This is a genomic window from Streptomyces sp. NPDC030814 (genome assembly GCF_055572155.1).
Window position 1 is genome coordinate 1 of sequence record NZ_JBVIDX010000003.1, and the last position, 54,716, is coordinate 54,716.

The 54,716-nt window shown below is 71.9% G+C and carries 51 protein-coding genes, 1 tRNA gene, 3 pseudogenes and 1 riboswitch (1 of these 56 running past the window's edge); of the genes and pseudogenes, 24 read left to right on the top strand and 31 right to left on the bottom strand.

The window, feature by feature from the left end; translation table 11 throughout:
* Nucleotides 1-165: 165 nt before the first annotated feature.
* Nucleotides 166-390 carry an FmdB family zinc ribbon protein gene (locus ACZ43N_RS06830; RefSeq protein ID WP_468095550.1) on the bottom strand — a complete coding sequence of 75 codons (225 nt, stop codon included), beginning with the start codon at nt 388-390 and terminating at the stop codon, nt 166-168.
* A gap of 397 nt (nt 391-787) precedes the next feature.
* Here ACZ43N_RS06830 and ACZ43N_RS06835 point away from each other — a divergent pair, with 397 nt between their 5' ends.
* The 3 genes from ACZ43N_RS06835 to ACZ43N_RS06845 all read left to right on the top strand — a co-directional run bounded on the left by ACZ43N_RS06835 (nt 788) and on the right by ACZ43N_RS06845 (nt 5,562).
* Nucleotides 788-2,980, top strand: a complete 2,193-nt coding sequence (locus ACZ43N_RS06835) for a transglycosylase domain-containing protein (protein WP_468095551.1) — start codon at nt 788-790, stop codon at nt 2,978-2,980.
* 46 nt (nt 2,981-3,026) lie between these two features.
* Nucleotides 3,027-4,316, top strand: coding sequence for a polysaccharide deacetylase family protein (locus tag ACZ43N_RS06840; RefSeq protein WP_468095553.1), 1,290 nt, complete (start codon nt 3,027-3,029; stop codon nt 4,314-4,316).
* A 106-nt stretch (nt 4,317-4,422) separates the two neighbouring features.
* On the top strand, nt 4,423-5,562 hold the full coding sequence (locus tag ACZ43N_RS06845; protein WP_468095554.1) for an amidase domain-containing protein: 1,140 nt from the start codon (nt 4,423-4,425) through the stop codon (nt 5,560-5,562).
* A 24-nt stretch (nt 5,563-5,586) separates the two neighbouring features.
* Here the strand turns inward: ACZ43N_RS06845 and ACZ43N_RS06850 are convergent, their stop codons facing one another.
* From ACZ43N_RS06850 to ACZ43N_RS06860, 3 genes are all read right to left on the bottom strand, one after another.
* Nucleotides 5,587-6,213, bottom strand: a complete 627-nt coding sequence (locus tag ACZ43N_RS06850; RefSeq protein ID WP_468095556.1) for a DUF4383 domain-containing protein — start codon at nt 6,211-6,213, stop codon at nt 5,587-5,589.
* An 84-nt stretch (nt 6,214-6,297) separates the two neighbouring features.
* The gene (locus ACZ43N_RS06855; RefSeq protein ID WP_468095557.1) at nt 6,298-7,743 is read right to left on the bottom strand and encodes a hypothetical protein; all 1,446 of its coding nucleotides are present in this window, start codon (nt 7,741-7,743) and stop codon (nt 6,298-6,300) included.
* A 149-nt stretch (nt 7,744-7,892) separates the two neighbouring features.
* Nucleotides 7,893-8,669, bottom strand: a complete 777-nt coding sequence (locus ACZ43N_RS06860; protein ID WP_468095559.1) for a DUF4097 family beta strand repeat-containing protein — start codon at nt 8,667-8,669, stop codon at nt 7,893-7,895.
* Between the two features lie 182 nt (nt 8,670-8,851).
* On the opposite strand from ACZ43N_RS06860, the gene ACZ43N_RS06865 reads away from it, so the two are divergent.
* Nucleotides 8,852-8,923: transfer RNA gene (locus ACZ43N_RS06865), tRNA-Val, on the top strand.
* 102 nt (nt 8,924-9,025) lie between these two features.
* On the opposite strand, the gene ACZ43N_RS06870 is transcribed toward ACZ43N_RS06865, so the two are convergent.
* Complete coding sequence (locus ACZ43N_RS06870) at nt 9,026-9,379, bottom strand: hypothetical protein (protein WP_468095560.1); 354 nt, start codon at nt 9,377-9,379, stop codon at nt 9,026-9,028.
* Nucleotides 9,380-9,544: 165 nt separating this feature from the next.
* Here ACZ43N_RS06870 and ACZ43N_RS06875 point away from each other — a divergent pair, with 165 nt between their 5' ends.
* On the top strand, nt 9,545-10,474 hold the full coding sequence (locus ACZ43N_RS06875; RefSeq protein ID WP_468095561.1) for a LysR family transcriptional regulator: 930 nt from the start codon (nt 9,545-9,547) through the stop codon (nt 10,472-10,474).
* 19 nt (nt 10,475-10,493) lie between these two features.
* Here the strand turns inward: ACZ43N_RS06875 and ACZ43N_RS06880 are convergent, their stop codons facing one another.
* A complete protein-coding gene (locus ACZ43N_RS06880; RefSeq protein WP_468095563.1) occupies nt 10,494-11,405 on the bottom strand; it encodes a ketopantoate reductase family protein in 912 nt (303 codons plus the stop codon).
* Between the two features lie 159 nt (nt 11,406-11,564).
* On the opposite strand from ACZ43N_RS06880, the gene ACZ43N_RS06885 reads away from it, so the two are divergent.
* Nucleotides 11,565-11,795: a DUF2277 family protein gene (locus tag ACZ43N_RS06885; protein WP_468095564.1), complete on the top strand. Its 231-nt coding sequence runs from the start codon at nt 11,565-11,567 to the stop codon at nt 11,793-11,795.
* 111 nt (nt 11,796-11,906) lie between these two features.
* Here the strand turns inward: ACZ43N_RS06885 and ACZ43N_RS06890 are convergent, their stop codons facing one another.
* The 5 genes from ACZ43N_RS06890 to ACZ43N_RS06910 form a co-directional block, all read right to left on the bottom strand.
* The gene (locus tag ACZ43N_RS06890) at nt 11,907-12,518 is read right to left on the bottom strand and encodes a DedA family protein (protein WP_468095566.1); all 612 of its coding nucleotides are present in this window, start codon (nt 12,516-12,518) and stop codon (nt 11,907-11,909) included.
* A gap of 247 nt (nt 12,519-12,765) precedes the next feature.
* Nucleotides 12,766-13,218 (bottom strand): DoxX family protein, encoded by a 453-nt coding sequence (locus tag ACZ43N_RS06895; protein WP_468095567.1) that lies wholly within the window; start codon nt 13,216-13,218, stop codon nt 12,766-12,768.
* 86 nt (nt 13,219-13,304) lie between these two features.
* Nucleotides 13,305-15,305 (bottom strand): FAD/NAD(P)-binding protein, encoded by a 2,001-nt coding sequence (locus ACZ43N_RS06900; protein ID WP_468095569.1) that lies wholly within the window; start codon nt 15,303-15,305, stop codon nt 13,305-13,307.
* A gap of 166 nt (nt 15,306-15,471) precedes the next feature.
* Nucleotides 15,472-17,118: an alkaline phosphatase D family protein gene (locus ACZ43N_RS06905; protein WP_468095571.1), complete on the bottom strand. Its 1,647-nt coding sequence runs from the start codon at nt 17,116-17,118 to the stop codon at nt 15,472-15,474.
* Between the two features lie 142 nt (nt 17,119-17,260).
* A complete protein-coding gene (locus tag ACZ43N_RS06910) occupies nt 17,261-17,905 on the bottom strand; it encodes an HNH endonuclease family protein (protein ID WP_468095572.1) in 645 nt (214 codons plus the stop codon).
* A 468-nt stretch (nt 17,906-18,373) separates the two neighbouring features.
* Here ACZ43N_RS06910 and ACZ43N_RS06915 point away from each other — a divergent pair, with 468 nt between their 5' ends.
* Together ACZ43N_RS06915 and ACZ43N_RS06920 are read left to right on the top strand one after the other, a co-directional pair.
* Complete coding sequence (locus ACZ43N_RS06915; protein ID WP_468095574.1) at nt 18,374-18,961, top strand: TMEM165/GDT1 family protein; 588 nt, start codon at nt 18,374-18,376, stop codon at nt 18,959-18,961.
* Nucleotides 18,962-19,128: 167 nt separating this feature from the next.
* A complete protein-coding gene (locus tag ACZ43N_RS06920; protein ID WP_468095575.1) occupies nt 19,129-19,800 on the top strand; it encodes an HAD family hydrolase in 672 nt (223 codons plus the stop codon).
* Nucleotides 19,801-19,903: 103 nt separating this feature from the next.
* On the opposite strand, the gene ACZ43N_RS06925 is transcribed toward ACZ43N_RS06920, so the two are convergent.
* Nucleotides 19,904-20,245 (bottom strand): antibiotic biosynthesis monooxygenase family protein, encoded by a 342-nt coding sequence (locus tag ACZ43N_RS06925; RefSeq protein WP_468095577.1) that lies wholly within the window; start codon nt 20,243-20,245, stop codon nt 19,904-19,906.
* Here ACZ43N_RS06925 and ACZ43N_RS06930 point away from each other — a divergent pair.
* Nucleotides 20,246-20,802: pseudogene (locus ACZ43N_RS06930) on the top strand (recombinase family protein).
* Here ACZ43N_RS06930 and ACZ43N_RS06935 read toward each other — a convergent pair.
* Nucleotides 20,699-21,763: a peptidoglycan-binding domain-containing protein gene (locus tag ACZ43N_RS06935; protein ID WP_468095579.1), complete on the bottom strand. Its 1,065-nt coding sequence runs from the start codon at nt 21,761-21,763 to the stop codon at nt 20,699-20,701. The pseudogene ACZ43N_RS06930 and the gene ACZ43N_RS06935 sit on opposite strands and share 104 nt — an antisense overlap.
* A gap of 199 nt (nt 21,764-21,962) precedes the next feature.
* Between ACZ43N_RS06935 and ACZ43N_RS06940 the strand changes: the two genes are divergently transcribed.
* Nucleotides 21,963-24,116: an MDR family MFS transporter gene (locus ACZ43N_RS06940; RefSeq protein ID WP_468095581.1), complete on the top strand. Its 2,154-nt coding sequence runs from the start codon at nt 21,963-21,965 to the stop codon at nt 24,114-24,116.
* Here ACZ43N_RS06940 and ACZ43N_RS06945 read toward each other — a convergent pair.
* The gene (locus ACZ43N_RS06945) at nt 24,097-24,603 is read right to left on the bottom strand and encodes a GNAT family N-acetyltransferase (RefSeq protein ID WP_468095582.1); all 507 of its coding nucleotides are present in this window, start codon (nt 24,601-24,603) and stop codon (nt 24,097-24,099) included. The genes ACZ43N_RS06940 and ACZ43N_RS06945 overlap by 20 nt on opposite strands.
* A 262-nt stretch (nt 24,604-24,865) precedes the next feature.
* Here ACZ43N_RS06945 and ACZ43N_RS06950 point away from each other — a divergent pair, with 262 nt between their 5' ends.
* Complete coding sequence (locus ACZ43N_RS06950) at nt 24,866-25,582, top strand: hypothetical protein (RefSeq protein ID WP_468095584.1); 717 nt, start codon at nt 24,866-24,868, stop codon at nt 25,580-25,582.
* A gap of 5 nt (nt 25,583-25,587) precedes the next feature.
* Nucleotides 25,588-26,205 (top strand): hypothetical protein, encoded by a 618-nt coding sequence (locus tag ACZ43N_RS06955; protein ID WP_468095585.1) that lies wholly within the window; start codon nt 25,588-25,590, stop codon nt 26,203-26,205.
* 122 nt (nt 26,206-26,327) lie between these two features.
* Here ACZ43N_RS06955 and ACZ43N_RS06960 read toward each other — a convergent pair whose 3' ends face one another.
* Nucleotides 26,328-26,732 (bottom strand): DnaJ family domain-containing protein, encoded by a 405-nt coding sequence (locus ACZ43N_RS06960; protein ID WP_468095587.1) that lies wholly within the window; start codon nt 26,730-26,732, stop codon nt 26,328-26,330.
* Between the two features lie 118 nt (nt 26,733-26,850).
* On the opposite strand from ACZ43N_RS06960, the gene ACZ43N_RS06965 reads away from it, so the two are divergent.
* On the top strand, nt 26,851-27,246 hold the full coding sequence (locus tag ACZ43N_RS06965; RefSeq protein ID WP_468095588.1) for a hypothetical protein: 396 nt from the start codon (nt 26,851-26,853) through the stop codon (nt 27,244-27,246).
* Nucleotides 27,247-27,294: 48 nt separating this feature from the next.
* On the opposite strand, the gene ACZ43N_RS06970 is transcribed toward ACZ43N_RS06965, so the two are convergent.
* Together ACZ43N_RS06970 and ACZ43N_RS06975 are read right to left on the bottom strand one after the other, a co-directional pair.
* Nucleotides 27,295-27,966 carry an O-methyltransferase gene (locus ACZ43N_RS06970; RefSeq protein WP_468095589.1) on the bottom strand — a complete coding sequence of 224 codons (672 nt, stop codon included), beginning with the start codon at nt 27,964-27,966 and terminating at the stop codon, nt 27,295-27,297.
* A gap of 159 nt (nt 27,967-28,125) precedes the next feature.
* Complete coding sequence (locus ACZ43N_RS06975) at nt 28,126-29,481, bottom strand: DUF2330 domain-containing protein (protein WP_468095590.1); 1,356 nt, start codon at nt 29,479-29,481, stop codon at nt 28,126-28,128.
* A 277-nt stretch (nt 29,482-29,758) separates the two neighbouring features.
* Between ACZ43N_RS06975 and ACZ43N_RS06980 the strand changes: the two genes are divergently transcribed.
* Nucleotides 29,759-31,783 (top strand): bifunctional glycosyltransferase 87/phosphatase PAP2 family protein, encoded by a 2,025-nt coding sequence (locus ACZ43N_RS06980; RefSeq protein WP_468095591.1) that lies wholly within the window; start codon nt 29,759-29,761, stop codon nt 31,781-31,783.
* Between the two features lie 421 nt (nt 31,784-32,204).
* Nucleotides 32,205-32,341: pseudogene (locus ACZ43N_RS06985) on the top strand (transposase); the annotation flags it as partial.
* A 109-nt stretch (nt 32,342-32,450) separates the two neighbouring features.
* Here the strand turns inward: ACZ43N_RS06985 and ACZ43N_RS06990 are convergent.
* On the bottom strand, nt 32,451-33,686 hold the full coding sequence (locus tag ACZ43N_RS06990) for a cytochrome P450 (RefSeq protein ID WP_468095592.1): 1,236 nt from the start codon (nt 33,684-33,686) through the stop codon (nt 32,451-32,453).
* 225 nt (nt 33,687-33,911) lie between these two features.
* Here ACZ43N_RS06990 and ACZ43N_RS06995 point away from each other — a divergent pair, with 225 nt between their 5' ends.
* Entirely contained in the window at nt 33,912-35,081 is a 1,170-nt protein-coding gene (locus ACZ43N_RS06995) for a steroid 3-ketoacyl-CoA thiolase (protein ID WP_468095593.1), read from the top strand.
* On the opposite strand, the gene ACZ43N_RS07000 is transcribed toward ACZ43N_RS06995, so the two are convergent.
* On the bottom strand, nt 35,065-35,349 hold the full coding sequence (locus ACZ43N_RS07000) for a DUF397 domain-containing protein (protein ID WP_468095595.1): 285 nt from the start codon (nt 35,347-35,349) through the stop codon (nt 35,065-35,067). The two genes, ACZ43N_RS06995 and ACZ43N_RS07000, sit on opposite strands and share 17 nt — an antisense overlap.
* Nucleotides 35,309-36,157, bottom strand: coding sequence for a helix-turn-helix domain-containing protein (locus ACZ43N_RS07005; RefSeq protein ID WP_468095596.1), 849 nt, complete (start codon nt 36,155-36,157; stop codon nt 35,309-35,311). The genes ACZ43N_RS07000 and ACZ43N_RS07005 overlap by 41 nt, the downstream gene beginning before the upstream one ends.
* A 93-nt stretch (nt 36,158-36,250) precedes the next feature.
* On the opposite strand from ACZ43N_RS07005, the gene ACZ43N_RS07010 reads away from it, so the two are divergent.
* Complete coding sequence (locus ACZ43N_RS07010; protein WP_468095598.1) at nt 36,251-36,685, top strand: ATP-binding protein; 435 nt, start codon at nt 36,251-36,253, stop codon at nt 36,683-36,685.
* A 194-nt stretch (nt 36,686-36,879) separates the two neighbouring features.
* Here the strand turns inward: ACZ43N_RS07010 and ACZ43N_RS07015 are convergent.
* Both ACZ43N_RS07015 and ACZ43N_RS07020 read right to left on the bottom strand, forming a co-directional pair.
* Nucleotides 36,880-37,203: pseudogene (locus tag ACZ43N_RS07015) on the bottom strand (Fic family protein); the annotation flags it as partial.
* A gap of 170 nt (nt 37,204-37,373) precedes the next feature.
* Nucleotides 37,374-38,099 (bottom strand): hypothetical protein, encoded by a 726-nt coding sequence (locus ACZ43N_RS07020; protein ID WP_468095600.1) that lies wholly within the window; start codon nt 38,097-38,099, stop codon nt 37,374-37,376.
* A gap of 130 nt (nt 38,100-38,229) precedes the next feature.
* On the opposite strand from ACZ43N_RS07020, the gene ACZ43N_RS07025 reads away from it, so the two are divergent.
* Complete coding sequence (locus tag ACZ43N_RS07025; protein WP_468095601.1) at nt 38,230-38,724, top strand: hypothetical protein; 495 nt, start codon at nt 38,230-38,232, stop codon at nt 38,722-38,724.
* 78 nt (nt 38,725-38,802) lie between these two features.
* Here ACZ43N_RS07025 and ACZ43N_RS07030 read toward each other — a convergent pair whose 3' ends face one another.
* The 7 genes from ACZ43N_RS07030 to ACZ43N_RS07060 form a co-directional block, all read right to left on the bottom strand.
* Nucleotides 38,803-39,519 carry a hypothetical protein gene (locus tag ACZ43N_RS07030; protein ID WP_468095602.1) on the bottom strand — a complete coding sequence of 239 codons (717 nt, stop codon included), beginning with the start codon at nt 39,517-39,519 and terminating at the stop codon, nt 38,803-38,805.
* Nucleotides 39,520-39,620: 101 nt separating this feature from the next.
* Complete coding sequence (locus ACZ43N_RS07035) at nt 39,621-40,325, bottom strand: hypothetical protein (protein WP_468095603.1); 705 nt, start codon at nt 40,323-40,325, stop codon at nt 39,621-39,623.
* A gap of 221 nt (nt 40,326-40,546) precedes the next feature.
* Nucleotides 40,547-41,425, bottom strand: coding sequence for an ECF transporter S component (locus ACZ43N_RS07040; RefSeq protein WP_468096443.1), 879 nt, complete (start codon nt 41,423-41,425; stop codon nt 40,547-40,549).
* 29 nt (nt 41,426-41,454) lie between these two features.
* Complete coding sequence (locus tag ACZ43N_RS07045; protein WP_468095605.1) at nt 41,455-43,251, bottom strand: ABC transporter ATP-binding protein; 1,797 nt, start codon at nt 43,249-43,251, stop codon at nt 41,455-41,457.
* Nucleotides 43,248-44,369, bottom strand: a complete 1,122-nt coding sequence (locus tag ACZ43N_RS07050) for an energy-coupling factor transporter transmembrane component T (RefSeq protein ID WP_468096445.1) — start codon at nt 44,367-44,369, stop codon at nt 43,248-43,250. Before ACZ43N_RS07050 ends, ACZ43N_RS07045 begins: the two co-directional genes overlap by 4 nt.
* A 28-nt stretch (nt 44,370-44,397) precedes the next feature.
* Complete coding sequence (locus tag ACZ43N_RS07055; RefSeq protein WP_468095607.1) at nt 44,398-45,123, bottom strand: SCO2322 family protein; 726 nt, start codon at nt 45,121-45,123, stop codon at nt 44,398-44,400.
* Between the two features lie 68 nt (nt 45,124-45,191).
* Nucleotides 45,192-46,481, bottom strand: coding sequence for a prenyltransferase/squalene oxidase repeat-containing protein (locus tag ACZ43N_RS07060; protein ID WP_468095608.1), 1,290 nt, complete (start codon nt 46,479-46,481; stop codon nt 45,192-45,194).
* 130 nt (nt 46,482-46,611) lie between these two features.
* Nucleotides 46,612-46,690: riboswitch (cobalamin riboswitch) on the bottom strand.
* 85 nt (nt 46,691-46,775) lie between these two features.
* On the opposite strand from ACZ43N_RS07060, the gene ACZ43N_RS07065 reads away from it, so the two are divergent.
* Nucleotides 46,776-47,465, top strand: coding sequence for a phosphotransferase (locus ACZ43N_RS07065; RefSeq protein ID WP_468095609.1), 690 nt, complete (start codon nt 46,776-46,778; stop codon nt 47,463-47,465).
* Between the two features lie 26 nt (nt 47,466-47,491).
* On the opposite strand, the gene ACZ43N_RS07070 is transcribed toward ACZ43N_RS07065, so the two are convergent.
* Complete coding sequence (locus ACZ43N_RS07070; RefSeq protein ID WP_468095611.1) at nt 47,492-48,520, bottom strand: MBL fold metallo-hydrolase; 1,029 nt, start codon at nt 48,518-48,520, stop codon at nt 47,492-47,494.
* Between the two features lie 159 nt (nt 48,521-48,679).
* Here ACZ43N_RS07070 and ACZ43N_RS07075 point away from each other — a divergent pair, with 159 nt between their 5' ends.
* The 3 genes from ACZ43N_RS07075 to ACZ43N_RS07085 are packed head-to-tail and all read left to right on the top strand — an operon-like array spanning nt 48,680 to nt 51,324.
* A complete protein-coding gene (locus ACZ43N_RS07075) occupies nt 48,680-50,170 on the top strand; it encodes an aldehyde dehydrogenase (RefSeq protein WP_468095612.1) in 1,491 nt (496 codons plus the stop codon).
* On the top strand, nt 50,170-50,403 hold the full coding sequence (locus ACZ43N_RS07080) for a ferredoxin (protein WP_468095613.1): 234 nt from the start codon (nt 50,170-50,172) through the stop codon (nt 50,401-50,403). The genes ACZ43N_RS07075 and ACZ43N_RS07080 overlap by 1 nt, the downstream gene beginning before the upstream one ends.
* 57 nt (nt 50,404-50,460) lie before the next feature.
* Nucleotides 50,461-51,324, top strand: coding sequence for a tetratricopeptide repeat protein (locus tag ACZ43N_RS07085; protein WP_468095615.1), 864 nt, complete (start codon nt 50,461-50,463; stop codon nt 51,322-51,324).
* 395 nt (nt 51,325-51,719) lie between these two features.
* Here the strand turns inward: ACZ43N_RS07085 and ACZ43N_RS07090 are convergent, their stop codons facing one another.
* Complete coding sequence (locus tag ACZ43N_RS07090; RefSeq protein ID WP_468095616.1) at nt 51,720-52,376, bottom strand: TetR family transcriptional regulator; 657 nt, start codon at nt 52,374-52,376, stop codon at nt 51,720-51,722.
* Nucleotides 52,377-52,584: 208 nt separating this feature from the next.
* Here ACZ43N_RS07090 and ACZ43N_RS07095 point away from each other — a divergent pair, with 208 nt between their 5' ends.
* Nucleotides 52,585-54,060, top strand: a complete 1,476-nt coding sequence (locus ACZ43N_RS07095) for a glycosyltransferase family 4 protein (RefSeq protein WP_468095618.1) — start codon at nt 52,585-52,587, stop codon at nt 54,058-54,060.
* Nucleotides 54,054-54,716, top strand: partial view of a class I SAM-dependent methyltransferase gene (locus ACZ43N_RS07100; protein WP_468095619.1) — the 5' portion only. 150 nt of this gene lie beyond the right edge of the window; the window shows 663 of its 813 coding nt (coding positions 1-663); it begins with the start codon at nt 54,054-54,056; the stop codon falls past the right edge of the window. The genes ACZ43N_RS07095 and ACZ43N_RS07100 overlap by 7 nt, the downstream gene beginning before the upstream one ends.

The following is a 54,716-nucleotide window of genomic DNA, read 5'->3' on the forward strand; positions in this document are numbered from 1 at the left end:
GCGATGCTCCCCCACTGCCTGAACGGCGTGGGAGGTGCCCCCAGCATCCGACGCCGTGCGCTGATCCACCGCGGATTACGGGACAGCCCTTAGGCAAACGAAGCTGAAGGGAGCCTGAGGTGGGGATGAACGCTCCCGGGCCGGGAGCCGTTGGTCACAGTGTGATCAACCGCAGCACCCGCCGCCGCAGCATCCGCCGCCCCCGCCGCCGCCCGCCCGGGGCGCAGGGGAGGGAGCGGCGGCAGAGCCGCCCACCGCGACCGTCGACAGAAGCTTGACCGTGTCCTGATGGCCCGAGGGGCAGTCCGCGGGGGCGGACGACTCGGCCATCGGCCGGCTCAGTTCGAAGGTGTCGCCGCAGGTCCGGCAGCGGTATTCGTAGCGTGGCATGTGCTCAGGCTAACCGCGACGGTGTGTCACCAGGAGGGCTCGTTTTCGACTGGTCGGTCACACTGGCCAAAATTTCACGCCGTCGACCGGGGCGGTTGTGAAAGTGACTGATAATTTGTGGTCGCTGTGTGGAGACCGGGCGGCCGGGGGACCGGGGGCACCGGGGGGCTCACAGCCGCGGGTGTGGCGGCTGTGACTGTCCACGCGGGCGATGCCAAATGGGGAGGGGGGACAGTCATGACCGCTGTCCTGTGTCGATCGGGAGTCACGTCCCCCGGTCGGTTTGTCGCCGTGGGCGGGCGAAAGGTTGCCGTGCTCCGCCGGTTCATTGCCGCGCAGCGCGCAGGTCGTCCCCGCACCGGAGCGCGCCGTGGACAGCGCTGAAGGAGAGGGCCGTATGCGCCGCCGTCGGGGAGCGGCACAGGGGCGCCAGGAGCAGCGGCTCCCTGAGTCCGAGTTCACCATGGAGCTGAAGGCCCCGCCCCCGCCGGCGGACGAGACGATGCAGCTTCGGGTGCTGGAGCCGGGCATGCTCGCCAACCCGGCGGAGCAGTCGGCGCCGGGCGGACGGGGCAGGCGCAAGGCGCCCAAGCCGTCGGTCCGGGCGCGAGTCCTGGCCGCGGTGGGCCCGCGTCTGGCCCCCCTGGCCCCGTATGCCCGCCGAATACGCCCGCAGTACCCGCGTCCCGGTCGTCACGACTGGCGTCGCTGGGTGCCGTCCTGGCGGCAGTCGCTGGGCGCCGGCGGGCTGGCCGTGGGGCTCAGCACCATGCTGCTGACCATCGCCTACGCCGCCACGGACATACCGGAGGACCTCAACACCTTCGCCACCCAGCAGGACAACGTCTACTTCTGGTCCGACGGGACCCCCATGGCCCGCACCGGTTGGGTGCGGCGCCAGGCGATGCCGCTGAAGGACGTCCCCGAGGACGTGCGCTGGGCGGTCCTCGCGGCGGAGAACGCGAGCTTCTACTCCGACCCCGGCATCTCCTTCAGCGGTATCACCCGGGCCCTGGTGCGCACCGTCGGCGAAGGCGACACCCAGGGCGGCTCGACGATCACCCAGCAGTACGTCAAGAACGTCTACCTGACCCAGGACCGCTCGCTCGGCCGCAAGTTCGACGAGGCGATGCTCGCCCTCAAGCTCGACAACCAGATGAGCAAGGACGAGATCCTGGAGGGCTACCTCAACACCAGCTGGTTCGGCCGTGGCACCTACGGCATCCAGCGGGCCGCCCAGGCGTACTACGGCAAGGACGTCAGCGAGCTGAACGCGAGCGAGGCCGCCTTCCTCGCCTCCCTGCTCAAGGGCGCCGGCCTGTACGACCCCGCGCTCAGCCGGTCCAACCACGCCCGGGCCGTGGAACGCTGGGAGTGGATCCTCGACCGGATGGTGGAGCTCGGCAAGCTCTCCGAGTCGGAACGCGCCAAATACCAGAAGTTCCCCGAGCCGCTGAAGCAGTCGAACCAGTACGACACCGGCAAGCAGAGCGACTACCTGGTGGAGCTGGCCGCGCAGTACGCGAAGAAGGCCGCGAAGATACCGGACCAGGAATTCGACATGGGCGGCTACCAGATCTACACGACCTTCGACCGCAAGCGGCAGACCGAGCTGACCGACGCCGTCGCCAAGGCCCGCGCGGGCGTCGCGAAGGACAACCCCAAGAAGGCCAAGGCCGCCCACTTCGGAGCCTCCTCCGTCGCCGCCGACGGGCGGATACTCGCCGTCTACGGCGGCCCCGACCACCGCAGACAGGGCTACAACGAGTCCAACGCGACCACCGTTCCGTCCGGCTCCGCCTTCCTGCCGTTCGTCTACGCCGCCGCCCTGGAACACGGCGTCGTCAAGGAGCGCGACGGCGAGGCGACACCTGTCACCCCGCAGACGCTCTACGACGGCAACGACGGGATCGTCATCACCACCCCCGAGGGCCCCTACTGGGACCGGAACGGCAAGCGGGTCCGTGCCCGCAACGACGGCAAGCGGTCCTACGGCCGGATCACTCTGCACGACGCGCTCGCCAGGTCGGTGAACTCCCCGTTCATGCAGCTCGGCATGGACACCGGCCTGAACAAGGTGCGCGACACCGCCGAGGCGGCCGGGCTGCTGTCGTCCAGCTTCGGGGCGCAGGTGCCCGCCATGTCCGTCGGCAGCGCCACGCCCAGTGCGATCCGCATGGCCAGCGGCTACAGCACGTTCGCCGCGGAGGGCCGGCACACCGAGCCGTACTCGGTGCGGAAGATCACCCACAACGGATCCAAGGTCGCGATGTCCCTGCCCAAGCCGAAGCGGGCGGTGGGCGGCGAGGTGGCCCGGCAGGTCACCGAGGCGCTCACGGACGCCTTCCGCAGCGACCACCCCACCTCGCCCGGCGCCGCCTCCTTCGAGGTGGCGGGCAAGGGCGGAACGACCCAGGACGACAAGGCCGCCTGGTTCGTGGGGACGGCGCGGGACGTGTCCACCGCGGTCGTCGTCTACCGCATCGATCTGTCCAAGAGCCTGGAGCCGCTGCGGCTCGACGGCATCGCCGGAACCCCCCACGCCGGTGTGCCCTACGACATCTGGTCCCGTGCGACGAACATCGGCTGACCGTCGACGAGCACCCGACCCGCCACCCTCGCAGAATGAGCCGCACATGAAGCCTGGCAGCAAGTCACACAAGGGCCGCCGCCGCAAAGCACGTCCGCCCCGCCGCACCACCCGGCCGCAGTTCCTGACCCTGGCCGCGCTGCTCGTCGTCGCCTCCCTCGTAGGCGGCTACATGGTGCTGAACCGTACGGTCACCGCGCCGACCGCGTCGTCCTCCGGTGGCGGGAACAGCAAGGGCGGCTCCGGCAAGGTCTCCGCCGAACCGAAGTGGGACGGGAAGACGAAGGTCATCGGGGACGGCTCGACGTCCTACACCGGCCCCCAGAAGGGGCAGCTGAAGGCCGTACCGCTCAAGCCGGGCGAGAAGCCCCCGCAGTTCGTCGTGTTCTCCTGGGACGGCGCCCTGGCCGGCGACGACAACCTCTTCCAGCACTACCGGGAGATGGCGAAGCGGTACGACGCCCACATGACGTTCTTCCTCACCGGCATCTACGTGCTGCCCAAGAGCAAGAAGAACCTCTACGACGCCCCGCAGCACGACAAGGGCTCCGCCGCGATCAGCTACGCCACCGACGAGCACATCCGCACCACCATCGAGGAACTCGGCGCGGCCTGGCGCGAGGGCCATGAGATAGGCACCCACTTCAACGGCCACTTCTGCGGTGCGAAGGGCGGCGGCGACTGGAGCGTCGCGGAGTGGAAGCAGGAGATCGAGGAGTTCAACTCGTTCCTCGGCAACTGGAGGACCAACACCGGCTTCACGGACATGGACCCGCTGCCCTTCGACGTCAAGTCGGTCATCGGCGGCCGCGCTCCCTGCCTGGAGGGCCAGAAGAACCTGCTGAAGGCGGCCAAGGACTTCGGCTACCGCTACGACGCCAGCTCGCCGGGGGCCTACCAGGTGTGGCCCGCGAAGAAGGAGGGCATCTGGGACTTCCCGCTCCAGATGCTCCCGTTCAACGACGACTACCAGGCGCTGTCGATGGACTTCAACTTCCTCTACAACCAGTCGGACGGCCAGACCCAGGGCGACCCGGCCATGTATCCGACCTGGCAGCAGGACACCATCGACACCTATATGGCCGGCTTCAACCGCGTCTACTACGGCAGCCGGGCGCCCCTGTTCATCGGCAACCACTTCGAGCAGTGGAACGGCGGCATCTACATGAACGCCGTCGACGAGATCATCAAGAACGTCTGCACCAAGAAGGACGTGAAGTGCGTGTCCTTCCAGGAGTTGGCCAACTGGATGGACGTGCAGAAGCCGTCGACCTTGGCGAACCTGCGCAATCTGGACCCCGGTCAGTCGCCGGACTGGGCGACAGTGGTCAAGTAGTCTGCCCGTTCGCCGACTTGTTATTCCCCCCGGCCTACTTCAGTTGAGGAGGTCATGTAAAGATTCGGTCCCCGGGTACGACCAACTCGGGGGCAAGGAGAATGCAGTGAGATCAAGGACGTTGAGCCTCGCAGGCTCGACCGTCGCGGCGGCCGTACTGGCCACCGCGCTGCTGCCCATGACTGCCGCGCAGGCCGCCGGGTCGACGCCCGAGGTGACGAAGGCGACCAAGGACGCGTTCGGCCGGGTCGCGGACAACGTGCTCACCGACCGCACGGCCGTGCTGATCGGTGGCGGGGCAGCCCGCAAGTCGCTGAAGCCCACCGGGGGCGTCAAGCTGTCCAGCGCCCAGAAGAAGGTCGAGGACGGCAAGCTGAGCGCCCTGCGCGGCACCAGGGCGCGTCTCGCGGCCCTGGGCGAGGCCTACACCTCGGCCGACACGCAGGTCACCGTCGACAGCACCAAGGTCAAGGGCGCGAAGGCCACGGTGAAGATCACCGAGCGGACGAGCCTGAAGTACAAGAAGATACGTGGCGACGAGCCCGCGTCCACGGGCTTCGAGGCGCACCACCAGCTCACCTTCACGGCGTCCGGTGGCACGTGGCAACTGACCGCCATGAAGGGCACGGACGGCGGCGCCCAGCGCATCAACGACCCCGTCGTCCCGGCGGCGGACGCCAAGCTGAGCCGCACGCCCATGGGCGTCTACCAGGCTCCGAAGGCGGCCACCAACTGGCCCGCTCCTTCCGCGCCGAAGACGATCAACGGCGGGAAGTACAACTACCCGGCGATGGCGGCGTACACCGAGAAGTACTGGAAGAACTACAACCCGGCGTACCGCAAGTACAACTCGATGGGCGGCGACTGCACCAACTACCTCAGTCAGGGTCTCCTGGCGGGCGGCTGGCAGCAGATCTCCAAGGTGACGCCCGAGGAGTACGACACCTGGTACTACGCCTCGAACGGTACGGCCGACGCGTGGATCGGTGTCAACGAGTGGTCCTGGTTCACCCAGACCGCCAAGCGCACCACCCCGCTGGCCAACGTCTACCAGCTGGACATCGGTGACGTCCTCCAGGTCGACTTCGACCGGAACGGCGACAAGGACCACTCGATGATGGTGACCTACCGCAGCTCCAGCGGTGTGCCGTACCTGACGTACCACGACGTGGACACCTACCGCCGTTCGGTGGCGAGCATCATCGCCTCGTACCCGAACGCGTACTACTACGCCTACCGCACCTGAGGCCGTCGACTCCCGTCGATCCTCTCAGGAGCCCGTACCGGCGCCCTCCCCGTCCTCGGTGAGGGCGTCGGCCCGTTTCCGCCTGCTCTCCTCCGCCTCGGCCCGCGCACGGTTCTCCCGCTCTGCCTGGGCCGGGTGGCGGGCCCGCCAGTAGGGGCTGTCGTGCGGCAGGGCCGTGCCGACCCTGCCGTACATGCCGAACGTCATCAGCAGGATGCCGACGACAAAGCTGAACAGCACGTTCGGCATGCGGAAGGCGAGGAAGTTGGAGTCGGTGTCCAGCAGGGCCATGTTGCCGAAGCCGCTCAGGATGAACAGGACGCCCAGCGTCATGTTCAGCGTGGAGGCGAAATTGCCGCCGATCACCATGCCGACGAGCAGCAGCAGCCCCACGGCGATCGACAGGACGCTCAGCGTGCCGTTCGTGTTCAGCCCCACGACCTCGTCCCCGCGGGTGTCGAACCAGCCGACCTTGTCGATGAGGCCCAGGATTCCGAAGACGAGAAGGAACAGCCCCATCAGGCCCGCCCCGAACCGGTAGACCCGGCTCAGCCGGTGGTCGACGGGCAGATGCTCGTCGATCTTGATCCGCCGCCGGGAACCCGCGTGCTTGCCCTTGGGCCGCAGAGAGTGCGTGGCATGCGTGGCCATGTCCGCCTCCTAGGCGTGAGCGGAGGCCTGCGTACCCCTTCAGCATCCGCCGGGGCGTCCCGGCGGGCAAACCGGCCCCGCTGCTCAGGCCCCCGCGCCGCGTTCCCTGCGGATCTGGTCGACCACGCGGGAGACGGTGCCCCGTACGGACTCCGTCTCGGTCAGGAAGTGCCAGTAGTCGGGGTGCCGGCCCTCCAGCGCGGCGACCGCGCGGTCCAGCCGGGCCACCGAGTCGTCGAGCGGACGTGCGTGCCGGGGATCGGGGGTGGAGCGGCCCGCCATGGCGAGTCGCTGCGCGTCACGGATGGCGAACCGGGTGCGGTCGATCTCCTGCTGGGGGTCCTTCTGCACCGCGTTCAGCTGCCGCAGCCGGTCGCCCGCCGCGGAGACCGCCTCGTCGGTCTGGTTCAGCAGCGCCCGTACGGTCGACAGCAGTGCCGTCGCGTCCGGCCAGCGCTGCGCGTCGCGCGCGGCCCGTGCCTCGCGCAGCTTCAGCTGGGCCTGCTCGACGTTGGCCGCGGCCTGGTCCGGCACCTGCTGGAGGTCCTGCCAGCAGGCCGCCACGAACCGCCGCCGCAGTTCGCTCAGCACCTGCGGCACCTGCCCCGCCCGCGTGCCCAGCGCCTCCGCGCGGGTCCGCAGCGACACCAGCCGGTGGTCGATCTCGGCGGCCTTCTCCGGCAGCCGCTCGGCCTCCGTCCGCACCGCCTCCGCCTCCCGCACGACCCGGTCGGCGCGTTCCAGCGTCTCCCTCACGCCGTGCCGGCCCGCGCCCTGGTTGAGCTTGGTCAGCTCGGGCGCGAGCGTGGCGAGCCGGGCGGCGAGGTCGTCCGCCTTCAGCCCCGACTCCCGTACGGCGTCCAGGGCGTTGGAGGCGGCGAGCAGGCCCTGCCGGGCCCGCTCCACGGCCGGGGCGAGCCGGGCCAGCTGGGTCTCGGCCTTGCCGAGCAGCGGGCCCAGCCCCTGGGCGAAACGGTCCAGTTCCTGTTTGACCCGCGCCAGCTCGTCCTTGGCCGCGGTCAGCTCGGTCCGGGCCCGGGCGGCGGCGGACGCCTCCAGGTCGTCACGGTCCAGATCGTGGGCGTCGACGGCGGCGATGTACTGGCCGCTGACCTCGTCGATCCGCAGGCCCAGCGCCTCGAAGCCGGAGACGGCCTGGCGGGCGGCGGGGGAGTCGTCCACCGCCGTGATGGTCTCCATCGAGATCCGCAGATCGCGCTGCGCGGTGTCGAGCTCGTAGAACGCGGCCGCCGCGGCGTCCTTCGCCGCCTGTGCCTCGGCCCGCTGACCCTCCGCCCGCCCCCCGAACCAGCGCCGGGTGCCGCCGCCGGCGAACGCGGCGGGCAGCGCCAGCGCGGCGAGCAGGGGGAGACCGAGGAGCAGGAGACCGTCGCCCGCGGCGGAGCGCCGGTGGAAGGGGCGGCCGGGCCGCTGACGCGCGGGGCCGGCGGCTTGTCGTGGTGCACGGCTGTGGGGTTGTCGTGCGCTGGGCACAATCGGCGTGTACGGCTCTGCTGGTGTCGCCGTCACATCCCTCTCCCGTGCTGTCATCCGCCCTGACCGGTGCCATTCTCCCACCGGTCAAGGACGAAAACACGGGCCGATCGGTTCAGGGACGAAATCACCGGGGTGGGACGGCAGCACCGGTGCGCCGGGTGAGCGGTTGGCCGCGGGGCGGCTCAGCCGGCGTTCCGTACGGTGACCGAGCCGTCCTCGGTGTGGGCCTTCACCACATGGGAGCTGTCCGCGTCGCGCGGCACGGACACGGCCACGGAACCGTCGTCGCTCCCGGTCGTCACCCGGTAGGCGACCTCGCGCGGCAGCCCGATGGTGATGGAGCCGTCGTCGCTGCGGGACTCCACCAGGTCGGGCACGGAGTCGAGTTCGAGCTTGACCGAGCCGTCCTTCGTGCTGGCCCTGACGCTGCGCGACTCGACACCGAGGGCGTGCACCGAGCCGTCTTCGCTGTGCATCTCCAACGGGCCGCTGATGTCGCTGACCCGCACCGCACCGTCACCCGTCCGAATCCTCAGCGACTGGGCGAACCCTTTCGCGCGCACGCTGCCGTCCCCGTCCTCCACGACGACGGCCACGCCGCGCGGCACCTCGATACGGTGCCTGGCGGAGCAGTCCGCGACGATGCCGGAGCACTTCAGCCGCAGCTTCAGCCGGTCGTCCTTCATCTCCCACGTCACCCGCGGATCGCCGCCGACGACGACCCGCCCCTCGAACCACCGGGTCACCTCGACCTCGTCCACGTCCGCCGCGACCAGGTCCAGGGCCGAGTCGTCGGAGTCGATCGTGAGCGTACGGCCCTGAAGGGCGAAGGCCCGGTGCTCCGGCTCCCGGTCGTCCCCGGCGTCCGCCCCGCAGGCGGCGACGGACGCCATGAGTGAGACGGCGAGCCCGGCGACGGCCACCGTTCCCGTGCGTGACCTGCGAGCCGTACGAGCCATGGCGATCTCCCCCTGGGCTGGTCTCTGCTGTGTCCGCCGGCATCCGCCGACCGTCCTTCGACCGTACGGAGCGGGGGTCTTCGGGGGGATCCGGGCCGCTCCCGGAACGAAGGTGGGGATAACCCCCGGTTACCGGTTTGCGGGGCACGCCCCGGGGCGATGTAGGCTGTCGACTCGTACTCGGGTGCGTAGCTCAGGGGTAGAGCGCCTGCCTTACAAGCAGGATGTCGGCGGTTCGAAACCGTCCGCGCCCACCGTGGTCGAACAAGTCAGGGCCTGCCGGAGTGATCTCCGGCGGGCCCTTTCCGCGTTCGCGGTCCACGAGGAGTCCACATCCCCGCGGTGATCATCGTGGCTCAGGCCCCTTCCTGCCCGCGCTCCTCCGCCGTCTCGTGCACATGCTTCAACAGGCTGCGGGCCGCGACGCGTTCCTCGGCGGCGACCTCGGCCCAGAAGCGGTGGCAGCTGACGAACACCGCCAGTTCGCGTTCGCGCTCGCGGAGCTTCTCCACCTCGGCCTGCTCGTCGGGTGTCCAGCCCGGGGACGCGGGGCGCTCGATCTGCCGCCAGCCCTTGTCGTCGCTGAAACCGTCCAGGGGCTCGACGGACCAGGGCAGCCGCTTCAGCAGTGCCAGGAGCTCGGCCCGGACCTGATGCAGCTCCTCCTGGCCGGCGAGGAGGTCACTGGGGAAGTCATAGGTCTTAGCCACATGGCAATGCTACGCCTGTTCGATTTTGCGATGCGAGTTCCTTCTGGCACTTCCGGCGCCGTGTCATGCGAAGGAGTGAGGGGGTGGGCCTGGGGCGGAAGGTCGGCCTCCGCTGTGCGGAGGTCACCCAAGCTTTCTCTTGGGGCCTTCGGTATCTTCGCCTCCATGACTCTCGATGATCTGCGTGTCTTCGTCGCCGTGTGCCGGGCCGGGAGTCTCAGTGCGGTGGCCCGGGAGCTGGGCTGTACGCAGTCGGCGGTGAGCCAGCATGTGCGGCGGCTGGAGCGCGAGGTCGGGGTCGGGCTGGTGGAACGGCAGGCCCGCGGGGTCGTGCCCACCAGGGCCGGGCGGGTGCTCCAGGAGGCCGCGGCCGAGGGGATCGGCGGGCTCGACCTGGCGCTGCGCCGGCTTTCCGAGATGGTGCGGGGCGACGGCGGCGTCGTACGGATCGCCACCGGCGGCACGACCGTGCGGCACTTCATGGCGCAGGGCATCGTCGACTTCCGGCGGTCGTACCCGGACGTGGGCCTGGAGTTCCAGACCGTGCGGTCGAGCGCCGGGTGCGTCGACGCGCTGGGCGACCCCACACGCGACCTCGACCTGTCGTGGGTGACCCTCGGGCCCGCCGTCCGCGGCATCGAACAGCGGGCCGTCGTCGAACTCCCCTGGGTGCTCGCCGTCCGCGCCGACGACGAACTCGCCGGGCGGGAGCGGATCGCGGCGGAGGAACTGGACGGCATGCGGCTCATCGGGCTGCCGGAGAACTCCACCTCCTACGCCCATCTCGACGCCGCCTACCGGGAGTTGGGGATAAAGACCAGCCCTTCCGGAGCCGGGGTCGCCGACTGGGACACCGCGATCCTCCTCACCGAACTCGGCGTCGGCCATGCCGTCGTCCCCGCCCTGCCCGGCTGGACCGGCCCCGGCCACCCCGGCCTGCGCTTCGTGCCGGTCCCCGATCTGCCGCCGCTGACCGTCGGCTGGGCGGTACGGCGGTGGGACGCGCTCTCGCCCCCGGCGCGGGCGTTCGCCGACACGGTGGCCCGGCACGCGGTGCGGGTGGGGGGAGCGGTGCGGGCGGCGGCCGAGGGATGAGGGGGCCGGAGCCGGTGGGTCAGTGGCCTGCCGCGCGCAGGTCCGCCACCACCCTCGCCGCCACGGGGGCCGGTACGCCATGGCGTTCGGCGGCGCGGAGCAGCGCACCGCCGATCGCGTCCAGTTCGAGCGGGCGGTCCGACTCGGCGTCGCGCTGCATCGACGACTTGGTGGCGGGCGGGAAGGCGTCATAGCGGCGCACGGCCTCGGCCGGGTCCACGGGGGCGCCGACCGCCGCGCTGACCGCCGCCGTCTCCTCGACCAGGGCGGTCAGCTCCTCGCGGTGGCGGGTGCGGATCTCGCCCAGGGGCAGGCCGTAGCGGGTCGTCAGCAGGGCGAACGGGGCCAGGAACGACATCTTCGCCCACAGCACCGCCGTCTCGTCGGACAGGACGCGGGTGCTGAGGCCCGACCATTCCAGGGCTCCGGCAAGGGAGTTGAGGCGGTCGCCCGGGGCCGTGTCGCCGGTCAGGTCGACCTCCGCGAAGGGGCTGCCGTGTTCGATGACGCCCGGGGCGACGCGGGTGGACTCGACGCGGATGGTCGCCGGGGCGATGTGGGCGCGGTCGCCGTAGTGGGCGCGCAGGGCCGCCGGGTGTTCGACGCCGTTCAGGAACGGGACGACGAGGGTGTCGGGGGTCAGGGAGCTCGCCGGGAGGCGGTCGAGGGCCGGGCCGAGGGTGGTGTGCTTCACCGTGAGGAGGGCTGCGTCGACAGGTTCCCGCAGGTCGGCGGCCGTCTCCACACGGGCGGTGAAGTCGCCGAAGCGGGGGCTGGTCACGCTGATGCCGTCCTTGTCCAGGGCGCGGGCCGTCTCGTCCCCGGCCAGGCAGATGACGCGGTTGCCCGCGCGGGCGAGGAGTGCGGCGAGGAGGCCGCCCACGCCGCCGGGGCCGAGCACCGCCACGGTGAGCCGTTCGTTCGTCGACATGATCCCCTCGTTCCTGTGTCGTCCTTGTCGGTCGGCCGGCCGTCTTCGTGATGATCACAAGGGCTGAGGGTGGAGTCAATCCTCGGAGAACCTTGCCCATACCCAAGGATTTGCTTGATTCTCCGGGTGGGAGCGGGGGGCGCGCGGGAGACTGGGCTCATGTGCCGAAGCATCAAGACCCTGCGACCGCCCGCGATGCCCGAGGAGGCCACCGAGGACGACATCCGGGCCGCCGCCCTTCAGTACGTGCGCAAGGTGTCCGGCTTCCGTGCGCCCGCCGCGCACAACCGCGAGGTGTTCGAGCACGCGGTGGAGGCGGTCGCGGCCGCCACGGCGGAGTTGCTGGCGGGGCTGGAGGTACGGGGCGCCGCGGCCCGGCGGGCCGGGTAGGCCGCGCCTGCGCAGCCCCTTCGACGCGACCGGCTCGGACCTGACCGGCTCGGACCTGACCGGCTCGGACCTGACCGGCTCGGATCCGACCGGCTCGGACCCGACCGCCCTTCAGCCGGTCGCTCGCGGGTGGCGCATGAAGTACGCCGCCGCCGCGCCCGCGCCGAAGAGGGCACCCAGGGAAACCGCTGCCGCGAGCCAGGTGGGGCCCAGCCAGTGGGCACCGAGGTAGCCGAGGGCGACGCTGTAGGCGGCCCAGGCGAGGCCCGCGAGGGCGGACCAGGGGAGGAAGTCGCGGGCGCGATGGCGCGCGGCGCCCGCGCCGAGGGAGACGACCGAACGGCCCGCCGGGGCGAAGCGGGCGATGACGACCAGGAGGCCGCCACCGCGGGAGAGCGCCGCGCCGAGACGTTCCTGCGCGGCGGTCAGACGCCGGGAGCGGGCGATCGCGCGGTCCAGGCGCGCGCTGCCCGCCCATGCCAGGCGGTACGCCACCAGATCGCCGAGGACCGAAGCCGTGGCCGCCGCGAGGATCAGCACCAGCACATCGGGGACCTCGCGGGGCATCGCGCCCGCCGCCGTCTCCGCCGCGGCAGCCGTGGCCGCCGCGACGACCAGGACACCGCTCGGCAGTACCGGGAGGAACACGTCCAGCACGATGGACGCGGCCACGACGGCGTAGATCCATGGGCCGGCGGTCAGCCAGCCCAGACTCTCAAGCACCGAGCACTCTCCTGTTGTCCCCCGACCTCACGGTGATCCCGTGATAACCGAACAGCGTACGCCCCGCGTACGACAGACGGCTCGCAGGGGCTCATGTGTCCGTCACGGGGCGTTCATTCGGCCGGAAGAAGCCGGAGATTCCGCCGTCCGGCGAGAGGGGGACGACGCGTTTCGGACGGGCCGCCGGGGGGCGAGGCCCCGGCGGCCCGCAGCGCGGTGACGGCAGGTGTTCGCCGCTCGAGGCCGATCAGGCCGCCACCGGCTCCCGCTTCCTCGCCTCCCTGCTCTGGGCCGTCGCGCGCTTGGCGATGAACCTGTCCAGGCCGAGGGCGCCGGAGCCGGTGAAGACCAGGAGGAACATGGCCCAGCAGTAGAGGGCCGCGCCCTCGCCGCCGTTCTGGACGGGCCACAGCGCCTGCGGCTGGTGGACCTTGAAGTAGGCGTAGGCCATGGCGCCCGAGGCGATGAACGCGGCGAAGCGGGTGCCGAGCCCCAGGAGGACCAGGCTGCCGCCGACGAGTTCGATGACGGCCGCGTACCAGCCCGGCCAGACTCCGGTGGCGACGGTTCCGCCCTGGCCGTCGGCGCCGCCGAGGAGGCCGAGGAGGCCCTTGGCGCCGTGGCAGGCGAAGAGCAGTCCGATGACGATGCGGAACAGCCCGATGACATATGGCTGGGCGCTGTTGAGGCGTCCGGTCATGGTGGGGTGACTCCTTCGGTATCACCCGGTCCCCTGAGGGACCGGTGGGGACGGGATTACCGGCGGGTCACTCCAGTTATGCACCGCTACTCGATGCTTACAAGTTCAACATCTGGCCAGGTCCTTACCTCCGCTTGGTCGCATTTTCCGCCAGTCGCCGCACGTAGAACCGCTCGGGCCACCGCGTCCGCGTCCGAAAGCGTGACCGAATCCACGCCGGGGCGGGCTCCCGCGGCGGTCACCCAGTGCACCCCCTCCGTCGGCACCCCGAGAGCGAACAGGCGTTCCTGCGGCACTCCCTGACGGTCTATCAGGCGATAAGGCCGGGATGTCACATCCAGCCCGCCCGTCTCGTATCCGTCCACCCGGTGCGGGCGGCACCGGCCCTCCCGCAGCAGGCACGCGAGCAGGTCGTCGGCGGTCCGGCGCAGGTCCGGTTCGGGCAGCCGCGCCTCGATGAGCGTGGTCACCCGGACGGCGGAGCCCGGTACGGCGGGGGAGTGGGCGAGCCAGGCCCCGTCCTCCGGCCGTACCTCCAGGCCGGGGCCCAGCACCGTCAGGACGCCCGCCTCGATCAGCGCGGTCATCTCCTCGATACGGCTGCGGGGCGGACCGATGGACAGGAAGGCGTTCAGGGGGGTGTACCAGCGGTCCAGGTGCTCCCGCCGGGAGTCGCCGGTCAGGCCGCCGTGGTCCACGATCAGCCGCAGCTCGTTGCGCAGGTCCCGCAGCACGTCCAGGGCGGCCTTCTCGGGGCCCGCCACATTACCGAGCGCGGCCCGTGCGGCGTCCTCACGCAGGTGTCCCAGCAGCCAGCCCCGCCAGGCCCGCCGATCCGGGAACGTCAGCCCCGTGTACGGCCGTGCGACCCGCTCCCAGGACCAGCGGGCGCCCTCGGGTATCCCGAACTCGTCGAGCACGGCGGCCTCCTGGGGGCTGCGGTGCGGGGCGGTCAGGAACCGCTCACGGAAGGCGTCGTCTCCCGTCGTCTCCCCGCCCGGGACCCGCAGCAGCGCCTCGTAGTAGACCGTCTCCACCTCCTTCGCCACCAACGGCCATATCTCCGCGAGGAAATCGGGGGCCTCCCCGGATTCCGCGCGCTTGCGGAAGCCCGCGATCGCCTCGGGGGTCAGGACCAGCGGGACATGGCGGCCGTAGGGGCCCTTGGCGTTGTCGCCGCGCGCCTGGTACGGCACCCCGCGCCGGGAGCCCGCGTAGAGGCGGGGCTCGCGGCCCGAGGGGACGTAACGCGGCGACCGGGCCCGCCGAGGGCCGGACCCCCGCTCCTCCTCGTCCTCGTCGTGGACGAACCGGCCGCCCCGGCCTGTCGTCAGCAGGGCCATGTGGTCGAAGAAGTTGAGGCCGAGGCCGCGCAGGAGGACCGGCTCGCCGGGGGCGACGGAGGAGAGGTCCAGATCGGCCGGGTTGGCGGGCGGGAGGTGGCGCAGACCGCGGCGGGCGGCGTACGCCGTCGTACGGCGCTCCTCCTCGTCCGGGACCGAGGGCAGATGGCCCTGGGCGAGGACGACGGCGGCGAGGTCCGTCAGGACGCGGCCGTCGGCGAGGGTGAGGCGCCGGCTGCCGTCGGCGGCGTCGTCGAGGCGGACCGCGCGGGTGCGGTGCGTCAGGACCCGGATCGCGGGCGGCGCGCTCCGCACCACCTCGGCGAAGACCCACTCCAGGTAACGGCCGTACTGGGCGCGGGTCGGATAGTCGTCGGGGCCGGGCGCGGGCGGGCCGCCGGGGTCCGCCCGGTCGGCGGCCCACTCGTGGAGGCTCGGCCCCGGGCGTATCGGGCCCGAGCAGTCCACGCTCTCGTCGGTGAAGAGAGTGACCTGCGAGGCCACGGTGTTCATCAGCAGCTGCGGCGACTGGTCGGTGCGCCAGACCTGGCCGGGCCCCGGCGGGGCCGGGTCGACGACGTGGACGGTCAACCGGGTTCCGGGGCGGAGCAGTTCGGGGGCTGAGGCGCAGAGGCGTTCCAGGACGCTGGTGCCGCGTGGGCCGGCGCCGACGAGAGCGACGCCGATGTCGCTGATCCCTGGCAACTCGGACAAGGGCGTAACTCCCGTGCGTGTGGGGCGCATGGTGGGGCGCGATGCGTCGGACCGCCCGCGAGGAAGCGGACGGTCCGCCTCATCATGCCGTCGTACGCACGGGAGATGAGCCCTGAACCCCTCAGGCGGGCCCGGGTGTGGGATGCCTCACGCGCATCCCGGACAACAGGGGTGACTACCGTGTCCAATGGCGGTATTAGCGGGTGAGTACCGACTCCTGCACCGTCTCCAGCCGGGCCCTGTCTCCCTTGCGGGCCCGTGTCTGGTCGAACCGCAGCCGTGCCGAACGGCCGTGCAGCGTCAGGGTCATGAGCTGGTTGCCGAACCAGGGGCCGCCCGCCTTGTGCCAGTCGATGGACGGCCGCTCGCCGCGCCCGTGCCGTCCGAGCCACCGCCCGATCGCCCGCCCCGTGCGGCTCCAGCCGAAGCGGAAACCGACCTTCATGGAGAGCGGGACGGAGTTGTGGACCGGGGAGCAGGTGAGCTGCAGGACGCGGGCGTCCGGCACGGCCGGGGCGTCGGCGGGCCAGGACGGCTGGGCGATGTAGGCGTGGTGGACGTCCCCCGAGAGCACCAGCACGGTCGCCGGGGCCACGCCACCCGAGCCCGCCTCCGCCGTCAGCGCGGTCAGCGCCTCGAAGGACGCCGGGAACGCCGCCCAGTGCTCCAGGTCGGCCTTCCGCCGCATCTTCTCCCCGAACCGCGCCCAGCGCTCCCCGCGAGCGCCCCGGCACAGCGCCGCGTTCCAGGACTCGGCCCCGTGCACGAGGTGGGGCAGCAGCCAGGGCAGCGAGGTGCCGATGAGGAGGTGGTCGCACGAGCCGGGGTCGTCCAGCGCCTGCTCCCGCAGCCAGGCGGCCTCGCCCGCGTCCAGCATCGACCGGTTCGCCTCGTCGAGGACCCGCGCGGCCCGGCTGTCGAGCATCAGCACGCGGACGCGTCCGAAGTCCCTGCGGTAGCTCCAGCGGACCGAGGCGAGATCCCGGTCCGCCTCGGCGGCGTGCGCGCGCAGCACCTCCGTACCGTCCGGGGTGCCGCGTACGGCGGTGTAGACCGGGTCGGCGTCCAGTTCGGCGGGGGAGAGGTTGCCGAGGTGCTGGTGGACCCAGTACGACATCAGCCCGCTGAGGATGCGCTCGCGCCACCAGGGCGTGGCCCGCATGTCGGCGAGCCAGGAGGCGCTGGTGTTCCAGTCGTCGATGACGTCGTGGTCGTCGAAGATCATGCAGGTCGGCACGGTGGAGAGCAGCCAGCGGATGCCCGGGTCGAGCCAGGACTCGTAGTAGAGGTGGGTGTACTCCTCGTAGTCCGCGACCTGCTCGCCCGGCGGCTCCCGCAGGTCCCGGCGGGCGGCGAGATAGGCGCGGGTGGCCTTCGAGGTCTCGTCCGCGTAGATCTGGTCGCCGAGCAGGAGCAGGACGTCGGGGCGCTCGTCGTCCGGTCCGGCGGCGATCCGGGAGGCCAGCGCGTCAAGGGCGTCCGGGCCCACCGGGTCGGGTTCGCCGTGGGGCGGCGCGGCCCAGCGACAGGAACCGAAGGCCACGCGGACCGGGGCGCCCGCGGCCGGGGTGCGGATCGCCGACGGCGGGAAGCGGGATTCGGGCAGGGGCCAGACCGGGATGCCGTCGAGGAGGACCTCGTACGACGACAGCGTGCCCGGGGTCAGGCCCGTCACCGGGACCAGCGCGTAGTGGTGCCCCGCGACCTGGAAGGTACGCACCGTGCCGCCTCCGCCGCCGGCGCAGCGTACCTCGGCCGTGCAGGGACGGCTCGCCTCGACCCAGACGGTCGCGGTCGAGCCGTCCACGTATCTCAGCAGTGGACCAAGGCGCAGTTCCGCCATCGGCGATCACCCGCTCCCTCTCTGGTCGGGTGCCGCAGGGACGCCTCCGTCCTGCGGATCACCCTCCTCCGTCGCCCCGTACGGTACGGAACGACGGAGCCGGTCGGGGAGGTTCCGGGTCACAACGGGTGAGCCGGGTGTGTCAGCAGTTGGCGAGGTAGCTGGTGAGGGCGCTCTTCTCGGCGGAGTCCACCGACAGGTCGTAGTAGTACTTCACCTGGACCCAGGCGCGGACGTACGTGCAGCGGTAGGCGGTGCGCGACGGCATCCAGGTGGCCGGGTCCTGGTCGCCCTTCGCCTGGTTCACGTTGTCGGTGACGGCGATGAGCTGCGGCCGGGTCAGGTCGTTGGCGAACTGCTGCCGCAGCGAGCTGCTCCAGTTGTCGGCACCGGAGTCCCAGGCCTCGGCCAGCGGGACGAGGTGGTCGATGTCCAGGTCGGAGGCGGCGGTCCAGGTGGCGCCGTCGTACGGGGAGTACCAGCTGCCGCTGGTGGAGGCGCAGGCGGAGTCGGTGACGACGTTCGTGCCGTCGCGCTTGAGGACCGTCTCGCGGGTGTTGCAGCTGCCGCTGATGGTGATCCAGTGGTTGAACAGGTCCCGGCTGTACCCGGTGCGGTCCTCGGTGGCCACGGTGAGGGTGGCGAGGTAGCTGCGGGCGGTGGCGGCGCTGACGGGGGTCGGCAGGGCGGCGGAGGCGGTGGGGGCGTTGAAGAGCGCGGCGGAGGCCATGAGTCCGCTGAGCGCGGTGAGTATGCTGAGTCGTTGACGCGCGTAGAACCTGCGCATGTGAACTCCTTGTGAGACCGGGGGGTTTGGGGCGCGAGCGATTGAAGGGTCGCCGGGGCGTGTTACCGGTGGATGAGCGTCGGGTGAGAAGCTAGTGACGTGCGCATGACACGACAAGGGTCTGGCGTGGATTGGTGTCGAGACGGGGAACTGCGCGGCCGGCCCCCACCCACCCCGCACCCGCCGACGAACCCGGACCCCCGAGCTGCTGGGCACCCCACCGAACCCGTTCACGTACCATGGGCCCCGCAGAAGGGGAGTAGCTCTTCGCCGGACCGTCGACATACTGCTCAGCTCGTCTGAGCCGGCGCCCGGAGCGGGTCCCAGGGAGTGGGGCCCGTCAGCGAGACCTTCGGCAAGCAGTGCACACCCGTGCGACCCCGCACGGGTGAACGTGCGCTGCCGTGCCGAGGTGTCGCGTCAGCGGACGGTTTCTCTCGGCGGGGCAGCCCGACCGATTGAGGACCCTTGATCAGCTTCAGTGTCACGGCGCTCGTCTTCGGCGTCGTCTTCCTCGCCGAACTCCCCGACAAGACCGCGCTCGCCGGCCTCGTCCTCGGCACCCGCTACCGAGCCTCGTACGTCTTCACGGGTGTCGCCGCGGCCTTCGCCGTACACGTCGCGCTGGCGGTCGCCGCGGGCAGCGTCCTCACCCTGCTGCCCCAGCAGATCGTGCACGCGCTGACGGGAGTGCTGTTCCTGGGCGGCGCGGCGGTGCTGCTCATGACGAAGGGCGGGGACGATGACGATGCGCAGATCCGCCGGCCCGAGAACCAGAGCTTCTGGAAGGTCTCGGGGGCCGGCTTCATGCTCATCCTGGTCGCCGAGTTCGGTGATCTGACGCAGATCATGACGGCCAACCTCGCGGCGCGATACGACGATCCGCTCTCCGTCGGGCTCGGGGCGGTCCTCGCCCTGTGGGCCGTGGCCGGGCTCGGGATCGTCGGCGGCCGGGCGCTGATGAAGCGGGTGCCGCTGCAGCTGATCACCCGGATCGCCGCCGTGCTGATGACGGGGCTCGGTGTGTGGAGTCTGTGGGAAGCCGTGACGGGATGACGAAGGGGGTGGCGCGGGCCCCCATTGTTTTGTACCGTGGAGGAACAAAGTGGCTCCCGCCCGCATTCCCTGACCGGTGGGCGGGGCCGCCTTGTCCCTGCGCGGCCGTTCCGTCGTCCGTCCCTGGACCGTCCGGCCCCCTTCCCGCGTTCCTCGCGCCTTGGAGCATGCCGATGACGGCCACCACCGTTCTGACCGCCCGCGCCCTCCTGCTCGACATGGACGGCACCCTCGTCAACTCGGACGCCGCGGTCGAGCGGGTCTGGCGGCGCTGGGCCGAGCGGCACGGGCTGGACGGCACCGACGTCATGCGGGTCGTCCACGGGCGCCAGGGGTACGCCTCGATGGCCGTGCTGCTGCCGGACCGGCCCATGGAGCAGAACCACGCGGACAACGCGCGGCTGCTGGAGGAGGAGACGGCGGACGTGGAGGGGGTCGTCCCGGTGCCGGGCGCGCCGGAGTTCCTCGCGTCCCTCGTCGCCGACGGCGTGCCGCACGCGCTGGTGACCTCCGCGAACGTCGCCCTCTCGACCGCGCGGATGACCGCCGCCGGGCTGGCCCTCCCCGAGGTCCGGGTCACCGCCGAGTCCGTGGGCGCGAGCAAGCCCGATCCCGAGGGGTTCCTGAAGGGTGCCGCCGAACTGGGCGTCCTCCCCGAGGACTGTGTCGTCTTCGAGGACTCCGGGGCGGGCATCGAGGCGGGACGGGCCGCCGGCATGCGCGTCGTGGGAATCGGGCCGCGCGCGGCCGCCCACGGCCCGGACGCCGTGGTCCCCGATCTGCGGTCGGTACGGGTCGAGGCGGACCAGGACGGGCTGGTCCGGCTGCACGTGGGGTAGCTCTGGCCCGGCCCGGGGGCGCGCGCGATGGTCCTGGTCCCGCCGCACCTGAGGGCGGCGTCGTGGGCTGCCGCGCCCCTCGCGGGGCGCGGTGCGGTGGGTGTCAGGCCCCGGTGTTCTTCGGGCCCGTCTGCTGGACCACCTCGAAGGACCAGACGGTGGAGGCGGACGCGGCCGGCTTGGGGCGGTCGGCCGGGGGCTGGTCGCCGCCGCCCTGGTGGGCCTGCTTCATGGGACCCTCCATCCAGGCCTGGAAGGAGGCCTCGTCGCGCCAACGGGTGTAGACGAGGTAGTTGTCGGTACCTTCGACGGGGCGCAGCAGCTCGAACCACTCGAACCCGTCGGAGCTCTCCACCACCCCGGCGCGGGAAGCGAACCGCTTCTCCAGCACCTCGCGCTGCTCGGCGGGGACCGTGAGGACGTTGATTTTTACCACGCTGGGCACATGACACCTCTCAGCAAGAGGGCGCCGGGGTGGCGCCCTGACCTGGACGACGTGCGAGCAGTCTCCTACATCCGCCGGAGCAAGCAGCGTGAGGACGAGGGCAGGGCGAGCCCCGAAGCCCAGCGCACCAAGTGCGAAACCGTGATCACGGCAAGGGGCTGGGACATCGCAGGGCACTTCGCGGACGTGGGTGAATCGGGCTGGGACCCGAACGTCGAGCGTCCGAGTCCGAAGAGATGATGGCTGCCGTTCGCGCCGGCCACGTGGACGCAGTGGTGGTCTTCTCGCCGTCGCGCCTCACCCGTCGGGGTGCACTCGAAGCAGTGCTGATCATCCGCGAACTCGAACAGCACGGCGTGCGACTGGGGTGGGCAGGAGTGTGCGTCGGCTCCGGCCGGGCCGGGGGAGGCGGGTCCGCCCGGCCGGGACGCGCCGGTACGACCCGGCCGGCGGTCACGGCTCCTCCGTCTCCGCCTCCAGACGGGCGCGGGTCGCGAGGCCGTAGACGCCGGGCTCGTCGTCCTTCGAGACGCCCCGGGTGGTCTGGTAGTCGATGACGGCCTGTTCGACCTGGCGGTCGAAGCTCTGGTCGATGTCGCCGTTGTAGAGGCCCAACTGGCGCAGCCGAAGCTGGAGTTCGGTGACCTCGGGGTCGTTGTCGCCCAGGCGGAGCGTCTTCGGCGCCTCGAGCCGGCTGTCCGCCTTGTCCGCGTCGTCCGCCGTCGACTTGTCGGAGGCCCGGGCGCTGGGTGACGCCTCGGTGGGGCTGGGCGACGGGGACGCCGACGGCGACGCGGACGTCTTCGAGGCGGAGGGGGACGGGCTCGTGGACGGCTTCGGCTGTGCGGCGCCCCCCGGCGGCGCCGGTGCGGGCGCCCCGCCGCCGGCGTCCTCGTCCGGGGTCTCCACCGGCGCCCCGCCCCCGTCCGCCGAGGTGTCCGGCGCGCTCGCCCGTACGTCCTCCGGCAGCGCCCCGTCCCGCTCGGGCACGTCGTAGGCGAAGAGGCCGCTCATGAAGCCGGCCGCCGCCATCACCCCGGCGGCCGCCGTGCCCCCGAGGGCGACGATCAGTCCCGTACGGCGGCGACGGCGGGCCGAGCGGGGCCGTGCGGGCGTGGAGAAGCGGGTGTGCGGGGGCACGGAGGACGCGGCAGGGGGCGTGCGGACCGCGAGCGGCCGGGTGCGGTCGTCGGACGGTCCGTCCGTGCGCGGGGCCCGATGGGCCGCCAGCTGCATCGTCGCCGCCTCGGCGGGCTCGGGGTGTCCCGGGCGCCCGGTGTGCCCCCGGTCCGCGAGGGGGCCGGTGGAGCCCCGGCCCCCGGGGGCGTCCCCGGCGTCGCCCAGTTCCACGTACGGGCGGATGCGCAGCGGGTCGAAGTCCTCGGCGGCCGCTGCCTCCGCGGTGCGGGCTTCCAGAAGTGCTTCGGAGGCGCGGCGTCCACATCCGCAGGACGGCGTGCCGTCCGCGGCCCGGGGAGCGAAGCATTCCGGGCATATGTGGCTGGTCGGTTCACTCACGTGTGGTCCTTCCCCGTGAAGACTCCCGAGTTTATGCAAACCGTCGTCACACGATCTCCCGATCGCCTCAGGAGTGACGGGCGCCGCAGGGGCTCGACAGGCCATAACCGGTCACACCGCCCACGATGGAATGAACACCGGAGGAAGAGGAAACCGGGGACGCTGTACGAGACCCCCTCCAAGGCCCTCGGAGGTCCGCATGACCGACGACACGCCGCGCGTTGGCGGCACGGCGGAGAACACGGCGGGAGATCCGGCGGGGGCCGGCGCCGGGTCCCTGGCCTCGCCGCCCCCGTCCGTCCCGCGCCGCCACACGGCCGGGGAAGCCGAGCAGGTGCCCGGCGGAGTCATGGTCTCCATCGGGGCCCTGCTGCTCGGGATGCTGCTCGCCGCCCTCGACCAGACCATCGTGTCGACGGCGCTGCCGACGATCGTGAGCGATCTGGGCGGGCTGGACCATCTGTCGTGGGTCGTGACCGCGTACATGCTGGCCGCGACGGCGGCGACACCGCTGTGGGGAAAACTGGGGGACCAGTACGGTCGCAAGCGGCTGTTCCAGACGGCGATCGGGATCTTCCTCGTCGGGTCGGCGCTGTGCGGAATGGCGCAGAACATGCCCCAGTTGATCGGGTTCCGGGCTCTTCAGGGCCTTGGCGGCGGCGGGTTGATGGTTCTGTCGATGGCGATCGTCGGCGATCTCGTCCCGCCCCGGGAACGGGGTCGCTACCAGGGGCTGTTCGGGGCGGTGTTCGGCGCGACCAGCGTGCTCGGGCCGCTGCTCGGCGGGCTGTTCACCGAGCATCTGAGCTGGCGCTGGGTGTTCTACGTCAATCTGCCGGTCGGGGCGGTGGCCCTGATCGTCATCGCCGCCGTCCTGCGCATCCCGCGCAAGGCCGAGCGGCATGTCATCGACTACCTCGGCACGTTCCTCATCGCCTCCGTCGCCACCTGCCTGGTCCTCGTCGCCTCCCTCGGCGGGACGACCTGGGCCTGGGACTCGCCGCAGATCATCGGTCTCGCGGTGCTGGGCGTGGCGCTCGCCGTCGTCTTCGTCGCGGTGGAACGGCGGGCGGCCGAACCCGTCCTGCCCCTGAAGCTCTTCCGCGCCCGCACCTTCACCCTCTCCGCCGTGATCAGCTTCGTGGTGGGTTTCGCGATGTTCGGGGCGATGACCTATCTGCCGACGTTCCTCCAGGTCGTGCACGGTGTGTCGCCCACGATGTCCGGCGTGCACATGCTGCCGATGGTGTTCGGTCTGCTGCTGTCGTCGACGGTGTCCGGGCAGATCGTCAGCCGCACGGGCCGGTGGAAGGCGTTCCCCGTCGCGGGGACCGCGGTCACCACGCTGGGGCTGCTGCTCCTGCACCAGCTGGACGCGAACAGCGGCACCGGCGAGATGAGTGCGTACTTCTTCGTCCTCGGTCTGGGGCTCGGCCTCGTCATGCAGGTGCTCGTGCTGATCGTGCAGAACGCCGTCTCGTACGAGGACCTGGGCGTCGCCACCTCCGGCGCGACCTTCTTCCGGTCCATCGGGGCCGCGTTCGGTGTGGCCGTCTTCGGCACCATCTTCGCCGGGCGCCTCGGGGACAAGCTGGCGAGCGCCCTGGACGGGGCGCAGCTGCCGCCAGGCGTCACCGTGGACGGGCTGAAGGCCGATCCGCGTGAGATCGCCGCACTGCCGTCCTCGCTGCGCCCGGCCGCCCTCGACTCGTACGCCTCCGCCATCACCGACGTCTTCCTCTACGCGGCCCCGGTCGCCCTCCTCGGCTTCGTCCTCGCCTGGTTCCTGCGCGAGGACCGGCTTCGGGCGTCGGTGACGGCCCCCGACGGCACGGAGACCTTCGCCAGCAACCCCGTGGAGCGGTCGTCGTACGACGAGGTGTGCCGGGCGCTGTCCCTGCTCGGGTCGCGGGAGGGGCGGCGGGAGATCTACCGGACGATCACCGCGCGGGCCGGTTACGACCTGCTGCCCGCCGCGAGCTGGCTGCTGCTGCGGATCAAGAGGTACGGCTGGGTCGAACCCGCGGTGCTCGCCGAGCGCAGCGCCGTGCCGCTGGACGTGATCATGGCCGCGTCGCGTCAGGTCGAGGAACGCCGGCTCGCCCGGCGGGAGGGTCTCGATCTCGTGCTGACCGACACCGGGCACGAATGCGCCGACCGGCTCGCCAAGGCCCGTGAGGAGTCCCTGGCGGAGCTGCTGGGCGACTGGTGGGGGCCCGGCCGGCCGACCGATCTGGTCCGCCTGGTCCGGGAGCTCAACGCCGAGCTGTGCGGCTCGGACGCCGAGCGCCCGCACGACGAACGGCCGGTCGCCCGGCCCTCGGAACCCTCGGCTACGCCAGTTTCTTCGTGAACCACTGGTCCGCGTACGCGTGGTCGTTGTGCGGCTCGCTCTCCTCGTAGCCGAGCCGCGCGTACAGCGCACGGGCCTCGGTCAGGTCGGCGCGGGTGTCGAGGACGATCCGCTCGGCGCCGAGGCGCCGGGCCGCGTCCTCGGCCGCCGCCACGAGCAGCGCGGCGCCCCCCTTGCCGCGGGCCTCCTCGCGGAGGAAGAGCCGCTTCAACTCCGCGGTGGCCGTGTCCATCAGCCGTACGCCCGCGGTGCCGGCCGGCTCGCCGTGGTACCGCGCCACCAGCAGGAGCCCGCCCGGCGACGCCAGATAGTCCCCGGTGTCCGCCGCGATCTCCCGCTCCAGCTCGTCGGGGTCGGTGACCCGGCCCTCGTGCAGCAGGTACCAGCGGTCGCTGACCTCCGTGTAGTAGGCCCGCCAGAGGGCGGCCGCGACGGGGGAGTCGTACGGTTCGGGGGCTATGGACCAGGCGGTCGTCGTACGGGTCATGGCGGGCATTGTCAGCGATCACGGGCGGCGGACGCGAGTGGTTTCCGGCGCCCGCGGGCGCCGGTCGGCGCGAGGCCGCGGCGAGGTGGTCGTGGCCAGGGGGCCGTGTGAGGTGGTCGTGGTCGACGGCGCGCGGTCCGGCGGTCGTCGGCGCTCCGGACGGCGCGTCGTCACCGTTTGAACGAAGTCGTTCGGGCAACCCGGTGCGGCAAGACGGCCCGCCGAGGCGAGAAGCCCGGGCCGACCAATCTGGAAGGCACTCATGTCCACAGGCGTGATCATCGCTTTGATCGTGATCGTGGCGGCCGTGGTCGTTCTCGCGGCCGTCCTGACCCTGCGAGCCCGCGGCGCCTCCAACGGCGGCGGATCGCTGAGGCGGCGTTTCGGACCCGAGTACGACCGGACCGTGGCCCACCACGACGGCGACGAGCGGGCTGCCGCCCGCGAACTCGCGGAGCGCGTGAAGCGGCACGGCTCCCTGGAGCGGCGGCCGCTGCCGGGCGCGGAGCGCGAGCGGTACGAGGCCCGCTGGGCCGCCGCCCAGGAACGCTTCGTCGACTCGCCGCGCGAGGCGGTCGTCGAGGCGGACCGGCTGATCGCCGACCTGGCGGGGGCGCGCGGCTTCCCGGACGGTGGCCGCTACGAGACCCAGCTGGAGGCGCTCTCCGTCCACCACGCACACCACGTCCAGGGCTACCGCCGGCTGCACCGAGCGGCGCAGGGCGGCCCCACGGACACCGCCGACGGCCGTACGGGCGCCGGCACCGAGGAGATGCGCGAGGCCATGATCGAGGCCCGCGCCCTGTTCGAGGACCTGGTGGCGCCCGGCCGCCATGACGCGCGGGCCGACCGCGAGGCCGGGACGGAACGCGACCGTACGACGGCCGACCGCCGCCACACGACCACCACCGCCGCTCGCTCCAACGGTCGGCACCATCTGCCGTGGGGCTTCACCAGGCGTCATGCGAAGGGGAGTTGAGGGGGATGACTGACAACGTGACGACAGGTGACGGCAACACCCGGGGCCGCGAACCGCGTCCCGCGACCACCGGCCCGAGGGGCACCGCCTACACCACGGGTGCCACCGGAGCCAGTGGCTCCGCAACCACCGGGGGGACCGGAACCACCGAGGGGACCGGCGGGACCAGCGGCGGCAGCGCCCTCACGGGCCCCGGCGCCGCCGACGCCATGGGCACCACCGGCAACCAGGACACCATGGGCACCACCGGTACCCACGACACCCAAGCGCCGCTCGTGGCCGGCCACGACCGGGGTGGAGTCCGCGCCGAGGGCCACACCGAGGGCCGGACGGCCGGTTCCGCCGGGCATCTGCTGCCGCACGAGGAGACCGACAAGCTCAACCTGCGGTTGCAGCACGCGGTCGGCGGGTTCGTCGACGAACCCCGGTCCGCCGTGGAGGAGGCCGATCACGTCCTGGAGGAGGTGGCCTCCCGCTTCGCCGACGCGGTCAACCAGCGGCGCCGCACGCTGCGCGCCACCTGGCAGACCGCCGGCGAGCGCACCGCCTCTACCGACACGGAGCAGCTCCGCCTGGCCCTGCGCGACTACCGCGAACTGACCGAACGGCTGCTCCGCATCTGAACGGCGGGCCCTGGCACCGGCCCCCTGAACGAGGCCGCGCCCCCGGTCGTGCCCGGGGACGCGGCCTCCCGCGTGCGCGGCTCCGGCCCCGAGTCCCCGAGCCCCCGAGTCCCCGAGTCCCTTCAGGATGTGGGTCTCCCGGCCCGCCACTCGGCGACGACCGCCTCCACGTCGTACGGCTTCAGACCCAACGGCGGCCCCGGCGGCGGACGGAACATCATCTCGCGGATCTTCACGTTGATCTCGGTGATGATCTTCCGCACGGCCCGCTCGGACGGGGCCAGCGCGGCGGCGGCCAGCGCGTCCTCCGCCTCCTTGCGCAGGGCCAGCGCGGGCGGCAGGACCGACAACCCCTCACGGGCCATCTTCCGCCTGATCCACCAGAGTTCGTCGTAGGTCGTGTCGTCCCCGTCGAGCGGTCGCCCCGCTCCGGGAAGGTGGGAGAAATCGCCGCGCGCCTCCGCGTCGCGGATCTGCTTGTCGACGAAGGACTCGAAGCTGACACCGGGTGGCTTTCGCTCGGTCATGCGTCCATTGTGCCGGACCCCGCACAAGCGGACGATCCGGCGATTTATCATGCGGCGGCGGTGCGTCGAGCGTGCCGTGTCCAGCGACAATCGGAGTTTGACCCGTTAGGAGCGGTACGTGCTCGAACTCACCATGGCCTCGGTGTCCGAGGCGGACGCCGGGGCGACGGCCGGCATGCAGATGGCCGACGCGCCCAGCGAGCCGGGCGCCGTGCTCCGGGTGGGCCGGGACCGGGCGGTGTGCCGTCTCGCGACCCCGGACGACTGGCTGTTCGTCTCCCGTGTGCACCTGGAGTTCCTCTGCGGCCCCGACGGCACCTGGCAGGTGACCTGGCTGCGCGGTACCCACGCCGAGCCCTCCTCCGAGGTGCGCCTGGCCCTCCAGGGGCACCCGCCGCAGCCGCTCCCGTACGGCGGCACCGCGAAGCTTCCGCAGGGCGGCTCCGGCGAGCTCATCATCTACGACCGCACGGGCCCGCGCAGCGTCAACGTGGGCTTCTACCACGAGCTCTGAGGGCGCCCCCGAGGACGGCGCCGCGGCCCCGGCCCCGTCGTCCTCGGGTCAGTCCAGCACCCGTGCCAGCGCGAACCCGTCGTATCCCTTGGTCCCGACCGTCTGGATGGCCGTGCCGTCCAGCTTCGGGTGGGAGGCGATGAGTTCGATGGCGGCGCGGGTGCCGAGGATGTCCGGTTCGGTGCTGGCGGCGTCGGCGACGCGCCCGCCCCGGACGACGTTGTCCACGACGATCAGGCTGCCGGTGCGGGTCAGGCGCAGGGCCCACTCGACGTAATGCGGGTTGTTGGCCTTGTCGGCGTCGATGAAGACCAGGTCGAACGGCTCGGGGTTCTCGTCGGCCAGCTTGGGCAGCGAGTCCAGGGCCGCGCCGACGCGTACCTCCACGATCGCGTCCAGCCCGGCGCGCGCGATGTTGCGGCAGGCGACCTCCGCGTACTCGGGGCTGTACTCCAGGGAGATCAGCCTGCCGTCGGCGGGCAGCGCGCGGGCCAGCCAGATCGTGCTGTAACCGCCGAGGGTCCCGATCTCCAGGATGCGGCGCGCGCCCTGGATGAGGGCCAGGAGCTGGAGCAGCTTGCCCTGGTTGGGGGCGACGTTGATGTGCGGGAGCTCATTGGCCTCGCTGTCGCGCAACGCCGCCTCCAGGGCCGCGTCATTGGGGGAGAGGTGGGTCGTGAAGTAGGTGTCGACGTCGTCCCACACCTGCGAGCTGCTCATGGACCTGCGCCCTTTCCGATAGCTAGTTAGATCTCCTAACTAGTGGCGCTAACGAATGGTAGGCGCAGGTCCCTTCGCTGTCAGGCCATTCGCCCTGCGTGTTTCAGCCGTTCGGACTCGGGCGTTCGGACTCGGGCGTTCGGACTCAGTCGTTCGGACTCAGGCGTTCGGACCGGGCTTGCGGTCCACCGGCGGCGCGGGAGAGGCCGGGGGCGTGGGCGCGCCCTGCGGGTAGCCGGCCTGAGGCGTGCCCTGCGGATGCCCGGCCTCAGGCCCGCCCTGCGGATAGGCCCCCGGAGGCATCCCCGCACCCGGCCCCGTCCCCGCCCCCGGCGGCACCGGGCCGCCCTGCGTCATCCACGCGCCCGGCGCCATCGGGGGCAGCGGCGGTTGCTTGCGGGCGTTGCGGCGGAGCACGATCGCGACGGCCACCGCCTTGATCGCGAGCACGCCGATGCCGAGCCCGAAGGTGAACAGCCAGCCGGGGATGCCGCCCACGGTCCACATCTCGTCCACGTAGATGACCTTTCGATAGGAGTCGTCGGTCGCCGCCCGCCGGAGCGTGTGATCGCCGGATATCCGCGACGGCTGAGGGAAGTTCTGCTCGACGGCGGTCAGGAAGTCCGTGCCTCCGCCGGCGAGGTCGCCGAGCGGGCCGTCGGGCGCGTCGAGACGCCCGGCGAAGGTGACGTGCGGCGCGTCCCCGCCGATCGCCGAGCCCGGCTCCATCCGGTGCCCGGCGAGGACGTACAGGTCGAGGGCCTGCGGGGTCGTGGCGAGCCGCGACAGCCGCATCGGGTACACCAACTCGTCGCTGGCGAAGGTGAGGTGCAGCGGATCGAGGGTGCCCCCGAGTGGGGTGTCCCCGGCCGTCTCCTCCGGAGCCAGCTTGATCGCCACGTACTCCCACTTCTGCCGTACGTACGGCTCCAGCGCGGTGTCCAGGCGGTCCGGCAGCGTGAAGCCGTTCTGGTCGAGCCAGTCGCCGAGGGCCCCGGAGTCGGTGGCGGTCAGCCGGGCCACGTCGAACGGCCCGAGCCGCTCCCGGCCGACGACGTCGACCGCGCCCTCGCCCGGCGCCGCCCCCGCCATCCCGTCGTCCTCGAACGCGTCGAACGGCCAGTCACCCGACCGCGGCCAGAAGTACTCCCGTTCGCGGTACTCGGGCGCCGTCGCCTCGGCGAGCTGGTCGAAGAGGGCCGCGTCGCCCAGCTCCACCGTCGCCCGGTTCGGCACCGGCATGATCCAGGCGGCCGTACGGGCGTCCCCCGCGACCGTCAGGCGCATCACGATCTGCTCCTCGCGGCCGTCCCAGCGCACCACGGACGTCTCGCGGTTCACATACACACTGCGCTGCCCGTCCGGCACCATCGCCCCGCACCCGCAGGCGTACGCCGGCGCCACCAGCGACGCCAGCTGGAACCCGAGCAGCGCCACGACGAGCACCGCCAGCCGTCCCCGGACACCTCGCGCCCGCCGCGCCGGACGCGTGCGCCCCTGTACGAAGCCGTTCATCCCCCGTGCCATCCCCCGTAGCCCTTCCCGCCGTGCATCCGTGCCGGGGGCCATGCTCCCAGGTGATTGTCCGTGGCCGGTCACAACCTCGCCCGCGATGTGCAATCCGTGATCACCGTCGCGCCCTTGAGTCATTCGACCGCCCCGCGCGCACTATCGTCTTCCGGACGAAACATGGGCGGCCGTCAGATGAAGCGGAGGTTGCCCACGTGCCACCAGCGAGGCGGTGCAAGCCTTTTCCATGGGACGGCGAACGGGGCGGGAGGGACGACAGGGCGTGGCGAACGCGGAGCAGAGCGGACCGGGCGGTGCCGTCGGCACGGGTGCGGCGGTGCGGCTGGGGACGACGCGCGTCGTGCTCTGGCTGGTCGCCGCCGTTCTGGCGGTGCGGCAGATCGCCCTGGTGCTGCGCACGCCCAAGGGGGAGCGGCTGACGGAGTTGGAGACCTGGGTGGGGCCGGACGGCGTGCTGCATGTGGCGGGTTCGCTGTATGACTCGACGCGGTTCACGGGTACCCCGTTCGGGGGACTCGTTCTGAAGCCCCTCACGCGTGCGGCCGAGCAGGCTCTTGGCTGGGGCTGGACCTTCGGCACCCTGCTCCTGGTCGTCGCGCTGGGTCTGGTGGCCGCCCGCGCCCTGCCGCAGCCCGTCTCCCGGCGGACGGCCCTGCTGGCGGCGCCCGTCGCGGTCACGCTGCTGATGCTGTCGCTGCCGGTGCGCAACACGCTCTATCTCGGCCAGACCAGCATCATCCCCGTCCTGCTCGTCCTGGCGGGCTGCTTCGCGGTACGGGGCGAGCGCGCCAGCGGCGTCTGCATAGGAGTCGCCGCCGCCTTCCAGCCGACCGTGCTGCTGTTCGTGCCGCTGCTGTGGTTCACCGGCCGCCGCCGGGCCGCCGCGAGCACCCAGATCACCTTCGCCGCGGCCACCGCCCTCGCCTGGGCGGTGATGCCGCGCGACTCGTACGCCTACTGGGTGCACCATCTGGCGGGCGTGGGCCTGGGCGGCCGGGCGGACGACCTCGCCAACCAGTCGCTGCACGGCGCGCTGCTGCGACTCGGCCTCGAAGGCCCGCTGGAAATCGCGGTCTTCTTCACGCTGGCCACCGGTGTCGCCGTGCTCGGCATGCGCCGCGCCATCCGCTACGCCCGCGACGGGCAGCTGCTGCTGGCCGTCGCGATCACCGGCTGTGTCGTGGTGGCCGTCTCGCCGACGTCCTGGAAGCACCAGCTGCTGTGGGTGCTGCTGGCGGCGGTCGGCCGGGTCGGCAAGAAGGCCTCGTCGCGGTACGTGTGGCCGGTCGCCGTCGTCCTGGTGATGACGCTGCCCGCGAAGATGATGGTGCCGAACGTCGGCGTGCTGTACCCGGTGCGGGACAACGTCGTCCTGCTGGCGGCGCTCACCGCGGCCCTGCTGGTGCCGTTTTTGTCCCGCACCTCGGAGTACTACCGGAGCCCGATCCCCACCGAGTACGTCCCCAAGACGCAGATGCGCCTGAGCTGGGCCCCGCTGCTGCGCCGGGTCGCCACCCGCCCGAACCTGCTGCTGGAGCTGCTGCTGATCCGCGTCACCTACGCCGCCTACCAGCGCACCCGGCTGGAGGCGGCCGGCAGCCGGGCCGTGGCCGAGGAGCACGCCCGCGAGATCCTCGCGCTCGAGAAGGTGCTGTTCCTCGATGTCGAGCACTGGGCCAACCACGCGGTGGTCCAGGTCGGCTGGCTGCGGAACTTCTTCGACTTCTACTACACGTCGTTCCACTTCGTCGTGCCGCTGACCGTCCTCGGCGTCCTGTGCTGGCGCCGCCCGGCCGACTACCGGTGGGCCCGTACGGCCATCGGCTTCACCACGGTCCTCGCGCTCGTCGGGTTCTTCTTCTACCCGCTGGCGCCGCCCCGGCTGATGCCGGGCCTCGGCATCATCGACACCATCCACGGCGTGCAGGACTTCTCCAAGCCGGACTACGGCAGCCTGACCCAGCTGACCAACCAGTACGCGGCGATGCCCTCGCTGCACTTCGGCTGGTCCCTGTGGTGCGGACTCACCATCGCGATCGTCGCGTCCCGGTGGTGGATGAAAGCCCTGGGCCTGCTGCACCCGTCCTTCACGGTCGTGGCGATCGTCGTGACCGGCAACCACTGGGTCCTCGACGCGGTCGGCGGCGCCGCGGTCGTCGGTGCGGGCTTCGCCCTCACCTACGTCCTGACCGGGCCCCGGGCGCAGCCCGAGAAGGGTGACGGGAAGACGGACGACGGGGCCCCGCGGACCGCCGCAAACGGCCCGCGCAACCCCGTCCGCGGCTGACCGTCAACCGATCCACAAGTCATACGCGGCACCGCTCCTGGTGTCGGTCCAGGGATTGCCGGACGACTGCCGGGCGGGGGCGCACAGCCACGTCCCGTGCGGGAACTGTCGGTTGACCCTCCACGAGGCCATCGTGAACCGGGCCATGCCGGCGTTGCGGAAGGTGCCGCCACCGCCGCCCCGACGCTGCCCGCGTGCCTTCTTCCACCGGGTGACGTTCGACCGGTGTTCGTACGCGTTGACCTTGCCACGAGGGGGAGTTGGGCGAATCCATCGCCTGGCCAAGGTTTCTCCGCCCGTGGATGGAGGGGCCGGTGTGACAGATGGTCCCTGAGTCGCACAACCGCGACCGTCTCCGCGACGTCTTACTCAAAAGGTCCCGTTCCGAGAGGGATCGAGCGCCCGCGCCACCGGCTGACTCTTCCTGGCCGCCACCGGCGGCGACGTGAGCGTCCTCGGCAGGGCCGACCGTCTCGCCGGCTTCGGCGGCGTCACCCCGGTGCCTCGAGACTCCGGCAAGATCAGCGGCACCTACGGCGCCCACAGAGATACAACAGGATCTGATCAGACGGGATCAGAGGCGGTTCACACTCGTGGGGGGGAATTGTGCGCACGGAACGGGCCGACGGCGCCGGGAGGCCGTCGGCCCGAGTCGGGGGCGGTGTCGTCAGCCCGCGCTGACCTGAAGGTGTTTGACTCCGTTGATCCAGGCCGAGCGCAGCCGGTCCGGGTCGCCGACGAGCCGCAGGTTCGGCAGGGCGTCGGCGATCGCGTTGAAGATGAGGTCGATCTCCAGCACCGCCAGGGACTTGCCGAGGCAGAAGTGCGGACCGCCGCCGCCGAAGCCCAGATGGGGGTTGGGGTCGCGGGTGATGTCGAAGGCGTCGGGGTTGTCGAACACCTCCGGATCGTGGTTGGCGGAGGCGTAGAAGATGCCGACGCGGTCGCCCTTCTTGATCCGCCTGCCGCCGAGTTCGGTGTCCTGGGTGGCGGTGCGCTGGAAGGAGTTGACCGGCGTGGCCCAGCGGACGATCTCCTCGGCGGCCGTCGCCGGACGCTCCCGTTTGAAGAGGTCCCACTGGTCGGGGTGGGTGAGGAAGGCGTGCATGCCGTGGGTGATGGCGTTGCGGGTGGTCTCGTTGCCGGCGACCGCCAGCATCAGCACGAAGAAGCCGAACTCGTCCGAGGCCAGGCTGCCCTCGTCCTCGGCGGCGACCAGCGTGCTGACGATGTCCTTCGCCGGGCACTGCTTGCGGTCGGCGGCCATGTTCATGGCGTACGCGATGAGCTCGGTGGCCGACTCCTGGCCGACCTCCTCGGTGATGGCGTACTCCGGGTCGTCGTACGAGATCATCCGGTTCGACCACTCGAAGATTTTCGCCCGGTCGTCCTGCGGGATGCCGATCAGCTCTGCTATGGCCTGGAGGGGCAGTTCGCAGGCGACCTCGGTGACGAAGTCGAACGGGCCCGGCTGGGCGAGCGCCTCACGGGCGATGGCGTGGGCCCGCTCGCGCAGGTTGTGCTCCAGGGCGCGGATCGCCCGCGGGGTGAAGACCCGCTGGACGATCTGCCGTACCCGGGTGTGCTCCGGCGGGTCCATGTTCAGCAGAATCAGCCGCTGCGCGTCGATGGCGTCACGCTCGATGTGCTCGTTGAAGCGGATGATCGCGGTGTTGAGGAACGAGGAGAACAACTCGGGATGCGTGGAGACGTACTTGACGTCCGCGTGGCGGGTGACGGCCCAGTAGCCCTCGTCGGCGAAGCCCGCGATGCCCGGTGCCTGCGGGACCCAGTGGACCGGTTCCGTGCGGCGCAGCTCGGCGAACTCCGGGAGGGGGACACGGTGGTGCAGCAGGTCGGGGTCGGTGAGGTCGAACCCGTCGGGCAGCGCTGGACAGGGCATCGGCAACTCCTGACGGAGCATCAGCTATGACGGAATTGCGGTGACCGTAGTAACGGGTTCTACAACTCGCAAGGGGTACGGGCACCCCAATTGCCGCACGCCCCTTGCCTTGTCGGAGCCGCGCTCAGCAGACTGCTGGCGGGAACTAGAACGCGTACTAGTTCTGCGTGGCGGGCCGGGCCGGGACGCCCCGCGCCGCGCGGGTAACCGTTGAGAGGATCCCCCATGGCCGCGGAACCCGTGATCGTCGAAGCCGTACGCACCCCCATCGGCAGGCGCGGCGGCGCGCTCGCCAACCTCCACCCCGCCTACCTCCTGGGCGAGACCTACCGCGAACTCCTCGGCCGCACCGGCATCCCCGCCGACTGCGTCGAGCAGATCGTCGGCGGCACGGTCACCCATGCCGGCGAACAGTCCATGAACCCCGCCCGTACGGCCTGGCTGACCATGGGCCTGCCGTACGAGACGGCCGCGACGACCGTCGACTGTCAGTGCGGCTCCTCGCAGCAGGCGTCACACATGGTGGCCAACATGGTCGCGGCGGGCGTCATCGACGTCGGGATCAGCTGCGGCGTCGAGGCGATGTCACGGGTGCCGCTCGGGTCGGGCTCCAAGCACGGGCCCGGGAAGCCGTTCCCCGACGAGTGGAACGTCGACCTCCCCAACCAGTTCGAGGCGGCGGAACGGATCGCCCGCCACCGGGGGCTGACCCGGGAGAACGTCGACTCCCTCGGCCTGCTCTCCCAGGAACGGGCGGCCGTGGCCTGGGCCGAGGAGCGCTTCAAGAGGGAGACGTTCGCGGTCCAGGTCCCCACGACGGAGGAGGAGCAGGGGGCCGGTCAGGGCATGTGGCGGTTGGTGGACCGGGACGAGGGGCTTCGCGACACGTCCGCGGAGGCGCTGGCCCGACTGAAACCGATCATGCCGACCGCCGTCCACACGGCCGGCAACTCCTCCCAGATCAGCGACGGGGCGGCGGCGATCATGTGGGCGTCGAAGCGGATGGCCCGAGCGCTGAAGCTACGGCCGAGGGCTCGGATCGTCGCCCAGGCCCTGGTCGGCTCCGACCCCCATTTCCACCTGGACGGCCCGATCGACGCGACGAAGGCGGTGCTGGGCAAGGCGGGGATGTCGTTGCGCGACATCGACCTCGTGGAGATCAACGAGGCGTTCGCGTCCGTGGTGTTGAGCTGGGCGCAGGTCTTCGAGCAGGACCTGGAGAAGATCAACGTGAACGGCGGCGCCATCGCCCTGGGCCACCCGGTGGGGGCGACGGGAGCGCGGCTCATCACCACCGCGCTGCACGAACTGGAGCGCCGGGACAAGGAGTTCGCCCTGGTGACGATGTGCGCGGGGGGTGGCTTGGCCACCGGGACGATCATCCAGCGGTTGTAGAGGCCCAGTCGACGAAGCGGGTGAACGCGGCGGGGGCCAGGGTGAGGTGGGGTCCCGCCGGGTTCTTGGAGTCTCGGATGGCGATGGTGGGGGAGGGAGTGGGGGTTGCGGCGATCTCCACGCAATCACCGCCCTGGTCGCCGCTGTGCGACGACTTGCGCCAGGTGAGGGGGCCGAGGGGGGCGCATTCGACGCAGGAGCCGCCGGTGTCGCCGCTGTAGCTCGACTTACGCCACTGGGCGCCTGTCGGCCTTGAGTTGCTTCCCATAGCGTTCCTCCACCACGTGCCGGATCAGCTCTGCCGAGTCCCTCACGGACAGTGCCGCAGCCTGCAGGTGATCGTATCGAAGCGACCGGGACTCCACCGCGTCCGGATTGGCGGTCGGATGGCCGGTGTCGTAGTCCTCGCTGTAGACGATGGTGGGGTCTCCGGCAAAGTGGAAGATGTCGAAGGAGCCCATCAGCCCGGTGTGGACACCGGTCTCGTACGGCAGCACCTGGACACCCACACGCGGGTTGCGCTCGTAAGCCAACAGTTTCAGCAGTTGGGCGCGCATGACGTCCGGGCCGCCGATCTTCTGGTAGAGAACGGCTTCGCTGAGCACCGCCCAGAACACGGGGGGTTTGTCCCTCTCGAAGATACGTTGTCGCGCAATTCGAGCAGCGGTGCGACTTTCCAGGTCGTTGTCGCTCACGGCGCTGAGCACGGCACTGGCGTACGCCTGGGTCTGCAGGAGTCCGTGCACCAGTTGGGGCTGGAAGATGTAGATGGCCGACGCCCGTCCTTCCAGTTCTGCGACCTGCTGGAACCATCCGGGAAGTTGGCTGCGCATCACCAGCGTCAGGAGGCGGGACAACAACCCATCGGTCCCCAACGCCACATCCGCCCGCTCGCTGAACTCGGGCGTCGGCACCTTCCTCGCCGTCTCGATCTGCCCGACCAGCGACGACGTGTAGCCCAGGATGTCGCCCAACTGCTTCTGCGTCAGGCCCGCCGCCTCCCGGCAACGTCGCAACTCGTAGCCGTAGTAGTCCAGCGGTGAGGCGCCGGGGTCGAGGGTGTTGATCTGGGTCATGGTGCTGTCCCCTCGTTGAAACTTGAACTCACTGTTGAACGCGTTGTGTCCGTTCTGTCGCCGACAGTAGTCGCGGCAGGTCATCCTTGTGGTGTGAACGGACACTTTCCCCCCATCGTTCTGGGCGCTCGTCCCGTCCAGTACCGGATGTGCTTCACCGTGGGTGAGCACTCCGCGCATCACATCCGCCGCATCCTCCGCTCCTACCTCGACGAGTGGGAGTTGCCGGAGCTGGCCGACGCGGTGGAACTCGGGGTCACGGAACTGCTCGCCAACATCGTCCGGCACGTACCGGACCGGCGCTGCACGCTGCTGATGCTGCGGTCGGCGGCCGGGGTCCGGGTGGAGGTGACGGACCGGTCGGCTCAACTCCCGGTCTTACGAGATGACCTGTCGACGGACGCGGTCGGCGGCAGGGGGCTCGTGCTGGTGGACGCGGTCGCGGACAAGTGGGGTGTGGGCAGGTGGGGCGACGGCAAGACCGTCTGGTTCGAGTGCCGCGGCGGCGCGGAGGAGAGGTCCGCATGAGCGGCACGACGGGCTGTGCTCGAGATGAGCACGGCGACCAGATCGGCCAGCGACAGCGCGCCGCCCGGATCGTCGGCGCGGCGGGGCACCCGGCGTACGGGCCCCACTTCGTCCAGCGAGACACCCTCGCGGGCCAGCACGTACGTCAGCGCCAGGAACGCGGAACGGGCGTTGCCGTCGTCGAACGGGTGGAAGAAGCAGACGTCGAGGTAGACGCGGGCGGCGCGCGCCGGGAGCGGAAGGGATGGGTCCGTGCTCTGTGCGAGGCAGTCGGCGAGGCGGTCCGGAAGGTCGGGGCCGGTGCCGTAGCGCTCGCGGCCCTGCTTGGCGTACGCCGGGAACACGCGGAATGCCGGGGGCTCCGGCAGGCCCAGGACATGGCGTTGCCAGGCGGCGAGGCGCTCGAAGGTGAGGGGCGAGCCGGAGACGGCGTCGGCTCGGGCCCGGTCGAGGGCGGCGCGGAGGCGGACGGCGCGTACCGGGGACCGCTGGTGGTCGTGGGCGTGGATGTCCTGCACCGCCCCGTCTTTTACCGGGGTGACCAGTACGCCTGGGAGGCGTTCGTGCGGGCCGGCGGGAAGGAGCCCGGGCGGGGTGACTGCGCGTGTGCGGTGCCAGGGGACCGTGTCGCGGAGGGCCAGCCACAGCCGTAGGTGGTCCGGGGCGGCGGCCGGGTGGCGGGGCGTGCTCAGGAGCGGGCCTCCAGGGAGGTCGCGAGGCGTTCCGCCACGTCGTCCACGAGGATGCGGCCGGGCGCGGACCAGCTGAGGAAGCGACCGTCGATCGCCTTGTCGACTTCCGCCCCGGCCGTTCTGCGGTCCACGCCCCAGCGGGTCAGGAACCAGATGAGGACCTGTCGGCAGTGGCCGTACCAGCCGCTGCCGCCGCCCGTGCGGTCCACGACCTGGGTGACCAGGCGGACGGTCGCGCGCTCCCAGGCGTCCCGGCGGTCCTCGGCGGGCATGGTGTCCAGCGGGTAGTGGTCGAAGCGGTCGGCCATGTCCTCCAGCCAGGCCCGCCACTCGCACAGCGCCTCGGCGACCCGGTCGAGGGTCTCCTCCGGGTCGGTGGTGCTGATCGAGTCGCGGGGGCAGCACCAGGCGCCGACCGGGCCGCCGTCGTAGTCGCCCTCGTCGTGGGCCCAGCGCCAGCCGGCGGCCCAGCGGCCCCACCGCTCGATCATGGCCCGGCTCATTTCCTCGGCCCAGTCGTTGCCCGCTCCGTTGGACCACCGGGCGATGGCCAATGCATGGTCCCTGTCTCCGGGGCGACCGACCGGGCACGTGGGGGTGCGGCTCGCGGGGGCCAGTGCGCGGACCGCCTCGAAGGCGTCGGCGTGGTCGAACGGATGCCGGCGGGGATCGACCTCGTCCCAGGTGAGAGTGCCGGGGCTCAGCGAAGGGTGGTAAGCCATCGCGCACATGCTCGACCGTGACCGGCCACACCTCAACCGAATTTACGGGCGGGAGCGGGAGCGAGGGCGGGGGAGGGGGCGGGCTGGAAACGCGTCGCCGTCATGCCGGCCCGGTGGGCAGGATGGCGCGATGGCCGATCTGCTGTGGGATGACGTCAAGTGGTTCTTCGACCCGGTCGCGATGGGCACACTGCCGGATGTGTTCGTCCCTGACACCTCGGTCCAGGACTGGCAGGCCGTCGTCGACCTCGTCGTCGAACGGGGTTGGCCGTACGAGTACTTCGAGGGCGGGACGGAACTGCCGCTGCCCTCGGCGGAGGCCGTGCTGTCCCGGGCGGCCGACGCAGAGCAGCCGAATCTCGCGGTGCGGCCGGCCGACGGTGTGGTGGCGATCTTCCGGTTCTACGCGGCGGAGGCCATCGACTTCGACGTCGATCTCCGGGAGCTCCAGGGGCAGGAGCGGCTCGATGTGCTGTGCGGATTCCTCACGGCCATCGGACGACGGCTCGGCAAGCCGGTACTGATGGACCACGAGGGCGGCGACGGCACCCGCCCCGTACTCGGGTTCGATGTGGAGGCCGACCGGGTCGTCCTGCTGGCGGAGCCACCCGGTCGACTGACCTGAGCCGCGGCTCCAGGGGTGAGGCGGGGGCGAACCCGTGCGTGGGTTCGCCCCCGTCGCGAGCCGGTCGGGTGACCGGCGTCAGCTCGCGATGTTCCGGAACGTCGTCTCCGTGGCGTGGTCGCCGAGGCCCGTGAGGACCTGGAGCTTCCTGACGGGCTTGGTACCGGCGCTCTTGAACTTGGGGGTGGCGGTCCAGGTGGTGACGGCGTCCAGCATGTTCGCCTCGGGGCCGAACTTCGTGGCGGTGGCCTCGACGGCGAACGCGGCGTTGAAGTTGGCGCCCTTGTGGCCGGACTTCCAGCCCTTCCCGGTGATCATGCCGTCCTTGCCGGTCTGATAGGACAGCGTGGTCGTGGCGCTGGTGACCGGTATGTCGAAGATCCGCTCGGTCGCCGTGACGGACAGGCTGATCGTCTTGGACTTCCTCGCCGCGCGGGACGTGGCGATCGTGGTGCTCGTGAAGGTGATGTCCTTGTTGTAGCGGACGGTCTTCGTCTTCGCCTTGCTCGGGATGTCGCCGAACTGCGTGACGGAGAACGCCTTGAACACCCGGGCGTTCTGCAGATGGCCGACGAACGCCCGCTGCTTGGAAGCGGGCAGCCTGCTGAACGCCTTGAACGTGGGGCCGCCGCCGGGAGCCCGCTTCAGCCAGGTCTTGTAGGCGTCGACGGTGAGCTGCGACGGCGCGGCCGGCTTGGTGGTGGCCCCGTCGTGGGCGACGGCCTGGCCGGTGCCGCCGACGAGGGCGGCGGAGGCGGCGGCGGCCAGGGCGACTGCGGTGATGCGGGTACGCACGGTGGTGTCCCCTTGTCGGGTGGTCCGGTCCAGGTGGAACAGGGCGGCGGGAAGGCGGCGGCCGCCGTGGCCGGGGTCGCCGCCTTCCGCCGGGGCGAACGTCAGCGCGTGCCGTTGCCGGTCTGGGCGTGGTGGGTGCTGGCACCCTTGCCGGTGACGACCTGGAACTTCTTGACGGGCGCTGTGCCGGCGCTCTTGAACATGGGGGTGGCGGTCCAGTTGGTCACGCCGGACAGCGTGTTGCCCTTCAGCACGGCACGGGTCCTGGAGGACTTGAAGGCGAACGCGGCGTTCTGGTTGCTGCCGTAGTTCTTGGTCTTCCAGCCGGTGATCTTGCCGGCCTTGGTCTCGTAGGTCAGCACGGTCGTGAACTCGGTGACCGGGATGTCGAAGATCCGCTCGATCGACCTGTTGGTCAGGGTGATCGTCCGCTTGTCCTTCACACCGGGGGCCGCGGCGGACGTGCGGGTGGTGAAGGTGATGTCGTTCTTGTACTTGATCGTCGTCCCGTAGGAGAGGCTCGGGATCCTGCCGTTGTGCGCGACGACGAACGCCTTCAGCACCTTCGGGTCCTGCAGATAGCCCACGAACTTCCGCTGCTTGGCCGGGGTCAGCCTGTTGAACGCCTGCAGCGTGTCCTTCGCCTCGTCGCCCGGGCTCTTCTTCAGCCACGTCTTGTAGGCGTCGACGGTCAGCTGCGACGGCGCCGCCGGCGCGGAGTCGGCGGCGAACGCCTGGCCGGAGCCGCCCAGCAGGGCCAGGGAGGCCGCTGCGGCCACGGCGGTCGCGGTGATGCGGTTGCGCACGGTGTTCTCTCCTCGTCACGGGTACGTACCCGGGTCCGTTCGCCCGGCTGTCGTCCTGGGGTCGCGACGAACGTACGGGTGAGCGGGGAGGGTGCGGAATTGTCTCTTGGGGCAGCGTCCGGGAGGACAAGTCCCGCGGTACGAGCCGCATCCGACGACGGCGAAGGCGGCGGCCCCGGAGACACTCGACGATCTTGGAGAAGCAGGTGTAGACCCAGCGCTCAGGGCGGGGGCGGGTCGAAGGTGACCGCGCTCTCGAAGGCGGCCCGACGCGTGGCCCGGCGCAGCGCCCGCAGCACCGGGGTGCCGAGCGTGAGCGTCAGGGCGACGGTGACGACGGCGCGCCCCAGGTCCCAGCCGAGGGAAGTGGCCATGCAGTACGCCAGGAAGCGGGCCAGGTTGGTGGCGGGGGACGCGTCCGGGTGGAAGGCGATGTTCGAGGCGAGCGCGTCGATGAAGGGCCAGCCGTAGAGGTTCATGACCGTGCCGTAGACGAAGGCGGCGACGAAGCCGTACGCCGAGAGCAGGACGAGTTCGGCGCGGCCCCGCAGCCGCTGGGCGCCCGGCAGCAGCCCGGCGCCCATCGCGAACCAGCCCATCGACAGCATCTGGAACGGCAGCCACGGCCCGACACCGCCGGTGAGCAGCGCGGACGAGAACATCGTCACCGCGCCGAGCGTGAACCCGAAGCCCGGTCCGAGGACACGACCGCTGAGCACCATCAGGAAGAACATGGGCTCCAGCCCGGCCGTCCCCGCGCCGATCGGGCGCAGTGCCGCGCCGGTCGCCGCGAGGACCCCGAGCATCGCCACGGCCTTCGCGCCCATCCCCGCCTCGGAGATCGTGGCCGCCACGACACCGACGAGCAGCACGAGCAGACCGGCGAAGAGCCAGGGGGCGTCCTGAGCGTGCGCGCTGACCTGGGAACCGGGGGACGCGAAGAAGGGCCAGGCGAAGGCAGCGGCACCGATGAGGCTGACGAGTGCCAGGGCGAGGAGGGAACGCAGGGAGAGGGGGACGGGGCGGGGCCGAGGGCCGGGGGCCGGATGCGGCGCCGTGGGTTCCGGGGGTGCCGAGGGCGTGGTGGGTGCGTCGGGCATGGCGGGTTCGGCCGGGGAGGGGCTGTTGTTCACGGCCGCTCCTGCTCAGCCGCTCGCAGGGCACGGCTCACCTGGGTCGTCGTCAGCCACTTCTGGGGGGCCAGGATCTTCGTGACCTGCGGGGCGAAGGAGGGGGAGCCGACGACCACCTCGGCGGTCGGGCCGTCGGCGACCACCTCGCCGTCGGCGAGGATCAGCACACGGTCGGCCAGTTCGGCCGCCAGTTCCACGTCGTGCGTGGCCAGCACGATGGCGTGGCCCCCGGCGGCGAGTCCCCGCAGCGTCGACACCAGGCGGCCCTTGGCCGCGTAGTCGAGGCCGCGGGTCGGCTCGTCGAGGAGCAGCAGCGGGGGCCGGGCCGTCAGCACCACCGCGAGGGCGAGCGCCAGCCGCTGGCCCTCCGACAGGTCGCGGGGGTGCGTGCCGTCCGTCACGCCGGGCAGCAGCTCGTCCACCAGCCGGCGGCAGGTGCCCGGTTCCGCGCCCGCGTCCCGGTCCGCCGCCGCACACTCGGCCGCGACGGTGTCCGCGTACAGCAGGTCCCTGGGCTCCTGGGGGACGAGGCCGACCCGGCGTACGAGGTCCCGGGGGGCCGTCCGGTGCGGTGGAACGCCGCCGACCTGCACGGAACCGGCCGCCGGGGGCACCAGGCCCACCAGCGCGGACAGGAGCGTGGACTTTCCGGCGCCGTTGCGGCCCATGAGGGCGAGGGTCTCGCCGGGGGCGATGGTGAGGTCCACGTGGCGGAGGGCGTGGACGCCGTCGCGGTGGACTGCCAGGGAGCCGGCTTCGGCGAGCGCGGTGCCCTTCGAGTGGGCTGCGGGGCCGGTGGACGGGGTGGCGGGGTCGGGGGTCGGTTTGCGGGAGAGGAGGCGGCGGAGTCGGGGGAGGGCGGGAGCGGGGGAAGGGGCGGGGGCCGTGGTGTGCCGGGTGCGGGTGGAGTGTGGCCGGGCGCGCGGTTCCCCGCGCCCCTGGACGGAGGCGGTGCCGGGCGGGGTGTCGGGAGTGCGGGATGCCAGGCGGGCTCGAAGGGGCTCGGCCCTGCGGCGGGCGTCCCGCACCGTCAGGGGGAGCGGGGTCCAGTCGGCCAGGCGGCCCAGGGTCACCACCGGGGGGCAGACCGGGGAGACGGCCATCACCTCGGCGGGTGTGCCGAGGACGGGGCGGGCGCCCGGCGCGGGGAGCAGGAGGACCTGGTCGGCGTACTGGATGACGCGTTCGAGGCGGTGCTCCGCCATCAGTACCGTCGTGCCGAGGTCGTGGACCAGACGCTGGAGCACCGCCAGGACCTCCTCCGCGGCAGCGGGGTCCAGCGCGGAGGTCGGCTCGTCCAGCACGAGGACGTCCGGGTGCGGGGTGAGCACCGACCCGATGGCGACACGCTGCTGCTGGCCGCCGGAGAGCGTCGCGAGGGGCCGGTCGCGGAGGTCGGCGAGACCGAGGAGGTCCAGCGTCTCCTCCACCCGCCGCCGCATCACCGCCGGCGCCAGGCCCAGCGACTCCATGCCGTACGCGAGTTCGTCCTCGACCGTGTCCGTGACGAAGTGTGCGAGCGGATCCTGCCCGACCACGCCCACCACATCGGCCAGTTCGCGCGGCCGGTGCGTACGGGTGTCCCGGCCCGCCACCGTGACCCGCCCGCGCAGGGTGCCCCCGGTGAAGTGCGGCACGAGCCCGTTCACGGCACCCAGCAACGTCGACTTCCCGACCCCCGACGGGCCCACCAGGAGGACGAGTTCCCCCTCCGGGACCTCGAAGTCGACGCCATGGAGGATGGGTTCGGTCGCGCCGTCGTACGTGACGGACACGTCCTCGAAGCGGATCATGCGTCTTCCTTGCCAAGGGCGGTGGGGGCGGTGGGGGCGATCGCGGAGGCCGGGGCGGGCACGGTGAAGGCCGGAAGCAGGCCCAGCAGGATCGCGGCGGCCGGCCACAACGGGAGGTCCGGGGCGGTGAGGGGGACGACGGTGGGGTGCAGGGCGGCGGAGTCGTACGCCGCGCCGATGACCAGGAGTACGGCGACGGCCGCGCCCGACGCCCCCACCAGCGACGCCCGTACGTCCCACGCGTCCGGCCGGTAGCGGGTGCGGGGCGAACGACGGCCGCCCAGGCGCAGGCCCGCGAGCGCGGCGGCCAGGCCGGTGAGCAGGACGGGGAGACCGTAGGTGCCGCCGGCGGCGGTCAGCACGCCGTACGTTCCCGCGCAGACGCCCAGCAGTCCGCCGAGGGTGAGCGCGGCCGTCGTGCGGCGGACGGGGGCCGGGACCTCGGCGGTGCGGCCGTACCCGCGTGAGTCCATCGCGGCGGCCAGGGCGACCGACCGTTCCAACGCGCCCTCCAGCACCGGCATTCCGACCTGGAGCAGCCCCCGTACGCCGCGGTCCGGCCGCCCGCGCAGCCGCCGGGCGGCCCGCAACCGCTGCACGTCCGCCACCAGATGCGGGGCGAACGTCATCGCCACCACCACCGCCACGCCCGCCTCGTACAGCGCGCCCGGCAGCGACTTCAGCAGCCGGGCCGGGTTCGCGAGGGCGTTCGCGGCGCCGACGCAGACGAGGAGCGCGGCGAGCCGCAGACCGTCGTACAGCGCGAACAGCACGCCCTCCGCCGTCACCCGGCCGCCCAGGCGGACGCCCTGCGCCCAGTCGGGAAGCGGGACTTCGGGGAGCGTGAGGAGGGTGTGCGTGCCGGGGATCGGGGAGCCGAGCACCACCGCGAAGGCCAGCCGGACGACCAGCACGGCCAGGCCGAGCTTCACGAACGCGGTGTACGAGCGGGCCCATGGGGCGTCCGTGCGGAGCGTCGCCACGACGTACCCCGCCACCGCCATGAGGAGGCCCAGGAGGAGGGGGTTGGTGGTGCGGGACGCGGCGGTGCCGAGCCCCAGGGCCCACAACCACCAGGCGAGGGGGTGCACGAGCTGCCCCCGGTACCCGCGGTGCACGGGGTGCCGGCGGTACGACGGGCCGTGGCTAGCCACGGCGGCGCCGCCTGGCCTGCCACACCGCCGCCGCGCCGAGCACCGCGACGGCGCCCGCGCCGACGAACAGGCCGACGGACGGGCCCTTCCCGCCGGACGCGCCGGGGTTGTCGGCAGCGTCGGAGGCGTCGGGGCCGGTGGTGTTCGGAGCCGAGCCGGAGGTGTCGGCCCCGTCCCCGCCGACCGTCTCCCCGCACCCCTTGCGGGGGTAACCGGCGATCGAGCAGAGCAGCGCGTTCGTGTCGTACCGGAGCGGCTTCGCCACGGCGGCCAGCGCGTCGGCGGAGGTCGCGTCCGACGGCACGCGCGCACAGGCGGTACGCGCCGACGGGGGCGTCTCACCGGCCGGGGCGTCCGCGGCCGTGCCGAAGTCGATGACGAGCGCGATCCGCTTCCGCCCGTCGCGGGCGGCCGTGTCCGAGCAGATGGCGTCGAAGTCGGCGGCCCCGCGCGGCTCGGCGGCGTCGTCGGAGTCCTCGCTGACGGCGAACCGGAAACCCTGGACGTCCCCGTCCGAGGGCCGCGCGGTCGACGGCCCCTGCGTGGCGTACACCCAGCCGGAGCCGTCCGGCGCCCGGTCCCAGAAGGACCAGTACCGATAGGCGGCGGCATGGGCCTGCCCGCCCGAACCCACCAGCACGAACAGCAGAAGCAGGGCCGACGACAGCGCGGACGTGGTGTGCCGGGCGGTGACGCGCCCGCCCGCGAGCCGTGTCACCGACGTCCGTGTGACCGCGGCGCGCCGGGTCCGCGACCGCCTCGCGGAGCCCCGCAGCCGTGCCCGGGTCATGCCCGTCGCCGCTTCCGGTTGAGCCGCGTCAGTACCGCCCCGGCGAGCGCGGCGAGCCCGAGTCCGGCACCCAGCACCACTCCGGTCGCCACCCCGCCGTCGCTCTCGTGCCCGTCGGCGGTGTCGTCGCCCGGCGCGCTCGTGTGGTCGGGCACATCGCGCGCCGGCCCCGCCTCGGTCAGCCGCGCCACGAGGTCCGCGCCGCCGAAGTCCCGCGGGTCGGTCCCGGTGGCGTGCGCGGCGAGGATGAGCTGGGCGTAGGCGGCGGGGCCGGACTTCGCCGCCCACGGGCCGTGGTTCTTCTCCAGCCAGGCGAGCGGCTTCCCGGCGGCGTCCGTCTTCCCCGCGGCGGCCAGCGCCACGACCGCGTCGGCGGTGTTGCCGAGATCGGGCTGGTCCTCGGCGCCCGGGAGGACGGACCTCAGATAACCGTCGGAGGTGAGGGCATCGGCGAGGTACAGGGCGCCGTTGTGAGCCGCGTCCTCGGGCGAGGTGCCGCTGGAGCACTCACCGGCCGTATCGGCCGCCCCGCTCTTCTCTCCCTCACCGGCGTCGACCACGAACCCCTCGCCCAGGCCGGCGACCACGGCGGCGGCCGTCGCGTCCGCGTTGGCGGCGAGCCCCCCCTTCTTGTCGGGCTGGTAGGCGAAGGCCCCGCTGCCCTCGGTGCCGACGGCGCAAGGGAGCGCGAGGGCGCGCAGGGCGTCGTAGGGGGAGCGGCCGGCCTTCTTCTGTGCGCCGGGAGAATCTCCGACAGCGGCCAGCGCGCCGATGACGACGGAGGTGGAGTTCGCGTCGCTGGGCCCGCCCGCGGTGAAGCCCCAGCCGCCGTCGTCGTTCTGGTGGTCCTTCAGCCAGCCGACGGCCCGCTCGGCCTCCGCGTCGTGCCCCCCGACGGCGACGAGTGCCTGCACCGCGGCGGCCGTGCTGTTGGTGTCGACGGACGTCTTGGCGTCGCACTGCGCGGCGGGGTAGGGCCGGTACGCGGCGAACGCCCCGTTCGCGCACTGCTGGCCGAGCAGCCACTCGACGGCCCCGGCACCGGGCTCAACGCCCACGGCGTCCAGCGCGACCAGCGTGAGCGACTGCCGCCAGACACCGTCGAACTTGGGGTCCGTCGACCCGTACAGACCGGTGGGTATCGCCTGCGACGGCGAAGCGGACGGCGCGGCGGGGGCGGTGTCGTCGGCGAGGGCGGCCGGCGCGAAACCGGTACCGAGTCCGGTGCCGACCCCGGCTGTGGCGGCCAGTACGGCGACGACCGCGGCGCTGCGGCGGACATTCATGATCGGCGGTGCCTCTTCCTGACGGGAGCCGGGCGCCACGGCGCGACGCCGGGCGGCTCGGCTCCGTATTCCTCGACGGTGCCGTACACCGGCGGACGCCGGTGACGCGAGCCGGTCACAGTTCCGCGCAGGGCAGTCCGACTCGCCGATCGCCCGGACGGCTTCGGCTCACGGTTGCGGGTCAGCGCCGGATTTGCACCGGCTTCCCCCTGTACGGGCGTGACGACCCGGCCACTCTACCTGCCGGTAGCCGGCACTCCCGGGGCCGCCCGCGCCGGAAGGTAGGTTCGGGACATGCGGACGGGGAGACTGCTGGGCGCGGGGCGCACTGCGGACGTGTACGAGATCGAGGACGAGCCCGGCGGGCCGTGGGCGCTGCGCCGGTACCGCGACGGCTGGGGCGACGCGAGTGCCGAGGCCGAGGTCATGGAGTACGTACACGCTCACGGCTACCCCGTCCCACGCGTCCGCACGGCCACCCGCACCGATCTGGTCCTCGAACGCCTCCCGGGCCCGACCATGCTGGAGGCCATCGCCGCCGGCGACCTCCGACCGGTGGATGCCGGCGCCGAACTGGCCCGACTCCTCCAGGCGCTGCACACGCTCCCGCCCCGACGCGCCTCCCGCCCGGCGACCCGCGTCCTCCACCTCGATCTGCACCCCGAGAACGTCCTCCTCACCCCCGACGGCCCCCGGGTCATCGACTGGGCCAACAGCGAGGAGGGTCCCCCGGGGCTCGACTGGGGCATGTCCGCGGTCATCCTCGCCCAGGTCGCCGTCGACGCCGCCGACTCCCGCGCCCCCCTGGCCCACGCGGCCCTCACCGGCCTGCTCGCCCACCAGTTGAGCGGCCCTTGCGCCCTCACGGAGGAGGGGCTGACGGAGGCGATCGCCCGCCGGGCGAAGAACCCGACGATGAGCGCACGAGAGGTGCGACTCCTCAATGACGTACGGGAGTTGATCAGGTCAACGGTCGCCTGCTGAGCCCTCCGCGTCGGCAGCGCCCGCCGTCACACCGCCACGTACGTCACCGGGTCGCTCCCCGTCACCGCCTCCGCCCGGCCGAGCTTCACCAGGCGGCGCAGATGGGCCTCCGCCTCGGCGACGGCGATGTTCCTCGATCCGTAGGGGATCTGGGACCAGGGGCGGTTCCACTCCATGCGTTCGGCGAGCTGCCAGGGCGTGAGCGGGGTGGTGAGGAGGGAGCGCAGGTCGGTGAGGCGGGACTCGTGGTGGGTGAGCAACTCCCGTACCCGGGCCGGGGCGTCGGTGAAGGTGTACTGGTGGGCCGGGAGGACCTCGGCCGGGGCCAGGCGGGCGATGCGTTCGAGGGAGTCGAGGTAGTCGCCGAGGGGGTCGGTGACCGTCGTGTCGTCGGGGTCCTCGTACAGGCCGATGTGCGGGCTGATCTCGGGAAGCAGGTGGTCACCGGAGAACAGACGGCCCCGGCCGGGCAGTTCGGCGGGGTGGTCCTCCTCCAGGTGCAGGCAGACGTGGCCCGGCGTGTGGCCGGGCGTCCAGATCGCGCGGAGGCGGCGGCCGGGCAGGTCGAGGAGATCGCCGGGGACGATCTCGCGGTCGGGGAGCGCGGGGGAGAGGCCGGGCAGGGTTCGGCGGCCCCGCGGGGCGCGCAGTGGGGCCACGTGCTCGTCGGGCGCGCCGGCCGCCGTCAACTTGACCGCCATGTAGGTGAACCAGCGCTCCGGCCGGGTCTCGCGCGTCCGCCGTACGACCGAGGCGTCCGCCGCGTGCATGGCCACCCACGCGCCGGACGCCTCCCGCACCCTGCCCGACAGACCGTGGTGGTCCGGATGGTGATGGGTGATCACCACGCCGACGATCTCCCCGACCGACGTACCGCAGGCGGTCAGGCCCTCGCACAGGGTGTCCCAGGAGGCCGGGTCGTCCCAGCCGGTGTCGACGAGCACGGGGCCGCGATCGGTGTCGACGACGTACACCAGCGTGTGACCGAGGGGGTTGTCCGGGATGGGCACCTGGAGGGACCGGACGCCGCCGCCATGGTCGTACACCTGCGTCATGCGCTCCCCAATCGCCGCCTTCCCGCAACTATAACTAGAACAGGTTTCGATGGGAGGCCGAGTCAACCGTCATCTCCCCGTGGACTCCTGCAACCGGAGCTGGTATCAGTTCCCTATCTGATGCACCGTCAGAGATCGGCTCCGGGGAGGCAGTCGGCCATGACCGAGCTCGTGGAACACGGACAGCTGTTCATCGGCGGGGAGTTGACCGACCCCCTGGGCACGGACGTCATCGAGGTGGTCTCACCGCACTCGGAGGAGGTCATCGGCCGCGTACCGCACGCCTCACGGGCGGACGTCGACCGGGCCGTGGCCGCCGCGCGCAAGGCGTTCGACGAAGGACCGTGGCCCCGGACGACCCTCGACGAACGTATCGAGGTCGTCGGCCGCATCAAGGACGCCTTCGCCGTGCGCCACGAGGAGTTCGCCCGCCTCATCAGCGCCCAGAACGGCACCCCGGTCACCTCCGGCGTGATGGTGCAGGCCCTCGCCTCGATGATGGTCTGGGACGCGGCCATCAGCACGGCACGGAACTTCACCTACGAGGAACACCGCGACGGCGTGCTCGGCAAGATCCTCGTGCGGCGCGAGCCGGTCGGGGTCGTCGCCGCAGTCGTCCCGTGGAACGTCCCGCAGTTCACCGCCGCCGCCAAGCTCGCCCCGGCGCTGCTCGCGGGCTGCCCGGCGATCCTCAAGGTCTCGCCCGAGACCCCGCTCGACGCGTATCTGCTCGCGGAGATCGCCGCCGAGGCAGGGCTCCCGGAGGGCGTCCTGTCGATCCTCCCCGCCGACCGTGAGGTCAGCGAGTACCTCGTCGGGCACCCGGGCGTCGACAAGGTCTCCTTCACCGGCTCGGTCGCCGCCGGCAAGCGGGTCATGGAGGTCGCCGCCCGCAACCTCACCCGCGTCACCCTGGAACTGGGCGGCAAGTCGGCGGCCGTGATCCTGCCGGACGCCGACGCGCAGACCGCCGTCAACGGCATCGCGCCCTTCGCCTGGATGATCAACGGCCAGGCCTGTGTCGCCCAGACCCGCATCCTCGTCCCGCGCAGCCGCTACGACGAGTTCGCCGAGGCCTTCGCGGCAGCCGCCTCCGCACTCAAGGTCGGCGACCCCCTCGACCCCGCCACCGAACTCGGCCCGCTCGTGGCCCGGCGCCAGCAGCGCCGCAGCCTCGACTACATCCGCATCGGCCAGGAGGAGGGCGCCAAGATCCTCACCGGCGGCGGCCGCCCGGCCGGCCTCGACCACGGCTGGTACGTGGAGGCCACCCTCTTCGGCGACGTCGACAACTCCATGCGCATCGCCCGCGAGGAGATCTTCGGCCCGGTGATCTGCCTCCTGCCGTACGGCGACGAGGCCGAGGCCGTGCGGATCGCCAACGACTCCGACTACGGCCTCAGCGGCAGCGTGTGGACCGCGGACGACGAGCGCGGCATCGAGATCGCCCGCCAGGTCCGCACCGGCACGTACTCCGTCAACACCTTCAGCCTCGACATGTTCGGCCCCTTCGGCGGCTACAAGAACTCCGGCCTGGGCCGCGAGTTCGGCCCCGAGGGGTACGGCGAGTACCTGGAGCACAAGATGATCCATCTGCCCGCCGGCTACGTGCCGCTCGCGGGCGCCGCCGCGGGGAAGGGGGTGAGCTGATGGGCGACCGCTGGCACGTGGAGGTCGACCGGGCCATCTGCATCGGCTCCGCCCAGTGCACGCACCTCGCCCCGGAATCCTTCCGCCTCGACTCCGCTGTGCAGTCCCATCCCGTCGAGCCGGACACCGACGCGGGCGAACGCATCCTGAAGGCGGCGGAGGGCTGCCCGGTGGAGGCGATCTCGATCGCCCTGCTCGGCAGTGGGGAGCCGGTGTTCCCGCCGGAGGAGTAGGGGCCTACGCTCTGCCCTCGTATCACCGTGAACCATCGGGGACCAGGGCGGGAAAGCGTGCGCAAGTCCGAGGCCAAGCAGTTGATCGAGCAGGCGCGTGCCGCCTGGGACGCCGAGGAGTGGCAGCGCGCCGCCGACCTCTACGAACAGGTGCTCGCCCACTACCCGGACCTGAAGGCGAGCGCGGTGTGGTGGTACGACGCCGCGCTCGGCCACAAGTTCCTGCGCAACTGGGAGAAGGCGTACGAACTCGGCGTCCAGGCCGCCGCCCGCTCACCGCGCGGCGAGGGCGACCCCGCGTTCTGGAACCTCGGTATCGCCGCGACCATACGCCGCGACTGGGCCACCGCCCGCGGCGCCTGGGCCGGCTTCGGCATCGACCTGCCCGACGGCGAGGGCGAGATTGTCGGCCGCTTCGGCAACGCCTGCGTACGCCTCGACACCGACGGCGAACGCGAGGTCGTCTGGATCGAGCGCCTCTGCCCCACCCGTGGCCGGGTCGTCAACGTGCCGGTCACCGGTGGCCGCCGCTACGGCGAGATCGTCGTCCACGACGGCGAACCGACGGGTGAACGGGTCGTCGCCGGCACGACCTATCCCGTCTTCGACGAACTCCTCCTCTTCGAACCCTCCGACCTGCCCACCCTGTCCGTGACCGTCGCCGCGGCCGAACAGGCCGACCTGGAGGCCCTCCTCCAGCTCTTCGCCGACCACGACTTCGGCGCGGAGCCCGAGAGCAGCCTGGTCGTCCACTGTGCCTGCTGCAGCGAGGGCACCATCCACAAGGAGCGCAGCGTCCACGCGGGCGCCCAGCGCGTGGCCCTCGCGGCCCCCGAGGGGGACGCCCGTCGCCTGCTGGACCAGTGGGCGGGCGGCACGGCCGTCGGGCGAAGCTGGAGCGGGCTGGAAGCCGTGGCCTAGGAGCGGGCGGAAGCCGGCCTCGGGCCGTCGACGAGGAGGGTGAAAAGCCGTCGACGAGGAGGGTAAAAAATCCCCTTCAGGGGGTTGCGTACACCTATAGGAGTTCTATCCTGGAAATCGGCCTACGGGACGAGTGAGGGAGTTCGACCGGAGTAGCCGACATGGGCGAGAGGCACAGACCTCCGCCGGTGCCGACGTCGACGGTCGGGCTGAGAGGCCAGAAGGTCGCTGGTACAGGACCGGAAGGCGACCCCCAGCACCTGATCCGGGTAATACCGGCGCAGGGAACCCGTCTCGTAGGTCCTTTATGTGTGTCTCTCCCGCGGGCCCTTGAATTGGCCCCTGCATGTGTGTCTCCGTCTCCGGTGAGCCCCGGCGTCCGTGCGGCGCCGGGGCTACTTCTCGCCTCCCGGCGCCGTCAGGTCGATCAGCCGGCAGACCGTTTCGATGTCGATCTTCACCTGGGCGATGGAGGCGCGGCCCGAGAGCCAGGTGATGAGCGCCGAGTGCCAGGTGTGCTCGATGACGCGGACGGCGGACAGCTGCTCGGGTGTGGGGCGCTCCAGCCCCATGGCGTCGAGGATGATCGCGGTGGTCTGGTGGGAGACCTGGTCCACCTCGGGACTGACGCTGCGGTCGGCGAAGGTGAGCGCGCGGACCATGGCGTCCGCGAGGTGCGGCTCGCGCTGCAGGGCGCGGAAGGCCCGCATCAGGGTCTCGGCCACCCGCTCCGCGGCCGTCTCGCCGGTCGGCGGCTTCTTCCGCAGCGTGCCGTGCATGTGCTCCAACTGGTCCTGCATCGTCGCGACCAGCAGATGGATCTTGGAGGGGAAGTAGCGGTAGAGCGTGCCGAGGGCGACCTGCGAAGACTCGGCGACCTCACGCATCTGCACGGCGTCGAAACCGCCCCGGCTGGCCAGCTGCGCGCTCGTGTGCAGGATCCGGCGCCGGCGGGCCTCCTGCCGCTGGGTGAGGGGCGGCGAGTCCGGCCGCGACTCCGGTCGCGGTTCCTGTCTCGCGCTACTGGCGTCCACCTTGGCTTCAGCAGGCATGGGTACCGTTCCGTGACAGTCGGTGAGGGCGTGCGATCCGACAGCATGCCAGGGCGCGTGCCGTGGCGTGAATCACCTGACCCCCCGCTCACCGCGGCCCTACCTGCCGGTAGATTCAGTGCTCCTTGAACGATCAAGTCTGTAACCTGTTCTAGATTACCGTCCCGACGTAATCTCACCGGACAACACAGGCAGAAGGGGGCCGAGAGTGACCGCTGAGGCCAGTGAGGCGGGGCATCGGGCAAGCCCCGCCGCCGACGGCGGCCGACCGCTCGACATCGCGCTCCTCACCTACAAAGGGAACCCGTTCTGCGGGGGCCAGGGCGTGTACGTACGGCACCTCTCGCGTGAGCTCGCCCGCCTCGGCCACCGGGTGGAGGTCATCGGCTCCCAGCCCTACCCCGTCCTCGACGCGGACGCGGTTCCCGCCGACGGACCGGGCGGGCTCTCCCTCACCGAACTGCCCAGCCTCGACCTCTACCGGCAGCCCGACCCCTTCCGCACCCCGGGGCGCGACGAGTACCGCGACTGGATCGACGCCCTCGAAGTGGCGACGATGTGGACCGGCGGCTTCCCCGAGCCCCTGACCTTCTCCTTCCGCGCCCGCCGCCATCTGCGGGCGCGGCGCGGCCAGTTCGACGTCGTCCACGACAACCAGACCCTCGGCTACGGCCTGCTCGGCGATGTGGGCGCGCCCCTGGTCACCACGATCCACCACCCCATCACCGTCGACCGGCAGCTGGAGCTGGACGCGGCCGAGGGCTGGCAGCGCCGGATGTCGGTACGCCGCTGGTACGCGTTCACGCGCATGCAGAAGCGGGTCGCGCGGCGGCTGCCGTCCGTGCTCACCGTCTCCGGCACCTCCCGCCAGGAGATCGTCGACCACCTCGGCGTACGCGACGACCGCGTCCACGTCGTCCACATCGGCGCCGACACCGACCTGTTCTCGCCCGACCCGTCCGTCGCGCGGATACCCGGCCGGATCGTCACCACCTCCAGCGCCGACGTCCCGCTGAAGGGCCTCGTCTTCCTCGTCGAGGCGCTGGCGAAGGTCCGCACCGAGCACCCCGCCGCCCACCTGGTCGTCGTCGGCAAGCGGCCCACCGAGGGCCCCGTCGCGCAGGCCGTGGAGCGGTACGGCCTCGAAGGCGCCGTCGAGTTCGTGAAGGGCATCTCCGACGCCGAGCTGGTCGACCTGGTCCGCTCCGCCGAGGTCGCCTGCGTGCCCTCCCTCTACGAGGGCTTCTCGCTCCCCGCCGCCGAGGCCATGGCCACCGGCACCCCCCTGGTCGCCACCACCGGCGGCGCCATACCGGAGGTCGCCGGACCCGACGGCGAGACCTGCCTCGCGGTGCCCACGGGCGACGCGGGCGCCCTTGCCGCCGGACTGAACCGGCTGCTGGGCGACCCCGGGTTGCGGGCGCGGCTCGGCCACGCGGGCCGCGAGCGGGTGCTCCAGCGGTTCACCTGGGCCAAGGCCGCCGAGGGCACGGTCGCCCACTACCGCGAGGCGATCGCCCGCGCCGAGGGGCGCCCGGCGGGGGCCGCCGCGAGCACCGCCCCCCGCGCCGTACCGGCGGCCGACCGTGCCGCCGACCGAGCCGTCGACGCCCACGAGGCCGTCGAAGAAGCAGTTGAAGCAAACCGCGAAAGCGCCGACCGCGAAAGCAGGGCCACGTGCTGACCGTCGACTTCTCCCGGTTCCCGCTCGCCCCGGGGGACCGTGTCCTGGATCTCGGCTGTGGAGCGGGCCGGCACGCCTTCGAGTGCTACCGGCGCGGCGCCCAGGTCGTCGCCCTCGACCAGAACGGCGACGAGATCCGCGAGGTCGCCAAGTGGTTCGCGGCGATGAAGGAGGCCGGCGAGGCCCCCGAGGGCGCGACCGCCACGGCGATGGAGGGCGACGCCCTCGCGCTGCCCTTCCCCGACGAGTCCTTCGACGTCGTCATCATCTCCGAAGTCATGGAGCACATCCCCGACGACAAGGGCGTGCTCGCCGAGATGGTCCGGGTGCTCAGGCCCGGCGGCCGCATCGCCGTCACCGTCCCGCGCTACGGCCCCGAGAAGGTCTGCTGGACGCTCTCCGACGCGTACCACGAGGTCGAGGGCGGCCACATCCGCATCTACAAGGCGGACGAACTGCTCGGCAAGATCCGCGAGGCGGGCCTCAAGCCGTACGGCACCCACCACGCCCACGCACTGCACTCGCCTTACTGGTGGCTGAAGTGCGCGTTCGGCGTCGACAACGACAAGGCCCTGCCGGTCCGCGCGTACCACAAGCTGCTGGTCTGGGACATCATGAAGAAGCCCCTGGCCACCCGGGTCGCCGAGCAGGCGCTC

Coding starts and splice junctions, on each gene's coding strand:
- ACZ43N_RS06830 (WP_468095550.1), bottom strand. CDS start 390: ATGCCACGCTACGAATACCGCTGCCGGACCTGCGGCGACACCTTCGAA.
- ACZ43N_RS06835 (WP_468095551.1), top strand. CDS start 788: ATGCGCCGCCGTCGGGGAGCGGCACAGGGGCGCCAGGAGCAGCGGCTC.
- ACZ43N_RS06840 (WP_468095553.1), top strand. CDS start 3,027: ATGAAGCCTGGCAGCAAGTCACACAAGGGCCGCCGCCGCAAAGCACGT.
- ACZ43N_RS06850 (WP_468095556.1), bottom strand. CDS start 6,213: ATGGCCACGCATGCCACGCACTCTCTGCGGCCCAAGGGCAAGCACGCG.
- ACZ43N_RS06860 (WP_468095559.1), bottom strand. CDS start 8,669: ATGGCTCGTACGGCTCGCAGGTCACGCACGGGAACGGTGGCCGTCGCC.
- ACZ43N_RS06875 (WP_468095561.1), top strand. CDS start 9,545: ATGACTCTCGATGATCTGCGTGTCTTCGTCGCCGTGTGCCGGGCCGGG.
- ACZ43N_RS06880 (WP_468095563.1), bottom strand. CDS start 11,405: ATGTCGACGAACGAACGGCTCACCGTGGCGGTGCTCGGCCCCGGCGGC.
- ACZ43N_RS06885 (WP_468095564.1), top strand. CDS start 11,565: ATGTGCCGAAGCATCAAGACCCTGCGACCGCCCGCGATGCCCGAGGAG.
- ACZ43N_RS06895 (WP_468095567.1), bottom strand. CDS start 13,218: ATGACCGGACGCCTCAACAGCGCCCAGCCATATGTCATCGGGCTGTTC.
- ACZ43N_RS06900 (WP_468095569.1), bottom strand. CDS start 15,305: ATGCGCCCCACACGCACGGGAGTTACGCCCTTGTCCGAGTTGCCAGGG.
- ACZ43N_RS06905 (WP_468095571.1), bottom strand. CDS start 17,118: ATGGCGGAACTGCGCCTTGGTCCACTGCTGAGATACGTGGACGGCTCG.
- ACZ43N_RS06910 (WP_468095572.1), bottom strand. CDS start 17,905: ATGCGCAGGTTCTACGCGCGTCAACGACTCAGCATACTCACCGCGCTC.
- ACZ43N_RS06920 (WP_468095575.1), top strand. CDS start 19,129: ATGCCGATGACGGCCACCACCGTTCTGACCGCCCGCGCCCTCCTGCTC.
- ACZ43N_RS06940 (WP_468095581.1), top strand. CDS start 21,963: ATGACCGACGACACGCCGCGCGTTGGCGGCACGGCGGAGAACACGGCG.
- ACZ43N_RS06945 (WP_468095582.1), bottom strand. CDS start 24,603: ATGACCCGTACGACGACCGCCTGGTCCATAGCCCCCGAACCGTACGAC.
- ACZ43N_RS06950 (WP_468095584.1), top strand. CDS start 24,866: ATGTCCACAGGCGTGATCATCGCTTTGATCGTGATCGTGGCGGCCGTG.
- ACZ43N_RS06955 (WP_468095585.1), top strand. CDS start 25,588: ATGACTGACAACGTGACGACAGGTGACGGCAACACCCGGGGCCGCGAA.
- ACZ43N_RS06960 (WP_468095587.1), bottom strand. CDS start 26,732: ATGACCGAGCGAAAGCCACCCGGTGTCAGCTTCGAGTCCTTCGTCGAC.
- ACZ43N_RS06970 (WP_468095589.1), bottom strand. CDS start 27,966: ATGAGCAGCTCGCAGGTGTGGGACGACGTCGACACCTACTTCACGACC.
- ACZ43N_RS06975 (WP_468095590.1), bottom strand. CDS start 29,481: ATGAACGGCTTCGTACAGGGGCGCACGCGTCCGGCGCGGCGGGCGCGA.
- ACZ43N_RS06990 (WP_468095592.1), bottom strand. CDS start 33,686: ATGCCCTGTCCAGCGCTGCCCGACGGGTTCGACCTCACCGACCCCGAC.
- ACZ43N_RS06995 (WP_468095593.1), top strand. CDS start 33,912: ATGGCCGCGGAACCCGTGATCGTCGAAGCCGTACGCACCCCCATCGGC.
- ACZ43N_RS07000 (WP_468095595.1), bottom strand. CDS start 35,349: ATGGGAAGCAACTCAAGGCCGACAGGCGCCCAGTGGCGTAAGTCGAGC.
- ACZ43N_RS07005 (WP_468095596.1), bottom strand. CDS start 36,157: ATGACCCAGATCAACACCCTCGACCCCGGCGCCTCACCGCTGGACTAC.
- ACZ43N_RS07020 (WP_468095600.1), bottom strand. CDS start 38,099: ATGGCTTACCACCCTTCGCTGAGCCCCGGCACTCTCACCTGGGACGAG.
- ACZ43N_RS07025 (WP_468095601.1), top strand. CDS start 38,230: ATGGCCGATCTGCTGTGGGATGACGTCAAGTGGTTCTTCGACCCGGTC.
- ACZ43N_RS07040 (WP_468096443.1), bottom strand. CDS start 41,425: ATGCCCGACGCACCCACCACGCCCTCGGCACCCCCGGAACCCACGGCG.
- ACZ43N_RS07045 (WP_468095605.1), bottom strand. CDS start 43,251: ATGATCCGCTTCGAGGACGTGTCCGTCACGTACGACGGCGCGACCGAA.
- ACZ43N_RS07060 (WP_468095608.1), bottom strand. CDS start 46,481: ATGAATGTCCGCCGCAGCGCCGCGGTCGTCGCCGTACTGGCCGCCACA.
- ACZ43N_RS07065 (WP_468095609.1), top strand. CDS start 46,776: ATGCGGACGGGGAGACTGCTGGGCGCGGGGCGCACTGCGGACGTGTAC.
- ACZ43N_RS07070 (WP_468095611.1), bottom strand. CDS start 48,520: ATGACGCAGGTGTACGACCATGGCGGCGGCGTCCGGTCCCTCCAGGTG.
- ACZ43N_RS07075 (WP_468095612.1), top strand. CDS start 48,680: ATGACCGAGCTCGTGGAACACGGACAGCTGTTCATCGGCGGGGAGTTG.
- ACZ43N_RS07080 (WP_468095613.1), top strand. CDS start 50,170: ATGGGCGACCGCTGGCACGTGGAGGTCGACCGGGCCATCTGCATCGGC.
- ACZ43N_RS07090 (WP_468095616.1), bottom strand. CDS start 52,376: ATGCCTGCTGAAGCCAAGGTGGACGCCAGTAGCGCGAGACAGGAACCG.